General features: G+C 56.2%; 45 protein-coding genes and 2 tRNA genes. 34 read left to right on the forward strand and 13 right to left on the reverse strand.

Annotation, left to right across the window (positions count from 1 at the left end; genetic code table 11):
- Positions 1-52: 52 nt before the first annotated feature.
- The 4 genes from L248_RS00245 to L248_RS00260 form a co-directional block, all read right to left on the reverse strand.
- Positions 53-1,015 (reverse strand): NAD(P)-dependent oxidoreductase, encoded by a 963-nt coding sequence (locus L248_RS00245; RefSeq protein ID WP_022528003.1) that lies wholly within the window; start codon positions 1,013-1,015, stop codon positions 53-55.
- 90 nt (positions 1,016-1,105) lie between these two features.
- Entirely contained in the window at positions 1,106-1,663 is a 558-nt protein-coding gene (locus L248_RS00250) for a hypothetical protein (protein ID WP_196811970.1), read from the reverse strand.
- Positions 1,664-1,699: 36 nt separating this feature from the next.
- Positions 1,700-2,452, reverse strand: coding sequence for an FtsX-like permease family protein (locus tag L248_RS00255; protein WP_022528005.1), 753 nt, complete (start codon positions 2,450-2,452; stop codon positions 1,700-1,702).
- A gap of 70 nt (positions 2,453-2,522) precedes the next feature.
- The gene (locus L248_RS00260) at positions 2,523-4,733 is read right to left on the reverse strand and encodes an LTA synthase family protein (protein WP_040534114.1); all 2,211 of its coding nucleotides are present in this window, start codon (positions 4,731-4,733) and stop codon (positions 2,523-2,525) included.
- A gap of 107 nt (positions 4,734-4,840) precedes the next feature.
- Here L248_RS00260 and L248_RS00265 point away from each other — a divergent pair, with 107 nt between their 5' ends.
- Positions 4,841-5,458 (forward strand): VanZ family protein, encoded by a 618-nt coding sequence (locus L248_RS00265; protein ID WP_040534116.1) that lies wholly within the window; start codon positions 4,841-4,843, stop codon positions 5,456-5,458.
- Between the two features lie 51 nt (positions 5,459-5,509).
- Here L248_RS00265 and L248_RS00270 read toward each other — a convergent pair whose 3' ends face one another.
- The 4 genes from L248_RS00270 to L248_RS16465 all read right to left on the reverse strand — a co-directional run bounded on the left by L248_RS00270 (position 5,510) and on the right by L248_RS16465 (position 9,328).
- Positions 5,510-6,562: a tagatose 1,6-diphosphate aldolase gene (locus L248_RS00270; protein WP_022528008.1), complete on the reverse strand. Its 1,053-nt coding sequence runs from the start codon at positions 6,560-6,562 to the stop codon at positions 5,510-5,512.
- Between the two features lie 447 nt (positions 6,563-7,009).
- The gene (locus L248_RS00275; RefSeq protein ID WP_022528009.1) at positions 7,010-8,059 is read right to left on the reverse strand and encodes an ABC transporter permease; all 1,050 of its coding nucleotides are present in this window, start codon (positions 8,057-8,059) and stop codon (positions 7,010-7,012) included.
- A complete protein-coding gene (locus tag L248_RS00280) occupies positions 8,040-8,963 on the reverse strand; it encodes an ATP-binding cassette domain-containing protein (protein WP_022528010.1) in 924 nt (307 codons plus the stop codon). The genes L248_RS00275 and L248_RS00280 overlap by 20 nt, the downstream gene beginning before the upstream one ends.
- Positions 8,960-9,328, reverse strand: a complete 369-nt coding sequence (locus L248_RS16465) for a GntR family transcriptional regulator (RefSeq protein ID WP_022528011.1) — start codon at positions 9,326-9,328, stop codon at positions 8,960-8,962. The genes L248_RS00280 and L248_RS16465 overlap by 4 nt, the downstream gene beginning before the upstream one ends.
- Positions 9,329-9,538: 210 nt before the next feature.
- Here L248_RS16465 and L248_RS00290 point away from each other — a divergent pair, with 210 nt between their 5' ends.
- Positions 9,539-10,885, forward strand: a complete 1,347-nt coding sequence (locus L248_RS00290; RefSeq protein WP_022528012.1) for a glucose-6-phosphate isomerase — start codon at positions 9,539-9,541, stop codon at positions 10,883-10,885.
- 167 nt (positions 10,886-11,052) lie between these two features.
- On the opposite strand, the gene L248_RS00295 is transcribed toward L248_RS00290, so the two are convergent.
- The 4 genes from L248_RS00295 to L248_RS00310 form a co-directional block, all read right to left on the reverse strand.
- Positions 11,053-11,373, reverse strand: a complete 321-nt coding sequence (locus tag L248_RS00295; RefSeq protein ID WP_051999827.1) for a hypothetical protein — start codon at positions 11,371-11,373, stop codon at positions 11,053-11,055.
- A gap of 431 nt (positions 11,374-11,804) precedes the next feature.
- Positions 11,805-12,809 carry a glycosyltransferase family 2 protein gene (locus tag L248_RS00300; protein ID WP_051999804.1) on the reverse strand — a complete coding sequence of 335 codons (1,005 nt, stop codon included), beginning with the start codon at positions 12,807-12,809 and terminating at the stop codon, positions 11,805-11,807.
- A gap of 20 nt (positions 12,810-12,829) precedes the next feature.
- Positions 12,830-15,205 carry an ArnT family glycosyltransferase gene (locus L248_RS00305; RefSeq protein WP_040534303.1) on the reverse strand — a complete coding sequence of 792 codons (2,376 nt, stop codon included), beginning with the start codon at positions 15,203-15,205 and terminating at the stop codon, positions 12,830-12,832.
- Positions 15,198-15,632, reverse strand: coding sequence for a GtrA family protein (locus L248_RS00310; RefSeq protein WP_051999828.1), 435 nt, complete (start codon positions 15,630-15,632; stop codon positions 15,198-15,200). The genes L248_RS00305 and L248_RS00310 overlap by 8 nt, the downstream gene beginning before the upstream one ends.
- A 140-nt stretch (positions 15,633-15,772) precedes the next feature.
- On the opposite strand from L248_RS00310, the gene L248_RS00315 reads away from it, so the two are divergent.
- From L248_RS00315 to L248_RS00405, 18 genes are all read left to right on the forward strand, one after another.
- Positions 15,773-16,474, forward strand: a complete 702-nt coding sequence (locus L248_RS00315; protein WP_040534118.1) for a response regulator transcription factor — start codon at positions 15,773-15,775, stop codon at positions 16,472-16,474.
- The gene (locus L248_RS00320) at positions 16,461-17,765 is read left to right on the forward strand and encodes a sensor histidine kinase (RefSeq protein WP_022528019.1); all 1,305 of its coding nucleotides are present in this window, start codon (positions 16,461-16,463) and stop codon (positions 17,763-17,765) included. The genes L248_RS00315 and L248_RS00320 overlap by 14 nt, the downstream gene beginning before the upstream one ends.
- 153 nt (positions 17,766-17,918) lie before the next feature.
- Positions 17,919-18,374, forward strand: coding sequence for a nucleoside deaminase (locus L248_RS00325; protein ID WP_040534307.1), 456 nt, complete (start codon positions 17,919-17,921; stop codon positions 18,372-18,374).
- A 24-nt stretch (positions 18,375-18,398) separates the two neighbouring features.
- Positions 18,399-18,722 carry a hypothetical protein gene (locus L248_RS00330; protein ID WP_022528021.1) on the forward strand — a complete coding sequence of 108 codons (324 nt, stop codon included), beginning with the start codon at positions 18,399-18,401 and terminating at the stop codon, positions 18,720-18,722.
- 248 nt (positions 18,723-18,970) lie between these two features.
- Positions 18,971-19,041, forward strand: a tRNA-Glu gene (locus tag L248_RS00340).
- Between the two features lie 81 nt (positions 19,042-19,122).
- The gene (locus L248_RS00345) at positions 19,123-19,416 is read left to right on the forward strand and encodes a hypothetical protein (protein WP_022528023.1); all 294 of its coding nucleotides are present in this window, start codon (positions 19,123-19,125) and stop codon (positions 19,414-19,416) included.
- A gap of 94 nt (positions 19,417-19,510) precedes the next feature.
- Positions 19,511-19,583, forward strand: a tRNA-Gln gene (locus L248_RS00350).
- A gap of 662 nt (positions 19,584-20,245) precedes the next feature.
- On the forward strand, positions 20,246-21,514 hold the full coding sequence (locus L248_RS00355; protein ID WP_022528025.1) for a substrate-binding domain-containing protein: 1,269 nt from the start codon (positions 20,246-20,248) through the stop codon (positions 21,512-21,514).
- Between the two features lie 118 nt (positions 21,515-21,632).
- Positions 21,633-23,180: a sugar ABC transporter ATP-binding protein gene (locus L248_RS00360; protein ID WP_022528026.1), complete on the forward strand. Its 1,548-nt coding sequence runs from the start codon at positions 21,633-21,635 to the stop codon at positions 23,178-23,180.
- Positions 23,181-23,202: 22 nt separating this feature from the next.
- Positions 23,203-24,852, forward strand: a complete 1,650-nt coding sequence (locus tag L248_RS00365; protein WP_022528027.1) for a galactose/methyl galactoside ABC transporter permease MglC — start codon at positions 23,203-23,205, stop codon at positions 24,850-24,852.
- A gap of 209 nt (positions 24,853-25,061) precedes the next feature.
- Entirely contained in the window at positions 25,062-26,669 is a 1,608-nt protein-coding gene (locus tag L248_RS00370; RefSeq protein WP_040534119.1) for a helix-turn-helix domain-containing protein, read from the forward strand.
- A gap of 176 nt (positions 26,670-26,845) precedes the next feature.
- Entirely contained in the window at positions 26,846-27,538 is a 693-nt protein-coding gene (locus tag L248_RS00375) for a histidine phosphatase family protein (protein WP_022528029.1), read from the forward strand.
- Between the two features lie 93 nt (positions 27,539-27,631).
- Positions 27,632-28,285 (forward strand): TetR/AcrR family transcriptional regulator, encoded by a 654-nt coding sequence (locus L248_RS14985; protein ID WP_051999806.1) that lies wholly within the window; start codon positions 27,632-27,634, stop codon positions 28,283-28,285.
- A complete protein-coding gene (locus tag L248_RS00385; RefSeq protein WP_022528031.1) occupies positions 28,285-30,021 on the forward strand; it encodes an ABC transporter ATP-binding protein in 1,737 nt (578 codons plus the stop codon). Before L248_RS14985 ends, L248_RS00385 begins: the two co-directional genes overlap by 1 nt.
- Positions 30,014-31,906 carry an ABC transporter ATP-binding protein gene (locus L248_RS00390; protein WP_040534120.1) on the forward strand — a complete coding sequence of 631 codons (1,893 nt, stop codon included), beginning with the start codon at positions 30,014-30,016 and terminating at the stop codon, positions 31,904-31,906. The genes L248_RS00385 and L248_RS00390 overlap by 8 nt, the downstream gene beginning before the upstream one ends.
- A gap of 232 nt (positions 31,907-32,138) precedes the next feature.
- Positions 32,139-32,906, forward strand: coding sequence for an acetoin reductase (locus L248_RS00395; RefSeq protein ID WP_022528034.1), 768 nt, complete (start codon positions 32,139-32,141; stop codon positions 32,904-32,906).
- A gap of 206 nt (positions 32,907-33,112) precedes the next feature.
- Positions 33,113-34,000, forward strand: a complete 888-nt coding sequence (locus L248_RS00400) for a VOC family protein (protein ID WP_051999807.1) — start codon at positions 33,113-33,115, stop codon at positions 33,998-34,000.
- Entirely contained in the window at positions 33,997-34,995 is a 999-nt protein-coding gene (locus tag L248_RS00405) for a serine hydrolase domain-containing protein (protein WP_022528036.1), read from the forward strand. Before L248_RS00400 ends, L248_RS00405 begins: the two co-directional genes overlap by 4 nt.
- A 628-nt stretch (positions 34,996-35,623) precedes the next feature.
- Here the strand turns inward: L248_RS00405 and L248_RS00410 are convergent.
- Positions 35,624-36,976 (reverse strand): Mur ligase family protein, encoded by a 1,353-nt coding sequence (locus L248_RS00410; protein ID WP_022528037.1) that lies wholly within the window; start codon positions 36,974-36,976, stop codon positions 35,624-35,626.
- 161 nt (positions 36,977-37,137) lie between these two features.
- On the opposite strand from L248_RS00410, the gene L248_RS00415 reads away from it, so the two are divergent.
- From L248_RS00415 to L248_RS00480, 14 genes are all read left to right on the forward strand, one after another.
- Positions 37,138-37,740 (forward strand): thymidine kinase, encoded by a 603-nt coding sequence (locus tag L248_RS00415; RefSeq protein ID WP_040534121.1) that lies wholly within the window; start codon positions 37,138-37,140, stop codon positions 37,738-37,740.
- Entirely contained in the window at positions 37,733-38,821 is a 1,089-nt protein-coding gene (prfA, locus tag L248_RS00420; RefSeq protein ID WP_022528040.1) for a peptide chain release factor 1, read from the forward strand. Before L248_RS00415 ends, prfA begins: the two co-directional genes overlap by 8 nt.
- Positions 38,808-39,680: a peptide chain release factor N(5)-glutamine methyltransferase gene (gene prmC / locus L248_RS00425; RefSeq protein ID WP_022528041.1), complete on the forward strand. Its 873-nt coding sequence runs from the start codon at positions 38,808-38,810 to the stop codon at positions 39,678-39,680. The genes prfA and prmC overlap by 14 nt, the downstream gene beginning before the upstream one ends.
- 5 nt (positions 39,681-39,685) lie before the next feature.
- On the forward strand, positions 39,686-40,696 hold the full coding sequence (locus L248_RS00430; protein WP_022528042.1) for an L-threonylcarbamoyladenylate synthase: 1,011 nt from the start codon (positions 39,686-39,688) through the stop codon (positions 40,694-40,696).
- 34 nt (positions 40,697-40,730) lie between these two features.
- Positions 40,731-41,975 (forward strand): serine hydroxymethyltransferase, encoded by a 1,245-nt coding sequence (locus tag L248_RS00435; RefSeq protein ID WP_022528043.1) that lies wholly within the window; start codon positions 40,731-40,733, stop codon positions 41,973-41,975.
- Positions 41,976-42,028: 53 nt separating this feature from the next.
- Complete coding sequence (gene upp / locus L248_RS00440) at positions 42,029-42,658, forward strand: uracil phosphoribosyltransferase (protein ID WP_040534122.1); 630 nt, start codon at positions 42,029-42,031, stop codon at positions 42,656-42,658.
- 210 nt (positions 42,659-42,868) lie between these two features.
- Entirely contained in the window at positions 42,869-43,579 is a 711-nt protein-coding gene (gene atpB, locus L248_RS00445) for a F0F1 ATP synthase subunit A (protein WP_022528045.1), read from the forward strand.
- A 24-nt stretch (positions 43,580-43,603) separates the two neighbouring features.
- Positions 43,604-43,816, forward strand: coding sequence for a F0F1 ATP synthase subunit C (gene atpE, locus L248_RS00450; RefSeq protein ID WP_022528046.1), 213 nt, complete (start codon positions 43,604-43,606; stop codon positions 43,814-43,816).
- Between the two features lie 40 nt (positions 43,817-43,856).
- Positions 43,857-44,381, forward strand: a complete 525-nt coding sequence (gene atpF, locus L248_RS00455) for a F0F1 ATP synthase subunit B (protein WP_040534123.1) — start codon at positions 43,857-43,859, stop codon at positions 44,379-44,381.
- On the forward strand, positions 44,365-44,916 hold the full coding sequence (atpH, locus tag L248_RS00460; RefSeq protein WP_022528048.1) for an ATP synthase F1 subunit delta: 552 nt from the start codon (positions 44,365-44,367) through the stop codon (positions 44,914-44,916). The genes atpF and atpH overlap by 17 nt, the downstream gene beginning before the upstream one ends.
- Before the next feature lie 23 nt (positions 44,917-44,939).
- Positions 44,940-46,514 carry a F0F1 ATP synthase subunit alpha gene (atpA, locus tag L248_RS00465; RefSeq protein WP_022528049.1) on the forward strand — a complete coding sequence of 525 codons (1,575 nt, stop codon included), beginning with the start codon at positions 44,940-44,942 and terminating at the stop codon, positions 46,512-46,514.
- A 16-nt stretch (positions 46,515-46,530) separates the two neighbouring features.
- Positions 46,531-47,472, forward strand: coding sequence for a F0F1 ATP synthase subunit gamma (locus L248_RS00470; protein ID WP_022528050.1), 942 nt, complete (start codon positions 46,531-46,533; stop codon positions 47,470-47,472).
- Positions 47,473-47,497: 25 nt separating this feature from the next.
- Positions 47,498-48,973, forward strand: a complete 1,476-nt coding sequence (gene atpD / locus L248_RS00475) for a F0F1 ATP synthase subunit beta (protein ID WP_022528051.1) — start codon at positions 47,498-47,500, stop codon at positions 48,971-48,973.
- A gap of 18 nt (positions 48,974-48,991) precedes the next feature.
- On the forward strand, positions 48,992-49,423 hold the full coding sequence (locus L248_RS00480; protein WP_022528052.1) for a F0F1 ATP synthase subunit epsilon: 432 nt from the start codon (positions 48,992-48,994) through the stop codon (positions 49,421-49,423).
- The last annotated feature ends 221 nt before the right edge of the window (positions 49,424-49,644 follow it).

Genomic DNA, 49,644 nt, shown 5'->3' on the forward strand with positions numbered 1-49,644 from the left:
TGTCGAGGGAGAATTTTGTCTCAGTCCCTGCTCTTTTTCGTGGCAATGGGTATTAACCTGCTACGGTATACTTCAGCGGCTTACCCGTCATGAACGCCACGATGTTGTCGGCAATTTGCTTGGCCATGGCGTTCCGGGCTTCGACGGTGGCGTTGCCGATGTGCGGGGTGAGGATGACGTTGGTTAACAGTTTGAACCCGTCCGCGACTTGCGGCTCGTGCTCATAGACATCCAGCGCTGCACCGCCTATTTTTTTATTCTGCAGAGCAGTAAGTAAAGCGGCCTCGTCAATGACCGGCCCCCGGGCAACGTTGATCAGGACAGCGGTGGGTTTCATCTCGGCCAGCTTTGCCGCATCGATCATGTGGCGGGTGCCTGGTACCAGCGGCACATGCAGGCTGACGAAGTCGCTGGTCGCCAGGAGGTTGTCCAGGTCGGTGTAATGAACGTGCAGGGCGGCCTCGTTGGGCTCATCCAACGGCTTGCGCTGCCAGTAGCGGACCGTCATGCCCAGCGCACCGGCTTTGGCGGCGACGTTGCGGCCGATGGCGCCTAGGCCGACGATGCCCAGCGACTTGCCGCTGATCTCATGACCCAGGAAGAATTCCGGTTCCCACGCTTGGAAGCCGGCCCCCCGCATGAGCTGGTCGCCTTCGGGGATTCGCCGGCTCCAAGCCAGGATGAGGGCAATGGTCAGCTCTGCGACGGCATTGGCGGAGACCCCCGGGGTATTGACGACTTGAATGCCCCGGGCCTTAGCGGCAGCTAAGTCCAGATTATCGACGCCGGCACCGTAGTTGGCAATCAGTTTCAACTGCGGTGCCGCAGCAATGACATCCGCCGTCACGGGGGTAGACAGCGGCACCACCAGAATGTCGGCGTCAGCAGCGCCAGCCTTCAACTCAGCCGGGGTGATCGGCGTTTCGTGGGAATAAACCGTGACCTGAGCCGCAGTATCAGACAGCGGCTTCAGCAGCGCCGCTGGTACAGGGGCAGCAATAAAAATTTTCGTCATGATGCAAGACTCCCTTCTTACCCTATTATCGGTCAAAATCCTGACCATGCAAAAAGCCTGCTTCCGAGAAGCAGGCGGGGGAGAAATAGGTCAGTCGTGATCGGTGAACAGGTCGGCCGTCAAAATCCGGTCCGATGGCTGGCCATCGATCATCTCTTGGTCGCCGGTGACCATGATCAAATGGCTGCCGGTGGCCTGGAGGACATTCTCCAGGAGGTTGAAGAAGATGCGGAAAGTGGTTACGCCCTGGTGGTCCAAGAAGTTGGTGGTGATGATGTAATGCCGCTTGAGGAGCAGGAAGCGGAAGAGCTGCACGTAGAAGCGTTCGGTCTCATTGAGATTGCTGGCCGGCTTGTCCAAGAAGTCATGGGTGTTCAGTTCGGTGTATTCGTTGTCGAATAGGAATTGGCGCAGCCGCACGATGTCATTCTTCGGGGAATCGATGAGGATGTTGTCAGCGACCGACAAGAACGGGATCACCGATTGGTCGCTGGGGTCAATGAACCCCACGTCATCCCAGCGGTAGAAGCTGTGCCACAACTGCTGGTAGAGCCGTTGTGGAGAGCTGTCCGTCGGCGTCAGAACGAAGTATGAACCCGCAGTGGGCAGGGCATCTGCCCACTGCGGTGCAGTACTGGCTTTGCGCAATTGCATGACCTCCATTGATTTAGTGAATGACGATGCTCAGCGAGTCTGCCGGAAGCGCCAAACGTGGACCCCCACCCAGGAACTGCCGATAATCGCCAGGATGACGATGGACAGGAAGGAGAAGAAGCTCTGGCGAACGGCGGTGGTGAACAGGGCGATGCGGTTCAGCGTGACCGTGTTCCCGGCCAGCAGTTCTTTCCAATTGAAGTATGTGAACTGTTCGTGGAAGAGACTGTTGATGAATGACGTCGTCTTGGTGGTATTCAAGACATCCGGGAGCTGGTTAGAAAAGTTCGTCTGGTTCAGCTGCCGCAGCCATCCCGTTCCGAAGAAAGCCAGGAGCATACCCAGAGCGAAAACGATGACATAGGCGATGAGAAACAGCAAAAAATACTCAACGAACAGCTGCAGCGAAATCCAGGAAACAGATTTGCCAGTGGCGGAATAAGCTTTAAGCTCGCTTTGCCGGTGGTGCAGGGAAATGCTGTTGACGATAATCAGGAAGAGAAAGATGCCCAGATACGCATACGTGGCGTAATTGCCGTATTGACCGAGCACGGCCGCGTGGGTCGTCTGCATCGCTTGAATCGTCAGTTTCAGCTGGACCTGGACCAGTTTTGGAAAAATACCGATGCTGGTCATGAAGTTGCTGGCCATGGCCGACTCGATCTGCCGCAGCATCTGCAGGGCCAAGACGACGATCATGAAGGTGGCCAGGCCGGCCACGGTGATGATGGAATTACGCCGATGGTACTTCAAGCTGGCGATGGCGCGGTTGATAAACAGCATTTCTTAACCCTCCAACAACTATTGTACCGAGTGAGTTTGAATTATTTGTGAAAATCCATGTGCAAATAATCTACCGACTGGGCTGGTTGCCGGTCCCGCTGTTGCTACTGCTGCTGGATGAACTGCTGCTCTCCGTGGCGGCGATGGTCTTTTCCCGCTTAAGCTGGTCGGCCGGCACGGTGGTGAGGGCACTCGTATCGCCCTGCAGTTCCGGCGCGTCCGTCTGGTACAGACCCGTGGTGGTCTGATCACCGTCTGCACTGTACAGGCTGGTCGAGCGGGTGCCCTTGTCGTCCCGGGTGGTCTGGAGCTTGTTCCAGAGTGCCCGGTAGTCGAACTCCTTGGGATCCACCGGCGTGAAGTCGGCGGGCGTATAGAAGCGCAGCAGGTTCTTGGTGTTTAAGGAGTCAGAAAGGGACAGCGTGTTGTCCACGGTGTCTTGGAGCTTGTTGAAGGTTTCTTTCTCAGCATCCGTCAAGTCCGTCAAGGGCAAGCCGGTGTGGTTATCGTAAACGGTGCTGTCCGCGCCCTTGCCGCCGACAAAAGTGTAATTGGGGGTGACAAAGTTGTTGTTGCGGAAGATGACGGTCTGGTCGTGCTGGGGTGACATGAGGTCGGTCCCGAACTGCACGTAAGGTTTGGTATTCACGCCCAGCAAGTGAAGCAAGGTAGGGAGCACGTCGATTTCGCCGCCGTACTGGTGCTGCAGACCGCCCTTGAGCCCCGGCATCGTCAGCATGAAGGGGACTTTCTGCATTTCTGCATTATCGAACGCTGTCCAATGGCTGGCATCCCGGCCAAACATCTTGGCGAGGGAGAGGTTGTTGGTGTTGGACAGGCCGTAGTGGTCGCCGTAGATCATCACCAGCGTGTTCTCGTACAAGCCGCTGCGCTTGAGGTAGTCGAAGAATTCCTTGACCGCCTGGTCAAGATAATTGGCGGTACGGAAGTAGTTGTCCACCGTGATGTCGCCGGTGTCGCCCTTAGGGAAGGTGCTGTCGGTGTTCGTCAGGGTGAAGGGGAAGTGGTTGGTGACGGTGATGTACTTGGCGTAGAAGGGCTGCTGAAGCTGCTCCAGGTACTTGGTGCTCTCAGCGAAGAGCAGCTTATCCTTCAAGCCGTAACCAATGGAGTTGTCCGCCGACGTGTCGAAGTACTTGTTATCGAAGAAATACTGGAAGCCCAGGTTCTTATAGACGCTGTCCCGGTTCCAGAAACTGCCGGCGTTGCCGTGGAAGACGGCCGACGTGTAACCCTGGCTCTGCTGCAGGATAGCCGGCGCCGCCTGGAACACGTTGTCGCTGCCCAGGGAGGTGAAGACGGACCCGTCGGAGATGCCGTACACCGAATTTTCCAGCATGTTCTCCGCATCGCTGGTACGGCCCAGCCCGACCTGGTGGTAGAAGTTGTCGAAGGCCAGGGTGTTGCTGCTGCGGTACAGGCTGTTCAGAAAGGGGGTGACTTCCTTGCCGTCCACCTTGTAGTTGATCAGGAATTGCTCGAAGGATTCCAAGTGGATGATGATGACGTTCTTGCCCTTGGCCGCCCCGAAGTACTGGGGGTTGGGTGCGGCGTAATGGCTCCGGGTGTACTGCAAGACGTTGCCCAGGTCAGAGCCGTCCGCCTGGGAGCGGATCTGATTATTCTGGGCAGACTTGGCCGCATCGTAGACCATGAAGGAATCGATCCCTAAGTATTTGACGATGTAATTGCGGTCGAACGTACGGGTGAGCAGCTGCGGGCGAGAAATGTCCGCCAGCGTCAAATTGAACAGGAACAAAAAGACAGACCCGGTCAAACACGCCCAGGCGTTGATCGACGGATAGCGTTTGGGGTTCATGGGGATGGCCTTGCGAATGAGGAGCAGCAGGATGATGATCACGTCCAACCAATAAAGGACATCGTGCAGAGTCATCAGTTTCAAGGTGCTGCCGCCTAAGCCGGCACTGACCTTGGACGCATTTAAGATTGTCGAAAGGGTCAAAAAGTCGGTAAACTGCCGATAATAAATAATGTTACTATACAATAAAAGCGTATTGGCCACGTACAAGCCAAAGAGCACCCAATAAGCGACCTTGGGATGGGGAATAAAATAGCTCAGACTAAAGAGGAACAAGGTCGTTGCCAACGGATTGATCACCAGGATGACCATGTCGTACGGGTTATCCACCCCCAGCGAGAAGTCCACCGTATAGGCGAGCATACACTTCGCCCAAAACAGGACCAGGAGCAGGATGGTAAACCGGGGACGTGTACCGACCCAGTGCTGAATTTTGCGCATGACCGTGATCCTTTCTGTGTTCAATGGCATTATTGTACCGCGGAAGCTTGCGGCCGTGCAATCTGGCGGGCAAGCGTTACGTAATCCTAAAAGTGGGGAGCCGCACTATGATCTTTCTTGGACCACTATACAACTGGGTGGCCAGCATCTACAGCAGCCGCATCAACCATTTTCCGCTGATTCGGCTGACGTTCTATTCGCTGGACAAGACCATCCTGTATTTCTTGATCTTCCTGGTCCTGCGGCTGCTTTGGCGCCGCCTCCACGGCCGCCGCGGCCAGTGGGGGCGGGAACTGCTGCTCTGGGTGTTCGTCTTTTACTTAATGCTGGTCTTCGCCCTGACCGTCTTCCGCGGTACATATTACCCTTGGCAGCTTCAGTTCTATTGGCACCGGTCGCTGACCGAGGTCAACTGGCAGCTCTGGACCCAGACCGCCAAGCTCCAGCAGGGCCAATCCATCGTGGACTTCATTTACAACCTCTTCGGCAACATCGCCTGGTTCATCCCTTTCGGCTTTCTCTACCCGTTAGTCAGGCAAAAACCGACCGGACTGATCCGTACGGTACTCAGCGGCATGCTGGTCTCCATCACGATTGAAGCTCTGCAATTCGTCCTCTACACAGGCATCAGCGACGTGGATGATGTGATGTTTAATACTTTGGGGGCTTTAGTCGGGTATATCCTCTACCGGCTGTTCAAGCTGCTGGTCCGCCGAAGACAATAAAAGAACCGGCTCGCGGTTTTTGCGAGCCGGTTCTTTTATTGTCTTCGGTTCCTAGTCACCCATGACGTCGCGGTCGAAGACTTCGATGTTGTCCAAACCACCGTAAACTTCGTACCAAGGGGTCGCATACTTGTTGAGAATATCGTTCAATTCCTCAACGTTCTCCTTGCCTTGGCCGTTCAGCCAGTCGATCAGCGCCTGCTTGCCGTCCTTGGCATAGACTTCAACACCGTCTAACCAAGTGGCACGGCCGCCGAGGATACCGCTGTAGTTGTTGCCAGACTTGCCGGCGAAAGTTAATTCCGCACGGAAGGTCTCAGCCGGCACACCAGCAGACAGGTAGATGAAGGGACGGTCTACCAAGCTGTTCATATCCTTGAAGATCTTAGCAACTTCGTCTTGGCTGTAAACGGCCTTGTTGCCGTTCTTCGTGTAACCTTCCACGAAGTCCCAGTTAACGGGGATCTCAGCCTTGATGACGTCGATGTGGTACTTGTCCTTGGAGAATTCCTTCATGGAATCAAGAACCAGTTGCGGCTTCTCCTTGGCAAACTCAGGGCTCTTGGCATCAGGAACATTGTCGTCGTAAGTCACGATTTCGACAAATGTCGGGATGTCAGCAGCCAAAGCTTCGTCGCCTAAGCGTTCCAGGAAGGCGTGCTTGACGTCGTTGATTTCTTTCTTGTCGTTAGGGTTGTAATAAACCAAGACCTTAGCGGCGTCGGCACCCTTGCCGATAATCCGTTGCAAAGACTCGTTGGGCAGCAGTTCAGGGAAGCGGCCGACAGAGTCTGCGTCGTAGCCGGTCTTCTCGTAAGAGAGGATCAAGCCGGACTTGTCAGACTTGGACTTCATACCCTTGAAGCCCAGCTCTTCGTCGATCAGGATGGCGGAAGTGAACTTGGTCAATTCTTGAGAAACGAGTTCCTTGAATTCGTAAACCATGTCCAGGCTGTATTCCTTGCCATACTTCTCGGCAGCGGCCTTCATGATCCGCTTCATCGAACCCCGTTGGTCGATCGCCAGGGCTGCAATAACACCCTTATCGTTGGATAACTGTTGCAGCTTGTCGAACTTACCGCGGGAAATGCGTTTTTTTGCCATTGAGATAATCCCTCCAAAATTTTTGCCTTAAAACCTTCATTAGTATACGGGTTTTCAGGGGATGTTTCAAGGACAGAGGGCGGAGCCGAGCGGTTAGGCCACCTGGGCTAAGTGGCCCTAAGCTGAAAAGCCCTGCACTTGGGCTTTTTAGCTTAGGGCCCTTAGACCATGGTGGCCTGCTCGGCGGAGCCCGTTTATGAGGCGGGAAAAACCCGCACTTAGGTTTTACCCTTGCCCCGCCTTAGCCCCTAGCTTCTGGGCCGCGGAGCCCGTGTATGAGGCGTGGAGAAAGCCCTGCACTTGGGCTTTTTGGCTTGGGGTCCTTAGACCATGGTGGCCTGCTCGGCGGAGCCCTTTTACGCGTGTGCAACCCGGCTGGAAGTTCGTGACGTCCAGCGACCCGGGTGGTCAGAAAAGGTCCCGTTGGTTGGCAATCCTCATCAACTCTTACTGCCGGGGTGACGGCGACGTCTCACTTTCCTGCGCTTTATTCCTGCGGCCGAAGGTGGGACGATACAAATACCAGAAGAGGAAAACAAAGACGGCGCCGCCGGTCAGAATCATCGACAGCCAAGGGTAGTCATAGAACAGCCAATTTTGCATGACAAAAGGGACATACAGTGTAAAACCAATCAGGACGATTGGTCGCAGCTGAGGGAAGAGCAAATACCGATGACTATTCTCCAATGAGACTTGGGGGTAAAAGTAGAGAGATAACGCCAGGAACAAAATGGCTAGCCCAACCCAGGTGCCATATGCTGCTAGCGGCTGGGTGAGCCAGGCTGACCATGATTTTTGAACGTGGAGCAGCTGAACAGCCTGGATGACGGCTGGGCCGGCACTCATCCCCAGAAAGCCAATTGTCGCGACGAGGGGCAAGGTTTGGCCGATGACCATGCCAAACAAGCTCCCGGCGGCGAGCGCGGCGATTAGTTGAATCAAGTAGATGGGGATGAAAAGAAGTAATGACACCCAATAGATGGTCAGATAGTGATGGGGAATGCCAAACCAGACAAAGAGCATGGTGATCACGGCATTGATGCCCCAGGCAGGCAGGATGACGGTCAAATACAGCTTAAGTTTCGTAAGATAGATACGCCGCCTGCTCATACCGGAGGAAAACAGCAGCCGATTAAAACCGCTGATTTGGTCCCAGAATGTCATCACACATCCCAGTAAAATCGTTAATAGAAAGATGAAATAGTTAAAAAACGTTCCGTCTTGATACATCCGATCCGTCTTGGGGCTGCCGTAGCGGACCTGCTTAAAGCGGTTGATATAGGCCTTGTATCCTGCCCGCTGCTCTGATTTGGAGAGATACGGATACACGTGCTTAACGTAATTCGTCCGGGAAATTTCTTCCTGATCCCGCATGTGAAAGTTGCTGACGGTTCCGGTGCCTTGCATGATGCCGAAGAAGACGATCATTAAAGCGGCGAGTAACAGGACGATGCGGTGCCGCCGGCGGATAAGCTGATTAAGACTGTGCTGGTTCATGCAGAATTTCCTCCTTTCCCATCAAATAATCCGTATCATGGACCGCCGTCGTCCGGAAGATGTCCGTCAACGTTAACGGCAGCTCCTCGCTGAAGACCGGCTGGGCAGCAGTCAGGGCGGCATCAACGGCTTCCGTGTAATGCATGAAGACGATTTCGAGCACCTGGCCGGTGACCCGGATCAGCGTGCCTTCCTTCTTTACCAGCGGCGGCACCTGATTGTGGCGGAAGACGACCTGAATCTTTCTCGCTTCCTCCCGCAACGATTCCAACTGGTAATCGTGCATGATGCGGTGGTCCTTGAGGATCAGCACCCGGTCGCTGATGCCGTCCAGTTCCTCCAGGTCATGGGAAGAAATCAGAAAGGCCGTGTGGTGGTCGGCCGCGGCGTCGATGATCATCTTGGTCACCTCCTCGCGGGCGATGACATCCAGACCGGCGAAGGGTTCATCCAGGATGATGTAGGGGACGTGGCTGGCCAGCGCCAGGGCCATGAGGATCGTGGCTTGCTGACCCTTGGACAGGCTCGACCAGCGGCTGGACTCAGGAATAGCAAAGTGTTGGATCGTGGACCAAAAGTCGGCCGCAGCAAACGCGGGATACACCAGTGTGTACCAGTCCACGATGGTGGTAAGGGGACTGCTGCTGAAGAAGTTATCCTGGCTGTCCACAAAGAAAATATGCTGAGCAAAATCGGTATTCTGACTGATGGGCTGCTGGTCCACTTGGATGGTGCCGCTGTCCGGGATGTACTGCATCATCATCGTCCGGAACAGCGTCGTCTTGCCGGCGCCGTTACGGCCCACGAGCCCGGTGATTTCCCCGGGGTGCCAAGTGAAGCTGATATCGGTAATGATCTCACGGTTGGCGATGCGCTTGGTCAATTGAGAAACAGAGACGGTCATGGATGCACGACCTCCTTGGGAGAAAAGTTCGTATCAAGATAGTCATCGATCTGCTGGCGGGTGATACCGGCGGTACCGGCATTGATCAGCCACGCCGACAGCTGCTGCCAAAGCACGGTTTGCTGCGGGGCAGACGGGGGACTGTTCTTAATGAACGTCCCTTTGCCTGGGCGCACTTCAATCACGCCGTCGCTTTCTAACTGGCGATAGGCCTTGGCCACCGTGTTCGGATTCAGCCGCTCTTGCTGGGCCATCTCCCGAACGGAGGGCAGCTTGTCGCCGACGGTCCAGATACCGCTCAATACCTGGTCCTTAACTTTCAGCGCTAACCGCTCGTAATAGGCGAGGGAACGGGGATTCTGCATACCGGACGAACTCCTTTCTAGATAATCTGTATTACGTGTACTATTATCCGCAGTACACACCCGCTGTCAATCATTTTTACTCCGCTTTTTTTCCGTTTCAGAAAGGCGTGTGCTTTCACGGTGGTTTTCATGCAAATCGTTGCATTATGGTCCGCAAGCGATTAAAGTTGTAAGGGTAAATAGGGTACATACACTTTAGGAGGTCTATCCATGGCACACATTTCCTTTGACGCATCTGCGTTGAGCAAGTTTGTTCACGACAATGAATTAGGCGAGATTCAACCGCTGGTCACCGCAGCAGACAAAGAGCTGCGCGACGGCACTGGCGCCGGCAACGATTTCCGCGGATTTCTTGATCTGCCCGTTGATTACGATAAAGACGAGTTCAGCCGGATCAAGGCAGCCGCCAAGAAGATCCAGGGCAATTCCGAAGTCTTCGTCGCTATCGGTATCGGCGGTTCCTACTTGGGCGCCCAAGCCGCTATCGACTTTCTGAACCCCAACTTCTACAACCAGCAGAAGGGCCGCAACGTACCGGAAGTTTACTTCGCCGGCAATTCCATCAGCGGCAACTACTTGTACGACTTGGTGCAATTGATCGGTGACCGCGATTTCAGTATCAACGTTATCTCCAAGTCTGGGACAACGACGGAGCCTTCCATCGCCTTCCGGGTCTTGAAGGAAAAGCTGATCAAGAAGTACGGTGCTGCAGGCGCCAAGGAACGCATCTTTGCCACGACTGACCGAGCAAAGGGTGCACTGAAGACGGAAGCCGATGCCGAGGGTTACGAAGAATTCGTCGTGCCTGATGACTTGGGCGGCCGCTTCTCCGTCCTTTCTGCCGTTGGTCTGCTGCCTATTGCCGTGGCCGGCGGGGACATCGACCAGTTGATGCAGGGTGCTGCTGACGCCCGCACTGAATACAGCAATCCGGACGTTACGAAGAACGATGCTTACAAGTATGCCGCGTTGCGGAACATCTTGTACCGCAAGGGTTACACGACTGAATTGCTGGAGAACTACGAGCCTAACCTGCGTCTGTTCGGCGAGTGGTGGAAGCAATTGATGGGCGAGTCTGAAGGCAAAGACCAGAAGGGGATCTATCCTTCTTCCGCTAACTTCACGACTGACCTGCACTCACTGGGCCAATACATCCAGGAAGGTTTGCGCAACCTGATGGAGACGGTCGTCAAGATCGACGAGGCGCCGCACGACGTCACGATTCCGTCTGACGACAAGAACCTGGACGGCCTGGGCTACCTGGCTGACAAGAAGATGAGCTATGTCAATGACAAGGCTTATCATGGTGTTGTCATGGCCCACACCGATGGCGGTGTGCCCGTGATGACCGTGAACGTACCCAAGCAGGATGCTTATTCTCTGGGTTATACGATCTACTTCTTCGAAGCTGCTGTCGCTATTTCTGGCTACCTGAACGGTATCAACCCGTTCAACCAGCCGGGTGTGGAAGCCTACAAGAAGAACATGTTCGCACTTCTGGGCCGGCAGGGCTATGAAGAGCTGACGAAGGAATTGACTGCTCGGTTGAATAAGTAACTTACAGTTCAACTGGCTCCAAGAAGAAAAGCGCTAAGGCTTTTTGCTCCGCTTGTTTAGGCAAGAGAGCATTGGCCTCAGCGCTTTTTATATTCGCGTGATTAATTGCAGTTGCAGACAAAAATTAGAATGAAGCCATGGTCGTCAGCAGGGTAGTCAAATACGTATCACGCTTTATTTGCCTTTCGATTCAACAACAAATGCCAGACGAAAAAGCCGACGCCAATGATCAATGCAAGCCAGCCCCAGATTTGTAAATCAGCATAATCGTGGGCGTTACTGATTGCAAAAATCCAGGTGATTGCCATCATCACCAGTCCAGCGATGTCTCCGCCAAGTTTGACGCTTTTACGCGTCGCGATGTACACAATACCTGTCGCTAGGAACAGGATAGCAGCCATTACGCCAGCTGTGCCACCGGCATCCTTGGTGTTATTTTCAATTGCGTGACCAACGCCAACAGCGCATGATTGAAACAGAATAAACATTGAGATGACGATCTGCAAGATGCCCACAACGAGCTTCGTTGTCTTGAGACCACCACTGACTTGTGGCGTCTGATTGCCCTGGCCAACTGGTGGTTGAGGCGCTTGAGACCCATTACCAGTCCGGCGCGCGGCACGTGAATTCTGTTGATTCTGATTATCCATAAAATCTATCTCCCCATAATGTCAGCTTTTATTGTCTTCAGAGTTTGGACAAAAGCAAACTGAACAAAGTTAATTGTTCCGTTGCTCAGTGTCAATTATACGTTGTTGTGGTAGAGAGGGCACAGAGAAAACACGATTGTAATATTTCAATCAATAATATTGACAGTGACATCAAAAACCGCCCCCGCACATTCACGGGGGCGGCATCGTATTCTGGTAGGGTCTTGGCCCAGCGCCAGGGCGTGCAGGGAGTGAGCCAAAAGGCACGCTCAGTTACGCAGCTGGACCAAGTTGGAATCTTCTTTCTGCGTTTGCGGGTGAGTATGGACTTGGGCTTGCTGGAAGCCCTCTGTCTTGGCGACGATGTAGAGCGGGCGCTCACGCGAGGCGGTGAACATCCGGCCGACGTAGGTCCCCATGGCGCCGAGGGCTAACAGAATCAGGGCGCCGGTAAGGGCGACGGTGATGATGACCCAGGTCTCGGCAGTGAGGGTGCCCCGGAGCAGATTGCCCAGGAGGACCAGGATACTGCTGACGCCGAGGACGCCGGCGGCCCAGTAGCCGAGGATGAGGGGCAGGCGGGAGAAACTGGTGATGCCGTTCATTGCCAGGCCCAGCATCTTTCTCAACGGATACTTGGAGGTGCCGGCATAGCGCTCCTTCCGGTCATAGAGCACGCCGGTCTGCTTGAAGCCGATCCAGCTGACCATGCCGCGGACGAAGGGGTCGGGCTCGTTCATCTGGTCGAGCACGTCCACCACTTGGCGGTCCATCAGGCGGAAGTCGCCGGTGTCCACCGGCATGTTGACGTTGGTGATGCTGTGCAAGATGCGGTAGAAAGCCGCTGCGGAGGCCTTCTTGAACCAGCTCTCGCCGTCACGGTGGCGGCGCTTGCCGTAGACCACGGCATACCCGGCTTGCCACTTGGCGATCATCGCCGGGATAACGCTGGGCGGGTCTTGGAGATCGGCGTCCATGACGACGACCGCGTCGCCGCTGGCATAACGGACGCCCGCCGTGATTGCTAACTGGTGGCCAAAATTGCGGGAGAACTCGACAAGCTTGATCTGCGGTGCCCGCCGCATTGCTTCCCGGATGATCTTCACGGAATTGTCCCGGCTGCCGTCGTCAACGAAGATCAGCTCGTAGCGCTCCTGGCGGGCGGCAACGTAATGCAGCAAGACATCGATGGTTTCCTCGATGCCGGCTTCTTCGTTGAACACCGGCAGAACGATGGAGATCAATGGGGTCTTCTTGAATACTTCGTGAGCCATGATGAAAACTCCTTTCTGCCTCATTCATCGACGTCAGAGGCACTGAGCTGATACAGCGTGCCGCTGCCGCCCATACCGCCGAAACCGCCGCCACCGCCAGGGCCGCCTTGGCGACCGCTGGACTGGCTGGTGGTGCTGCTCCCGTACTTGCTGGCAGCAATCTTCTTACCGTTCTTGGCGACCCACTTGGCGATCGTCGTGTTGGAATTTTTGCCGGAGCTGTAGTAGTACTTCAACTCGCCGTTCTTCACCAAGGTCTTGAATTGCGCCAGGGTGAGGGTCGGGTCAGTGCCGTTGAAGCCGCCCAAGGCCATCACGGCCTTGCCGGTCTTGATGATGTAGGGGGCGGCGGTGGACGCGTCAGAAACGGCGAACAGGTACTTGGCACTGCCTTGGTGGGCTTCCAGATACTTGAGCAGGCCGCTGTTGACGCTGCCGCTGCCTAAACCGCCGCTAGCGTTGCCGCCCTGACTGAGCAAGTCCGGACCCGCTGTCGGAATCGCAACCGATTCACCGGCCAGGGTCGGGGTGATCGACCAGAAACCGGGTGCAGCCAGCAGAGTGACCAGGGTGACACCCACCATCGTCTTGCGGAACCGGCGCAGGCGGGTGGCCAGCAAACCGGCGATGACCAGGATCCCGGCAATAATCAGGACCCACGGCCAGACGGTGTAGTACTGCGTCAGATACCAGGCCTGCAGGGCCACCGTTACGGCGATGCCCACGGGCAGCAGGTAGGTGGTCCACTTCTTCCAGGAACCGCGGAATTGCTTGAACATCGTGTACAGACCGATACCAGCCAGAACCGCGATCGGCGGCGCCAGCATGATCATGTAGTAGGGGTGGAAGAAACTGGCGATGGAGAAGAAGCCCATCACGGGGACCAGCCAGGCCAGCCAGTAACCCAGGTGCTTCTGCTGCATGGACAGCTGCCACCACTTGCGCTTACGGTCGACGTAGTAGACGAAGGCACTGATGAAGCCGATCAGGGCCATGGGCAGCAGCCAGCTGATCTGAGGCCCGAGGGCGGACTGGAAGACCCGCAACGGGCCCGCTGTGCCGATATTGAAGGCACCGCCGCCACCACCCATGCCGCCGCGACCGCCGCGGCGATTGCCGCCCATACCGCCAGGGCCGCCTTGCCGGCCTTTACCGCCGGTGGGGGGAGTGAAGTTGCCGCGTTTGCCGCCTTTGAAGTTTTTCGGCGGCGTGCCGCCTTGGGCGGTCAGCGCGGTTTTGCTCTTGCTCTTGGTGGTCGTGGACTTTTTAGTCGTTGTATTCTTGTTTGCTGTGGTGCCTTGTTTTGTGCTGCTGGGTGCTTTGGTACCACTGGGCGCTTTGCCGCCGCTGGGCGGGGTACCGCCCTTGGTGCCGGACGGCGGGGTGCCGCCTTTGGCACTGCTAGGGGCTTTTGTCCCGGAAGGCGGCGTACCGGTGGCGGCTTGAGCGGTGGTTCCGCTCTTCTTCGTCGTCGTTTTACTCTTTGCGGTGGTGGTACCCTTCTTGGTGGTGCCAGCGCCCGGGGCAGTACCGCCCGGCATGCCGCCGGTGGTCTTGCCATTGGTCTTTCCGGTCATGCCAGCGCCGAACGTACCCCCAATGCCGGAAGTTTGGCCGAGGAGCCTTTCTGACCCGTTATACCCGAAGGCCAGGTCCATCACCGAGTTCTTGTCGGAACTGCCGATGTAGGGCCGGCTGGCGGCGCTGGTGCTGTCGACTTGCAGCGGCCAGGCGAGGGTGAAGACGGCCAGCGCGGCGGCGGCCCCGGTGAAGGTGACCAGCCGTTTCTTCCAAGGCTGCGTGCTGGCCAGCCAGTAGAAGAGGATCAGCGCCGGCAGGATCATGAACGCTTGCAGCATCTTGATGTTGAAGGATACGCCGATGAGGGCGAAGCTGACGACGACCAGCCAAGGCCGCTTCTTCTGGACTGCGAGGAAGAGGCAGTCCGTGGCCAGCAGCATGAAGTAGATGAGGGTCGCGTCCATGTTGTTGGTACGCGAATCAGCCACGACGATGGGGGTCAGGGTCATCACCAGTGCGCTGAGCCGGGCGGGCCAAGCACCGAATTGGCGTTTGACCATGGCATAGATCAGATAGACTGAACCGATGCCGAAAAGGACAGAGGGCAGCACCACAGACCAGCCGTAGACCCCAAAGATCTTCCCGGAGATGGCCATGAACCAGAGGGCCACCGGCGGTTTGTCGACGGTGATGAAGCCGGCCGGGTCGAAGGCCCCGTACCAGAAGTTGTGCCAGCTCTTGGTCATACTGACGACGGCAGCCGTGTAATAATCGTTGGCGCTGCCGGCCTCCCAGATATTCCAAGCGTACAAGAAAGCGGCCAGGATCAAGACGGCGACCAGCCACCAGTCGATCCGCCGTTGTTTCTTACGAATGGTTGGTGGGGCGGGATGCCGTGTGTTTGCTTGCATGCAGTGGTGCTCCTTTCTGTGTGAAGACCCAGTACTTACTCAGGAAGAAATTCACTGGGACGGTGACGGCCAAGCTGAACATGGGCGCCAGTGCGGCGGGCAGACGGAAGCCGTCCACCCAGAGGCTGGTCAGCAACAGGCTCAGTAAGAACGTCGTGCCGTAAGTGGCGTAATACTTGAACGTCACCCACGACAGCTGACCGCCGCGGTCCTTGAACACCCATTGCTTGTTCAGGGCGAGGCCGAGCAGCGACGTCAGGCCGTAACCGACGGCCATCGCCAACGTGGGCGAGATGTGTTGGTATAATAACAGGTAGATGCCGTAGGTGAGGGCGGTATTGAGCGCCCCGACGGCACCGAACTGAACGAATTGCGTGAGCAGACGTTTCACAGTGGCCATCTCCTTTGTTTGCTATGGGAATACAATACGAGCCGCAGCATAAACCCAGCTTAAAATTCACAGGAAATTTCTTAAGGTGCCTTAAAGGTGCCGGGCTTATACTCGGTCATCAGTGGAAAGAAGAGAATCAGATGACAGCTAAACCATTAATTCTAGTAGTGGAAGATGACCACAGCCTCAACCAGAGTATTCGCGAATTTCTGACGCCCATGGCTGATACCCGCGGGGTCTACAGCGGCGACGAAGGGGAATATTTGGCCAGTGAAGGCATTTTTGATGCCATCATTTTGGACATTATGCTGCCGGAGATGGACGGCTTCACGGTTCTGCACAAGCTCCGTGCGGCCCATGTGGGCACCCCCGTCCTCATCTTGACGGCGAAGGACGGGCTGGCCGACAAGATGCGCGGCTTCGACCTGGGCACCGATGATTATCTGACCAAGCCTTTCCATCGGGAGGAGCTGATGGCCCGAATCAAGGTGCTGCTCAAGCGCAGCGGCAAGTACAGTGCGGACCACACCCTCACGTTTGTCCCGCTGACTGTCCAGCTGAACGACCGCTCCGTCACGGTGGCGGACACCGCCGTCGCCCTCAGCGGCAAGGAGTACGATTTGTTGGTCTATCTGCTCCAGAACCAAGGCACTATCCTCACCAAGGAGCAGATCTTCGACCGCCTGTGGGGCTTCGATTCCGATACCGGCTTAGCCGTGGTGGAAGTCTATATGAGCAATTTGAGAAAGAAATTGAAGGGCACCGCGGTGGCTGACGCCATCCGGACGATTAGAAATGTCGGGTACATCCTCGACGAAGGAGGCACTGGTGGAAGCAAATAAAGGGATCCAGCGCCAGCAGCGCAAGTTATTTTTCGGCGAAGTGTTAAGCTTCGCGGTCCTCTTCTTTACACTGGGGGCCGTGGTCTTTTTCCTTTACCGCAATACGGTCTATCGCGGTGTCGATGCGTCACTGGAGCGACAGGAGCGGAGTTTGAAAAGCGGCCCAGAAGCTTCACCGGGGCCGCTGACGCCGGGCGCTCGGCCCGCCGGTCAGGGCGGGGCGCCGTTCCGCACCAATATGGTCGTTTTTGATACGTATGGCCGGATCGTCAACGCCGCAGACTTAGGCGCCCGTTACTACGCCTATTTTCAGAACTTGGAATTGGATAAAAGTGCGGTCAACAAGAAACAGACCTTGACCACGACGGCGGGGACGTTTCGCACCATCTTGGTCCATGTCCCCAAGACTAACCGGAACCCGACCTACGCCGGCAAATACGTGCTGATCCTGCAAAACATCGACGCTCAGCTGGACGGCTTGAACAGCTTTCTGCGGGTCTTGATCATCACTATGATCTTCTTCTGGCTGTTGGCCCTCTTACTCGCCTGGCTGCTGGCCCGGCGGGCGATGCGGCCCATTGTGAAATCGTGGCAGCGCCAGCAGGACTTCGTGGCCGATGCGGCCCACGAGCTGCGTGCGCCGCTGGCGGTCATTCAGGCCCAGCAGGAACACTTGCTGACCAAGCCCCACGATACGGTGCTGGACCAGAGCGAGGCCATTGCTACGACCTTATCGGAATCGGCCCGGTTGCAGCACTTGACGGCGGATCTGTTGACGATGGCGAAGGCTGACAGCAACGCACTGACGACGAATATGCAGCGCATTGGGCTGCATGACTGGGCCCAGCAGGTGCTTGCCCCTTACGCGGAGATTGCGGCAGCCCGGGGACGGGCGTTTGATGCTGACCTCAGCGCTGACGGCGAGGCCATTTTTGACGCCGACCAGCTCCACCAGCTGCTGGTGATTCTGCTGGACAATGCTTTCAAATACACGACCGAGGGGGATTCTATCTGGGTGGCCACGGCCAGGCAAGCAAAGACGTGGACTCTGACGGTGGGCAACACTGGCCCCAGCATTCCCGACACGGACAAGCAGCGCATCTTTGACCGCTTCTACCGTACGGAACCTTCCCGGAACCGGGCCACGGGCGGCAGCGGGCTGGGGTTGTCGATCGCCCAGTTCATCGTCCAGAACCATCACGGCCATGTCACCGTGACCGACGTGCACCCCCAAGGCGTGCAGTTCACGGTCACCCTGCCATTGAAAAACGCTGTGCTGCGGACCAAGTAAGCCGGTGAACACGCAGCATTAACGGCATGGCCAAGCAGTGACTTGTAGGGCCCTGCTTCTGCCTTTCTGCCCGCGATTATGGTAAGCTGTTTGCTGAAAGTAATTATCCATTCATGAAAGCAGTGTTGAAAATTGGCATATGATTCCCAGTACATGGTGTTGGCGGCTCAGCAGGCCGACCTAAACAATACCCTCCACGAGGGCGGCCCCTTCGGCAGTGTCATCGTGAAGGACGGCAAGATCGTGGGGAAGGGCCACAACCAGGTGCTCTTCCAGCACGATCCCACAGCCCACGGCGAGATCGTTGCAATCCACCGCGCCTGCGATACCCTGGATACCTACGACCTATCTGGCTGCGAACTCTATACCAACGCCTATCCTTGCCCGATGTGCCTGGGGGCCATCATGTGGGCGAACATTAAGACGGTCTATTATGGCAACGCGGCTCAAGATGCTGCGCAGATCGGTTTCCGGGATGCCTTCATGTACCGCTTCATGGCCGGTGATCGGCACGACGACAGTGTCCTGCATCTCGAGCAGCACGACCGGGATAAGACCATCACCGCCTTCCAGCACTTCGCGGCGGATAATGCTGCTCGGCGCTATTAATTAAGAAAGAAAGGATTACTGACCATGGCTGCTTATGCAGAAATCATCGACTTCATCACCACCCACCGCGAGGAGATCGTGCGTGAACCGCGCAAGTATGTCAACATGCTGACGTTTGCCTTCGACCAAAAGCTCTTCCCCTTTGCCGATTATCCAGAGTTCTTCGTGCCCATGCGGCTTCATGTTTTCCGCCTGCCCCAGGACTTCGTTGACGCGCAGAAAACGCAATTGGATGATCTGTACAAGGAAACACTGGCCCCGGATGACGAGGGGTATCAGGACGTGTGGCTGACGACCTCCTGGCTCAAGACGCAGCACTTATTGATGGTGGAGTTGTCTTACGAATGAAAGCCAGCTTTGTTTCCGTGCGGACCCGGTTGGTCGAGTGCGTCATCATGACCCTCATGTTTTGGGTCTGCTGGCAGCTGTTTGCTTGGCCCGCGTTTCACTATGCCTTCTATATCAGCCTTTTTCTGTGTCTCTTTCTGCTGATTATTTTGGCGGTGCTCTTTATCCTGGGTATGCGGCAGAAAAAAAGGCCTTGACATTATTGTGAAATCCGGTAAACTATAAAAGTGCTCATTTTTGATGCCATTGCCCGTTGGTCAAATGGTTAAGACGTCGCCCTCTCAAGGCGGAGTTACGGGTTCAATTCCCGTACGGGCTATCGCAGCGCCGGCAATCGTTGATTGCCGGCGCTTTTCTTTGCTTTTTGGCATAAAACGCATATTTTTTAGGAGGAATTTCAATGTCCGACGATCAGATCCATTACCTCAACGCCCAGCAGCTGGCGATTACCCAGCCCATGACTTTCCACGCCCCCGCACCGGAAGCCATTCAGCGCTTGCACGTGGGCGACAAAGTCCAGCTAGGTTTCGTCGATCCCGAGATTCAAGGCGAATTTTTGCCAGTGGTCATCACAGGCATCCAACGGAACGGGTTGACGGGTCAACTGCTCACCGCGCCTGAACGGCTGCCTTACCTGCGCGAAGGGCAGCAAGTCAGTTTTGACTGGGTGAACATTCTCAAGATTTATACTTAGGCTGTGACCGGCGGGTACTTCCTGCAACTTTTTCCTGCCAACCCCTTGACACACCCCCACCAAAATTTATATACTATTACTCGTTGTTAAGCACTGGGTAATCGCCAAATCGGTAAGGCAGCGGACTCTGAATCCGCAATGTCTAGGTTCGAGTCCTAGTTACCCAATTTTCACCATTCGTTGGCTGTCATCGACGTTCAAAACGTTGGTATGACAGCTTTTTTGTTCCTTCAGGTAGTCACGGATAAGTACCCGTTTTCAATGTTTTGAAGTGGCGGTGTAGTGCCGAAAACAGAATATAAAGCCAGTCCTGGCGGGCGGTGGCCGCTGCGTTACGTGCGCAGCGGCTTTTTTTGTGCCCGCAGTCAGCTAGTCATTGCTTGGGAAAAGAACAGGGCAGTCAGGGTCGGAGGTAGTGGCATGCAGGACGGCCCGACATTCAGTGGTAAGTTGTATTCTCCCTTGCAGAAGCGATTAGCGTTGGCTAATCAGGGGTTCTGATTCACTGGTCAAATTACAGGAACTGTCGACTTCTTCACGAAGATCAGTGAAAATGAACGAAAATCAGCAGTTTTTGAAGACAGCGTTTTACTAAAACATTTCATTTCCGTACCGCCTGCCAATCCAGGTATTATCGCCTTCTCGCCCATGGTCCCGCCATGAAAACACGGCGAAGGCGCCACTCAAAGTGGGCATATTCAAGATAAACTCCCAAAAATATTCAAGGCGGACTGGCGGATATTCTATGGCCGCATCCGGGTGGGCTGAGTAGACTAAAGAATAAGTAAGCGCATTCATCCATCCTGGAGCAAGAAAGGAATTATCGAAAATGAAAAAGACAAAGACATTGTGGACAATGACGTTGATGCTTGGCGCCGCTTTGCTGCTGGCCGCCTGCGGTTCCGGCTCAGGGTCATCGAGTACCGGATCTAAGACGGTGGCGAATAAGGACAAGCCGGTGGTGTGGTTCAACCGCCAGCCCTCTAACTCCACCACAGGCAAATTGGACATGGCCGCTTTGAGCTTCAACAAAGACACCTACTATGTTGGGTTTGACGCGAACCAAGGGGCTAAGGTTCAAGGGGAAATGATCAAGTCCTATATCGAGAAGAACATCGCCACCATTGATCGCAACGGTGACGGCACCATTGGGTACGTGCTGGCCATCGGCGACGTTGGCCACAACGACTCCATTGCCCGTACCCGCGGTGTCCGCACGGCATTGGGCACGGCCGTATCCAAGGGGGGCGCAGTGAACTCTGCTCCTGCTGGGATGAATTCCGACGGCAAGTCCAAAGTCGTGAAAGACGGCAGTCTCACCGTCAACGGCAAGACCTACAAGATTCGTGAACTGGCGAGTCAGGAAATGAAGAACAACTCCGGCGCGACATGGGATGCCGCCACCGCGGGGAACACGATCGGCACATGGGCGTCCAGCCTCGGCAAGCAGATCGACGTCGTGGCATCGAACAACGACGGCATGGGCATGGCGATGTTCAACTCCTGGTCTAAAGAAAACAAAGTGCCGACCTTTGGTTACGACGCTAACTCTGATGCGGTCGCTGCGATTGCAGAAGGATACGGCGGCACCGTCAGCCAGCACGCCGATGTCCAAGCTTACTTGACCCTCCGCGTACTGCGTAATGCGTTGGACGGGGCGAAGAAGGGCACCGGGATCGAAACAAAAGACAGCGTGGGCAATATGCTGGCGAAGGACACCTTTGTTTATAACGAAAAGCAGCGCTCCTACTACGCGATGAACGTAGCAGTCACTGCCGACAACTACAAGGACTTCACTGAATCGACCAAGGTTTATGAAGGCGCTTCGCACCAGTTGAGCAAGTCAAAGTCCCCAGAAAAGAAGGTTTGGCTGGACATTTACAACTCCTCCGACAACTTCTTGGGATCGACGTATCAGCCGCTTTTGAAGAAGTACGCGAAACTGTTGAACCTGAACGTTGAGTTCATCGGCGGTGACGGCCAGACCGAGTCCAACATTACCAACCGTCTGGGCAACCCAAGCGAGTACGACGCGTTTGCCATCAACATGGTGAAGACCGACAACGGATCTTCGTACACGTCCATCCTGAAACAGTAATCCGCATTAGCTCCATTGCAATTCCAGGAATCGGGATCGCCGAAATGATGCGCTTTCGGAGCTGCCCATCCTGGAGTTGTTTTTTTCCAAGAGCAAATGAGAAAGGAGACACAGTCTCATGCAGGAAGCACCAGTATTAAACGTTAACAAATCCCAAGAACCGCCTGTCGACTCCGACGTGATGTTGTCGATTCGGGGTCTGAGCAAATCTTTCGGGCGCAACCGCGTGCTTGATCATATTGACATGGATGTCAAAAAAGGCTCCGTCATGGGGCTGATGGGCGAAAACGGGGCCGGCAAGTCGACCATGATGAAGTGCCTGTTCGGTATCAAGACCCGGGATGAAGGCAAGTTTTATCTGGATGGCAAGGAGGTTTCCTTCCAAGGACCCAAGGACGCGCTGGAAAACGGCATCGCCATGGTCCACCAGGAACTTAACCAAGCACTGGACCGCAGCGTGGTGGACAATCTGTTCTTGGGCCGCTATCCCGTCAACGCCCTGGGGGTCGTCGATGAGCGACAAATGCGGCGGGAAGCCACCGAGCTGTTTCGGCGGCTGGGCATGACCGTCAATCTGACGCAGCCCATGCGCAAAATGAGTGTTTCTCAACGGCAAATGGTGGAGATTGCCAAGGCCATTTCTTACCACTCCAAGGTCATCGTTCTTGATGAGCCCACCAGTTCACTGATGGCGCAAGAAGTCGACAAGCTCTTCGACATGGTTCGGATGCTTAAAAAACAAGGCATCTCGATTATCTTCATCTCGCATAAAATGGACGAAGTGTTCCAGATCTGCGATGAGGTGTCCGTGCTGCGGGACGGCCATCTGGTGATGACCAAGAAGACGGCCGATACCAACATGAACGAGCTGGTGAAGGCCATGGTCGGGCGGCCGCTGGATAACCGGTTCCCGCCGGTGGATAACGTTGTCGGGAAGACGATCCTGCAGGTCAGCCATTTGTCGACGAAATTTTCACCGTACCTCCAAGACATCACCTTCAGTGTCGGCCAAGGCGAGATCTTCGGTCTCTATGGGCTGGTGGGGGCCGGCCGGACCGAATTGCTGGAGACCATTTTCGGGGTCCGGACCCGGGCAGCGGGCCGGGTGTACTTCAACGGCAAACTGGCCAACTTCAACTCTGCTAAGGAAGCGATGGACCATGGGTTCGCGATGATTACGGAAGAACGGAAGGCAAACGGCCTGTTCCTTAAGGGCAGCCTCACGTTTAATACCACCATCACCAACTTGGACGCGTACAAGCGCGGCGTCGCCCTGTCTGAACAGAAGATGACGAAGGCGACCCTGAAAGAGATCCAGGTCATGAATACCAAAACCATGGGTCCCGACGAGCTCATCGCCAGTTTAAGCGGCGGCAACCAGCAGAAGGTGATCATCGGTAAGTGGCTGGAGCGGCTGCCCCAGTTGTTCATGATGGACGAACCGACCCGCGGTATCGACGTGGGGGCCAAGTACGAAATCTACGAATTGATCATTCAAATGGCCAAACAAGGTAAAACTATTATCGTGGTCTCGTCCGAAATGCCCGAAATTCTGGGCATTACCAACCGCATCGGGGTCATGAGCAATGGCCGCCTGGCGGGCATCGTGAACACGAAACAGACCAACCAAGAAGAGCTGTTACGGCTCAGCGCGAAGTATTTATAAGCGAGAAGGGAGAACAACACTCATGGCAGATACCAACATTCTCACCCCTGAGGCCGAACAGCAGCTGCGGCAGCCCATTGATGACGCCATCGGCAAAATCCAGAGCCAAGTCAACGCGCTGCGGCAGGACGGGACGGACCGGGTCATCAGTCTCAACAGCCATATCGAAGCGACCAAGCGGGACAAAAGCCTGACCAAAACTGAACGGGATGACGTCATCAAGGCGGATAAACAAGCCCTGATCGGCGCCCGGGAGGTGGAAAATCAGAACAAGGAACAAGTGGCCCAGCTGATTGCCGAGGCAGAAAGCTATCTCAAGGCCCATTACGACAAGGACTATTATCAATACGTCGTCAAGAGCTGTGAGGAAGAAAAAGTGGTGGCTAAGAAGGCGTATGAGGAGCAGCTGGCCGCCCTCAATGCTGAGCACAAACAGACGGTCAGCGGTCTTTCGGATCGGGCTGAGATCAAGGAAGAAAACTACGTTCACAAGAACAAGCTGTTCGATGCCAAAGTGACCTACCAGGCCCGCATGCGCCAAATCAAAGACCGCCAGCACGCGGCATTCGTTTATCAGTATCACTTGCTGGACCTCTTGCGCATGTCCAAGTTCTCTTTCCAAGAAAACATGGCCCAACGGTGGGAAAACTACCGGTACACGTTCAATCGGCGTGACTTCCTGTTACGCAACGGCTTGTACATTGCCATCATCATCGTCTTCATTATCTTGGCCATCATTACCCCGATTATTAAGGGCACGTCGCTGCTGACTTACAACAATGTCTTAAATATCCTTCAGCAGGCGTCCCCGCAGATGTTCCTGGCCTTGGGGGTAGCGGGCTTGATCCTGTTGACGGGGACCGACTTATCCATCGGCCGGATGGTCGGCATGGGGATGACCGCCGCCACGATCATCATGCACCAAGGCATCAATACCGGTTCCGTGTTTGGCATTACGTTTGATTTCTCCAAATGGGGGTTGTGGCCCAGGGTAATCTTGGCCCTGGTGGCCTGTATTGTCTTGAGTACTTTCTTCACGACGATTGCCGGGTTCTTCACCGCCCGTTTCCAGATGCACCCCTTCATTTCAACCATGGCCAACACGTTGATCATCTTCGGACTGGTCACTTATGCGACCAAGGGCGTCTCGTTCGGGGCCATTGATCCGGCCATTCCTAACATGATCATTCCGAAGATTGGCGGGTTCCCGTCGATCATTCTCTGGGCCATCTTAGCCATTGCTGTGACTTGGTTTGTTTGGAATAAGACCCGGTTCGGCAAGAATTTGTACGCGGTTGGCGGTAATCCGGAAGCCGCCGCGGTCTCTGGTATTTCAGTATTTGCAGTCACTTTGGGGGCTTTCATCTTCGCTGGGGTCCTCTATGGGTTCGGCTCTTGGCTCGAATGTGCCCGGATGGTCGGTTCCGGCTCCGCCGCATACGGCCAAGGCTGGGAAATGAACGCCATTGCGGCCTGTGTTGTCGGCGGCGTATCCTTCACCGGTGGTATTGGTAAGATCTCCGGCGTGGTGGTCGGTGTCACGATTTTCACCGCATTGACTTATGCGCTGACCATCCTCGGAATCGATACCAACCTGCAGTTCGTTTTCTCCGGCGTGATCATCCTCATCGCCGTGACCTTGGATTCCTTGAAGTACGTTCAGAAGAAGTGAGTTGTGACACGGTTTGCCGCGGCCTGGAGCCGCGGCTTTTTTGTTCTTCCGCAGGGCAAGCCTGACACCTGTCACGTTCTGTCCACCCGGTACCAAGCCGTTTTGCTTTCAATGGAGCGCTTTCACTGATAGAGTAGTAAGTATTTCAGGGATACACTATCCCTTACTCAGCCGATTATCGGTAAACAATCAGGAAAGTAGGTCATTCGATGACAGCATATCGCGTGTTATTCGTGGAGAAAACACCAGCGGAGTCGCCCATGGCGGCTTTACTGGATTGGGCCGCGTTGGGCTACAGTCTGACGGGTACGGTGGCTTCTGAAAAACAGGCGTTAGCGGTGATTGAAACAGAAAGGCCGGACGTTGTTGTGACGGAACTGGCTTTGGCCGAGGGGAGCGGTCTCTCGTTGATTCGCCGGGCTAAGGCTGCGGCGGCGGACACCGCGTTCGTGATTTTGGCGCCGGAGGGACATTTTGAGGCGGCGCAGGAAGCCATTACTTTGGGGGTATCCGCATTTTTGACCCGGCCGGAAGATCCGGCCGTGCTGCGCCGGACGTTTGTTCAGCTGCACCAGACATTACAGCAGCGCAATGTCCAGGCGGCGAATTGGACGGCCTTGCAGCAATTTTACAAGCAGTCGCTGCCGGTCATGCAGGCCAGTTTTTACGCTGCACTGATCGATGGCCAGATCGACCGGTCCAGTTTGCACACCTACCAGCGGGACTACCAAATTGATCTGCCAGGACCGTATTACACGGTTCTGGTGGTACACACTTCGACGAAACAGCTGCCGGCCGGTGCGGACCCGATGCTGGTGCGCACTCAGGTGCTGGAGAAGTCCCGGACATTTTTTGCCACGTTGTGGTCGGCCGCGGCTTTTTCTTACTTGGGTAACACGGTGCTGGTGGTGCAGCTGGGGAACACCGCGGCGGGGCGGACACTGACCGACGATGCGGACCGGTTCTGCCAAGAAGTCAAAGCACAGCTAGAGGCCTATGTCACGGTGGGTGTGGGCACTGTCGTGGCGGACCCGCTGGACTTGCCCCAAGCGTACCGCAGTGCCCGTACAGCCGTGTCTTACCGTAGTCTTTATGGTTCCGGCAAGGTGATCAACATGAAAGAATTGGTACCCGAGGAGCGCGACGACTTCAGTCCGGTCGCCGACACTGCGCTGGCCGCCCTGCTCAAGCAGATCCACTTGGGGCCGGCGACGGCGATCGAAGGAGCTGTGGCGACGTATCTGGCGTACTTGGAGACGACCGCCACGGGGATGAATCAGCACACGGTGGTGGTCAATGAGCTCATCAGCTCCCTGTACCGATTTGCGGCCAACAACCGGCTGCGGGTCGCCGGGTTGACGGATAACCTCAAGGGCCTGTATCAGTCCTTGCCGGAGAATTCTCCTGCCTCTCTGCATCAGTGGCTATCGGCCACCAGCTTGGCTCTCCACCGGCAGCTGGCCGCCGCCCGGGACACTACGTCGACGACGATGATGCGGGAGGCCAAAGCGTATGTGCGGGCGCATTACCAGGAGGAAGAGCTGGGGCTGAAAGATATTTGTGCCGCGTTGGGCGTGTCCAGTTCCTATTTCTCCACACTTTTCAAACGGGAAACCGGGGTGTCGTTTATCACGTACCTCACGGATTTTCGAATGAATTTAGCGGCGCGGCTATTGCTTGAGACCACCGAAAAAAGTCAGGTCATTGGTCACCTTTGCGGGTACGCAGATCCTAATTACTTCAGTTTGGTATTCAAAAAGCATTTCGGTGATTCCCCCACGGCATACCGGGGCGGGGCAGTGGCGATGATGCATTGATGGACCATCCTGGGCCGGTTTTTAGCGGACCGGCCGGTGGGGGCATGCTGAATCCGCTAGCCGCGTTTCTTTACTCCGCAGCCTGTCTTTTCCGCCTTCCGACCGGTGTTTTTTCTCCCACCTTCAATTATGGTAGAATTCAGTTAACGTAATCGCAGAAAGGAACAGGTGACATTATGGCGAAGCAGCTATTATTCCTCGTCCGTCACGGGCAGACCGAGCTGAATGCGCAGGATAAGATGCAAGGGTGGATCGATTCGCCTCTGACGGCCGATGGGCTGCGGTCCGCCCGTCAGCTCAGCCATATGCTGCGCAAGGTGGACTTTGTATCGGCCTACACCAGCGACTTGGAACGGCAGCAGGTCACCTGTCGGCTGATTCTGGACAAGCACCCGGACACTCCGATGCACGTGACCACTGGTCTGCGCGAAATGTACTTCGGGGCGCTGGAAGGCGAATCCGCCCGCCGCATCTTCATCGAGGTGGTCCGCCGCTACGGCCTGAAGACCGCGCGGCGGATGTATCAAGGCGAAGGGGATGTGGTCGCTCTGACCAACTCCTTCGCCGCCCTGGATGACACCGACCAAGCTGAAGACTATCAAGCGTTGCAGCAGCGGATGCAGCAGACGATGCGGCGCATCTCAGACGAGAACGGTGACGGCAATATTCTGATCGTTTCTTCCGGGCTGGCCCTCAGTAATTACTTGTATGGTCTCGACCACAGTGCCATTGACGGGCATTTGCTAGACAACACCAGCGTCAGCCTAGTCAGTGTGGAAGATGGCCGAACCAGCGTGGAAGCGGTGAATTTGACGAGTGCTCGGGATTTGAACAAATTTTTGAAGGAAACCGAGCAGATTACTGATTGATTTTTTCCCTGAAGGGTCTATAATGACACATTGTCATATGACGATGTGTCATTTTTGGTATATAATGTCACATTGAGAAAGGGAGGCGGCGGGGTGCCCACCCAAACGTTTTTCAATTTACCCAAGACCAAACGCCAGCGGCTGATCACGGCCGGACTGACTGTTTTTTCCCACGCCAGTTTGGACCAAGCGGCGGTCAGCGACATCGTGCGGCTGGCCGAGATCTCTCGGGGCAGTTTCTACCAATACTTCGCAGACAAAACGGACCTGTACTTCTACCTGCTGAGTCAGATGCGGGAAGACTGGGTGGCCCGGACTGAGGGCACGCTGCGCCGCCATCAGGGCGACTTGTTTGCGGCCGCCCGGGAGTTATCCGTGGCGGGCTTCAAGGAAGTCATCGCCGGTCCCCAGAAGGATTTCTTTCGGACGCTGTTCACTGGGTTCAACTACCGGGGCACGGCTAAGATGGATGAGGACTGGACGCGGCGGTACCGGGCAGAACACCGGCCGTCGACAAACTGGTCGGGCATGGTGGATGCCAAACGCTTGAATGTGGCCAACGAGGAACAGCTCCTCACCCTCGTTCACATGCTGTTCGGTATCTTTGCCCAGAATGTTGCCCGCTATTTCACCCACGCGGCAACAGCTCCCCGTCGGACCGCTGATCAATACATGAGCAACATGCTGCTGATGATCGATTGGCTGCAATACGGCGTCGAGAAGCAAAATGCACAGGAGGAAAGCTAATGTTCAAACTAATGAAAGCCCGCATGTCCGGGTGGCAGATCCTGGGGGCCTTGCTGTTCATGACTGGCCAGGTCATTGCCCAGTTGTATCTGCCCAACTTGACAGCGGACATCGTCAACAACGGGATCGCCGCTGGTAACGTCGGCTATATCTGGTCCACCGGCGGCCGTATGCTCTTAGTGACGGCGGTATTTATTTTGATGGCGATTGGGAACGTCTTTCTCGCTTCCCGCGCCTCGCAAAAACTTGGCCAAAATCTGCGCAGTGATTTGTTCCATAAGGTCATGTTTTATTCCAATGACCAATTCGACGCGATTGGCACCAGTTCTTTGATTACCCGGAACACCAACGACGTCATGCAGATTCAAAACGTGACCATGATGATGCTCCGGATGATGATCATGGCACCGATTACCTTGATTGGGGCCAGCTTCCTGGCTTACCAGAAGGATGCGTATTTGACCCGGATCTTCCTGGTCGTTATTCCGCTGCTCGTGCTCGTCATGGGCGTTGTGATGTTCTTCGCCGTCCCGCTGTTCCGTAAGATGCAGACGAAGACGGACCGCTTGAACCTGATCTTCCGGGAAGGGTTGACGGGTGTGCGGGTCATCCGGGCCTTTCGCCAAGACGAATTCGAACAGAACCGGTTCGATGTCGCCAACAAGGATTACACCCACAATGCCCGGATGGTTTTCTCCATTATTGCCGTCATGTTTCCGCTCGTGACTTTGATCATGTCCGGCACCAACGTCGGTATCGTATGGTTCGGCGCGCAGCGCATTGCCCAGCAATCCATGGAGACCGGGAATATGATCGCCTTCATTACATACGCGATGCAGATTTTGATGAGCTTCATGATGCTCGCCATGGTGTTCTTCTTCGTGCCTCGGGCACAAGCCAGTGCAACCCGGATCAACCAAGTATTGGATGCCGAGACGACGTTGAAATCGCCGGCCCAACCCACCGCGCCAGCAACACCGGAAGCCGAGGCGCAATTTGACAACGTTCAATTCCGCTATGCCCAAGCCGAGAACCCGGCGCTGGTCGGGGTGGACTTCCGCATGACGAAGGGTCAGACGGTGGCTGTCATCGGCGGCACTGGCTCCGGCAAGACGACGCTGGTCAACCTGATTCCGCGGTTCTACGACGTGGAGAAGGGCAGTGTCAACGTGAACGGTACCGATGTGAGAAAGTGGGACCTGGCCGCGCTCCACGAGCATGTTGCCTTCGTCCCCCAGAAGTCGATGCTGTTCCGCGGTACGATTCGTTCCAACATGCAGTATGGTAACGAGAACGCCACGGACGACGAGATTTGGCATGCGTTAGACATTGCCCAGGCGACAGAATTCGTCAAGGGCTTGCCCGCCGGATTGGACGCCGTCGTGGAACAAGGCGGGAACAACTTCTCCGGTGGTCAGAAACAACGGTTGGCCATTGCCCGAGCGTTAGTGAAGAAAGCCAGTATTTACGTATTTGACGATTCGTTTTCTGCCCTGGACTTCAAGACCGACGCCAACCTGCGCCACGCCTTGAAAGAAGATCCCCAGATGCAGGACAGCGTCGTCGTGATCGTCGGCCAGCGGGTCTCCACAGTGGCCGATGCGGACACGATCATTGTCCTGGACAGCGGCAAGATGGTGGGCCGCGGCACGCACAGCGAGCTGATGGCGAACAACACGACCTACCAAGAAATCGTCAGCTCGCAGATTCGGAAAGGGGATACGACTAATGAGTGATAACAAGAGCACTCGCCGACCGGCCGGCGGCCCGGGTCATGGGCCCATGCGCGGCATGGGCGTGAAAGAAAAGCCGAAGAACTTCTGGGGGACCACCCGGCGGCTCTTGGGCTACATGAAGCCCCACGCCATTGCCTTCTCGGCTGTCGTGATCCTGGCCATCGTTTCCCAGATCTTCCAGATCCGGACACCCAAAATCTTGGGTGAAGCGACCACCGAGATCTTCAAGGGCGTCATGAAGGGCACCGCTGAGCAGAAGGCGGGGATGAACATCAACACCTTCCCCATCGACTTCAGCAAGATCCAGACGATTATTGTCACCGTTTTGCTGATGTATTTGGCCTCTGCGCTGTTCAGTTTCCTGCAGCAATTCATCATGACCCAAGTGTCCCAGGACACGGTTTATCGCCTGCGCCGGGACCTCAAGGACAAGATGGCCCGGGTGCCGGTGCAGTACTACGATACGCATCCCAACGGGGACATTATGTCCCGGGCGATCAACGATATGGATAACATCGCCGGTACACTGCAGCAGAACATTACCCAGGCGATTACCAGTATCGTCATGTTTGTCGGCACGCTGTGGATGATGATTACCATTAGCTGGGCCTTGACGGGGATTGCCCTGTTAACGATTCCGCTGAGTTTGATCGTCGTCGGCATCGTGGCTCCCCGGTCGCAGAAGTTCTTCGCGGCGCAGCAGAAGTCCTTGGGGCTTTTGAACGACCAGATTGAAGAAAACTATAGCGGCCACATTGTGAACAAGTCCTTTAACCACGAGGCCGAGACCATCAGCCAGTTCGAAGAAGAAAACACCCGGCTGTACAACGCGTCGTGGAAGGCACAGATGATCTCCGGGATCATCATGCCGCTGATGAACTTCGTTAATAACCTGGGCTACGTCTTCGTTGCCATTTTCGGCGGTATTCGCGTCGCCAACGGTGAGGTCAGCTTGGGGGACGTGCAGGCCTTTCTGCAATACACCCAGCAATTCTCTCAGCCGATTTCTCAACTTGCTAACTTAGCGAACACCATCCAAGCGACCATTGCGTCGGCGGAGCGGATCTTTGAGGTCTTGGACGAGCCGGAAATGACGGATACCAAGTCTGATGTGGCCCCGATTCCAGACGACAAGCGCAAGATTGCCCTGGAACACGTTAAATTCGGTTATGTCGGCAAGCCCCAACTGATGAGCGACTTCAACCTGAACGTCTATCCTGGGCAGATGATTGCCATTGTCGGGCCGACTGGGGCCGGCAAGACGACGATTATCAACCTGCTGGAGCGCTTCTACGACATCAACGGCGGTTCTATTCGCCTGGCCGGCACCGATACCCGGGACATCAAGCGGGAGGACCTGCGCAGTCACTTCGCGATGGTCCTTCAGGATACCTGGCTGTTCACCGGGACGATCATGGCCAACCTGCGCTATGGGCGCGAAGACGCCACGGATGAGCAAGTCTTTGCTGCGGCCAAGGCGGCCCACGCAGACAGCTTCATCCGCCAGTTGCCTAAAGGTTACGATACAGTATTGAACGAAGAGGCCAGCAATATTTCCCAGGGGCAGCGCCAGTTGCTGACGATTGCCCGGGCCTTCGTCGCCGATCCGGAGATCTTGATTCTGGATGAAGCGACCAGTTCCGTCGATACCCGTACCGAGCTGCACATCCAGCACGCCATGGAGCGCCTGCTGCAAGGGCGGACCAGCTTCGTGGTGGCCCACCGGCTGTCGACCATTCAGGACGCAGACAACATCATCGTCATGAACCACGGGAGCGTGGTGGAGACGGGGACGCACGCGAGCCTGCTGGCCAAGAATGGGTTCTACGCCGATCTGTACAACAGTCAATTCACCGGCAACTTGGCGATGGCCGAGCCGTCGTAAGGAATGCAGTGAAGAAAGGGCACCTGGCCATAGACGGCGGGGTGCTCTTTTTGCATGGTGTATTAGGCAAAAATACACAAGATCCGACAATTTTTGCCATCAATTTTTGCCACCTCGTTTGACCCATTTTTGGCGAATCGTCCAAGTTGTTTCAGAACGAGTGTTATCGCTTTCAACCGTGCCAGTGTCGTGCTATTCTGAAATCACCCAAAAAGGAATTGGAGGAATTTTCATGGCAAAGACAGCAATCGTGACCGGGGGCGGTCAGGGGATCGGGCGCGGTATCGCGCTGCAATTGGCGAAAGACGGATTCAACGTGGTCGTCGGCGATTTGAACGAAAAAACGGCGGCTTCTGTGGCAGAGGAAATCAAAGCCCTGGGGGTGGACAGCCTGCCCGTCGTGGCCGACGTTTCTGACGAAGCGTCGTTCCAGAACCTGGTAGAGACGGCCCATAAGCAGTTCCCGACGATTGACGTGCTCGTCAACAATGCGGGGATCGCCTTGGTCGCCACGATTCAGGAGACGACCACGGCAGAGTTCGAACGCATCTTCCGCATCAATGTGAACAGCGTGTTCTTCGGGATCAAAGCCGTGACCCCGATCATGCAGGCGCAGGGCGGCGGGAAAATCATTAACGCCAGCTCCATCGCCGGCCACCAAGGGATCGAATTGCTTGGACCATACTCCGCGACGAAGTTTGCAATTCGCGGTTTGACCCAAGCGGCCGCCCAAGAACTGGCGAAGGATCACATTACGGTGAACGGCTATGCGCCGGGTATCGTGCTCACCCCGATGTGGGATCTCATCGACAAGCGGATGAGCGAGATTCACGGTGTGCCCATCGGCGCATCGCGGCAGAAGTTCATCGACGGCATCGCGCTGGGCCGGGGCGAGCAGCCCGAAGACGTGGCCGGACTGGTGTCATTCTTGGCCAGCAGCAAGTCGGACTACATCACCGGTCAAACAATCGTGGTGGACGGCGGCATTGATTACGTCTAAACCGTCGTTTGGCGAAGGCCATGATGGATGGATAGAACAACAACAGGGCAGAAAAGACGACCGTCGTGCAGAGGGCCGCCTTTTCTTGTGGGCGGGGCCTTTCTTATTGTTTAAACCGGTGACTAATCGAGCCGCACGCTTGAATTCTGCGCCGCGTTCACGCACAATTGGATTATGACAATCGTACCAAGAAGGGACTGGAATCAATGGCCAGTAAAATAACCGGTGCTTCGTTCAGCATTGCCGAGGAGACCCGCATTCGCTTCGTCGCCTTGAAGGTCAAAGACTTGCAGGCGATGGTGGATTTCTATAGCCAAATCGCCGGGTTGGACTTATTGAAACGTTCAGAGCAGCTTGCATACCTGGGCACGCGGCAGAATCAGGAGGTGCTGGTGACACTGCATAAGATCAGCGGGCACAAAGCCAAGAAACCCACCGCCGGGTTGGAACATATGGCGATTCTCCTGCCGGACCGGGATACACTGGGGTCCGCGCTGCAGCATATGCTCGACAACGGCATCGTCATCAATGGCCTTTACGAGAATGCCTATTCGCAGACCTTCATTATTCATGATCCCGAGGGCAACGGCGTGGAGTTTGCCTACGACAAGTCGGCTTCCCAATGGCGGACGCCGAACGCTATTGATTGGAAGAAAGAAAAGACAGTCAAGGCTGACCAAGAAGCTATTTTGAAGCACCAAAACGGCAAGTACAATTCCGCCCCCGCCGGCGTCTCCATCGGCCACGTCCAATTCCGGGTGAACGACCTGGCCGATACGGCGCGGTTCTATGAGAAAGGATTGGGCTTCGCAGTCAATGATGACGCCGACCCGAAGCAGCTGTTCCTGGCCGCGGGTGATTACCACCACCATATCGGCATCAACCTGACCGACGATGATACCTTGGCCAAGCCTGCTTGGGACACCTACGGCTTAGACTACGTCAACTTTGTCCTGCCTAACGAAGCTGCCATGGACCTGCTGCGCACGAATTTGGACGCCCAAGGATTCAAAGATTATGAGTACAATGGTCAATTCCATTATTTGCAAGTAACGGATCCCAACGGTATCAACCTCTGGTTTGCCTTAGCATGAAGCCGACTGAAACATTGATTCAACGCCTGGTGACAGCCCACGTTGTCCCAGGTGTTTCTTATGCCCTGATGGACGGTGACGCCGTCGCCGCCAACGTGCTGGGTCAGGCCGCCTGGTATCCTGCGCCGGAACGGCTGACGCCCAATGCCCAGTATGATCTGGCCTCCTTGACCAAAGTGGTGGGTACACTGACGGTGTTTTTACAGGCGGTTCAAGATGGGTTGTTGACACCGGCCAGCCCCGTGGCTGATTTCTTGCCCAGCGTAACGGACCGCCGGGTAACATTTCGGCATTTATTAACGCACACCTCGGGCATTGCCGGGTATATTCCACACCGTGACGCACTGCCAGCCCCGGCGTTACGGGACGCTATCCTGCACTTGCCGGTCACGGCGGCTTTTGAGCAGAAACCGGTGTACAGCGACACGAACTTGCTGGACACCGGTTTTGTGCTGGAGAAATTGTACGGGGCACCGATCCACGATTTGATTGCCACGCGGGTCTTGGCTCCGCTGGGGTTGAGCGGCGCCTCTTTTCAACCGACCCTGCCAGTGCCCACGTTGTTCAATCGCCAAACCGGCCGCAACTTTGCCGGTATCGTCCACGATCCCAAGAGCCGGGTGCTTGGCGCCCACAGCGGTTCTGCCGGTTTATTCAGCGACTTGCCTAGCCTGGTCCGCTTTGCCCAGTGGTATCTCGGTCAGTGGGCGCCAGCGGACCCGCCAGTGGCTCAAGAGACACTCGTGCCGCTGTGGCACGACTGGGCCCCGCACCACGGTCAGCGGTCACTGGGCTGGGATCTGCGCTACACCCCGGCAGGCACGCCGGTCCTGTACCACACAGGCTTCACAGGCACCTTCATTGCCCTGGACCGGCAGCATCAGCAAGGCCTGATCGTCCTCACCAACCGGGTCTACCCCAACGGCCACAACGACCGTTTCCTGGCCGACCGGGAACTGATTCTGAACACTTGGCTGGCAGAAATCGACAGCTAGCCGGTGGGTAGGTAACTGTCTCTGGCCCGGGTGACTACGGGCTCCGCAGCTTGGGGGCTGGAACGTGGTGACGGCGGTTTGAGCCCGCAAAGAGCACGGTCTCAAACACACCTAACTGCATCGAAATCTTGAGCAAAAAACGCTCAAGATTTCGTGCAGTTTCCACCACTGAGCCCCCAATCTGCTCCGCCCTTCGTCACCCTACATTCTCGGAGACCGGAACAGTCCCGTGCGATACAAAACCTTGGCAGCCTCTTCCATGGTCATTTCGCAGTTCCCTGGAAGGATAAAGTTTGGGTTACGCCTCCTGGGATTGTGTCCTGGTACGAAGAATTTCACGATCGGCAAGGATGTAGGCGATTTGGGCCCGGAGCCAGGGAACCTCAGTGGTGAAGTTGGTCTTAGCGGGCGCTCTTTGCCCGCTTAGACCAAGGCCGGTCTTTAAGACTTTTGGCGCTTTTTGCCAAAAGGTTTAAAGCCGTGCCCACCACGTTCCAGGCCCCCTGGCGGAGGGCCCAAATCGCCGGGCCCAGCGAATTCCAAACACAAAACAAGGCTGAACCATCCGCACACTGCAGCTTGCACTGTGCACGATGGTCCAGCCTTTTCTGACGGTAATAATTGAAGACTACTTGTTGACCAGCTTCTGGGTCACATAGTTCTGATCCGCCAAAGCCTTACGCAGCGCCAACATCGCCGTGTACGTCGCCAAGACGTAGATGCGGTCATTGGGAATCGCCTTGATCAGCGGAATGGCGTCGGTGACGTTGTCGGCCACTTGCAGGTGGTCGTCGGCCACGCCCGCTACCTTCAGCCGCAGCGCGATGTCCTTGTGCCGGTGGCCGCCGGCGATGACGGCGGGCATGGCGGCGTAATCCAAGTCTTCGAACTTCCCATCCCAGATCCAGCTGGTATCGATTCCGTCCGCATAGTTCGAGTTCAACAGAACCGCCAGGGAGTAGGGCTGGGGATCGTTCTTGATCATTGTCAGGACTTGATTCAGACCGACGGGGTTCTTGACCAGGATGATGGTCACTTGCTTGCCGTCCACGGTGATCACTTCTTGCCGGCCAAAGACGGTTTCGTCGCCGGCCAGGGCGTCGACGATGGTGTCGCCAGCCACGCCGAATTCCCGGGCGACGGTGTAGGCCGCCAGCGTATTGTAAATGTTGTACATCCCGCCGATGTTGATCGTCGCCGGGTGGCCGTCCAGGTCGAACTGGGACTTGGTGGGCAGCAGGGTATTGACGGCGTTCACGGTGTACTTCAGGTCTGGGCGGTGGAAACCGCAATGAGGGCAGAAATAATCCCCCAGGTTGGCGTAGGTGTTGAAGTGGTAGTGCAGGATATGGTCGCACACTGGGCAGAGGACGCCGTCGGTGTTCACGTCGGCCCGGGTATCGCCTTCGCTGGGCAGGTTGAACCCGTAATATACTTTGGGATTCGGCAGATCCTTAGAATTAAAGATGGGGGCATCACCGTTGGCGACGATGGTGGCCTCGGGCGCCAATTTAACGCCGGCCAGGATCTTGTCGTAAGTGGTGTAGATTTCGCCGTAGCGGTCCATTTGGTCCCGGAAGATATTGGTCATCACAAACATCTTCGGATGCAGCTGGGCGGCCACGTGGGCGACGTTGGCTTCATCCACTTCCAGGACGGCCAAGCCTTTCTCACTGCCGTGGTGGCGGTGGGCCATGAAGACTGTCAGAATGCCCTGGAACATGTTGGAACCGGTGGGGTTAGAAAGAATATCGGGGTACTTCTGGCGCAGTGCCTTCACGGTGAGGGCAGTCGTCAAAGTCTTGCCGTTCGTCCCGGTGATAATGATCGTGTCGTAATCTTTGCCCAGTGCTGCCAGGGCGTTGGGCGCCAGCCGGTCTGCCAGCTTGCCCGGGAAAGAACTGCCGCCATTTCTAAATGTATGCAGGAACCAATGGGCGCTCTTTCCTACTGTGATTGCGAACTTGTCCCGAATGCTCATCTGTTTTTGCCACCTATCTTTTTTGGTCAAACGTACCTTGGCTATTTTACCATACGCCCGGCCTGACGGGGGGACTTCTGACCGGGTCTGCCTTCACTGCTGGCGTGCTTTCCGTTATACTGGTAGAGATTTAGACGATACGAATAATGGGGGTGGCTGTGTTGGCCCAGTTGTTTTTTCGCTATGGGGCAATGAATAGCGGCAAGTCCATCGAGATCCTGAAGGTGGCACACAATTATGAAGAACAGAACAAACCGGTGGTGCTGATGACCAGTCATTTGGATACCCGCAGCGGGGAGGGCGTCATTGCCAGCCGCATTGGCTTGCACCGCTCGGCTTTGCCGATCCTGGAGGACACCGACATCTTCAGTATTACCGATGCCCAACCGATCAAGCCGGCCTGTGTGCTCATCGACGAGGCCCAATTTCTCAAAAAAGCCCAGGTCCTGCAGGCTTGCAAGATCGTGGACACGCTGGGGATCCCGGTGATGACCTTCGGGTTGAAGAACGATTTCCGCAATGAGCTGTTCGAGGGGTCCCGGTACCTTCTATTGTATGCGGACAAGATTGAAGAAATGAAGACGATCTGCTGGTTCTGCCGGCACAAGGCGATCATGAATCTGCGCATCCATGACGGCCGTCCGGTGTATGAAGGCGAGCAGATCATGATCGGCGGCAACGAGTCATACTACCCGGTCTGCCGCTATCACTATTTCCACCCCTCGTTAGATAAAATTGAAGGAAGCGAAGACATCGATGGATAAAATCATCGCCCAGCTAGAGGGCGTGCTGCAACGGTACGACGAACTAGAAGAAATGATGGCTGACCCAGAAGTGATCAACGATACCAAACGGTATATGCAGGTCAGCAAAGAAGAAGGCAGCATGCGGGAAGTGGTGCAGAAGTACAAGCACTACAAAGAGGTCCTGCACGATATTGAAGAAAGTAAAGAAGTCTTGAGCGACACCGACGACAGCGACATGGCCGACCTGGCCAAGGAAGATCTGGCCAATCTCCAGAAGGAGAAGGAGCAGTTGGACCACGAGCTGCTGGTTTTGATGCTGCCGAAGGACCCCAACGATGATAAGAACATCATCATGGAAATTCGCGGTGCCGCCGGCGGCGACGAAGCCAGTTTGTTTGCGGCTGACCTGCTCTCGATGTACCAGAAATACGCCGAGCGCCAGGGCTGGAGCTTCGAAATCGTCGATGAGAACCGCACCGACGTGGGCGGCTTCAAGGAAGTCGCGGCGATGATTACCGGCGAGAACGTTTATTCCAAGCTGAAGTTTGAAAATGGGGCCCACCGGGTCCAGCGGGTGCCGGTGACGGAATCTGCTGGCCGGGTCCACACCTCCACAGCCACCGTGGCGGTCATGCCGGAATATGACGACATCGACTTCAAGCTGGACCCCAAAGACATTCGCACAGATGTCTATCGCTCCTCTGGGGCCGGCGGCCAGCATATCAACAAGACCTCCAGTGCCGTGCGGATGACCCATATTCCCACCGGTATCGTGGTGGCCATGCAGGACCAGCGTTCGCAGCAGCAGAACCGGGAGAAGGCCATGCAGATCCTGCGTTCTCGGGTCTACGATTTCTACGAGACCCAGAACCGGGACGAGTACGACGAGAAGCGTAAGAGCATCGTCGGTACCGGCGACCGCTCCGAGCGGATCCGCACGTATAATTATCCCCAGAACCGGGTCACCGACCACCGCATCGGCCTCACGCTGAACAAGCTGGATCGCATCATGAACGGCGAGCTGGATGAGATCATTGACGCCCTCATCGTGCACGACCAGGCCGATAAGCTGGAGCATCTGCAAGATGGCGTCGCCTGAGACGTACAACGATTGGCTGCGGCGGGTGCGCGGGGCACTGAGTGCGAAGGGTCTTGACCCCGGCGGGGCAGAGTATGTGCTGACTGCCCGGCAGCACTGGACGAATACCGACCTCCTGCTGCACTTGCGGAACACGATATCAACGTCGCTAGCCGCACAGCTGGCCAGGGATGCCCAGCGGCTGCTGGCGGCGGAGCCGGCCCAGTACATCGTGGGCCAAGCCTGGTTCGCTGGCTTACCGCTGCACGTTGCCCCGGGGGTGCTGATTCCCCGGCCGGAGACGGAAGAACTGGTGGCCTGGCTGCTGGATTCTCTGCCGGCCAACGCTCCGGTGCGCATCGCCGATATCGGTACCGGCTCCGGTGCGATTGCCATTGCAGTAGCGCACGCCCGGCCCCGCTGGCAGGTCACCGCCACCGATGTCTCGCCGCGGGCCCTGGAAGTAGCCCAAGCGAATGCGGACCGGCTGGTGCCCCGACGCATCACATTCCGCCAAGGCAGCCTCCTGGCTCCGCTGGGCGATCAGCGCTTCACGGCAATCATCAGTAACCCGCCATACATCAGCTGGGACGAACTGGCAGTGATGGACCGGTCGGTGAAGCAATATGAACCCAGCACTGCCCTGTTTGCCCCGGACCACGGCCTGGCCATGTACCAAGCGTTGATCAGGACTGCCCCGGCCCATCTCGCACCGGATGGCCAATTATTTCTCGAACACGGCTACCGCCAACGCACTGCGCTGACCGCCCTTTTCGCCGCCGATGCTGCCTGGCATGTCCAGACCAAGAACGACCTGGCCGGGCAGCCGCGTATGGTCCGGGCGGTATACGCCGTTGATTCTGTTAGAAAAGAAGGATAGTTATTGTGGAAACGTTACGTTTGAATCCTGATCAAGTGGCTCAAGCCGCGGAGTTGATCAAGGCCGGCCAGCTGGTCGCCTTTCCCACTGAAACGGTCTATGGCCTAGGGGCGGATGCCACCAACCCCACAGCTGTGAAGCAAGTCTATGCGGCGAAGGGCCGGCCCAGCGATAATCCGCTGATCGTGACCGTCTCGGGACCCGACCAGGTGGCCCAGTATGCTGCCGGCATCACGCCGAAGGTCCAGGCCCTGTTTGACCGCTTTTGGCCGGGTCCGTTGACCTTGGTCCTGCCGGTGAAGCCGGGTACGCTGCCCAAGGAAGTCACGGGCGGTCTGCGTACGGCCGCCTTCCGCAACCCGGCAGATAAACTGACTCGAGAAATCATCCGCCAAGCGGGCGTGCCCATCGTCGGCCCCAGCGCCAATACGTCGGGCAAGCCCAGTCCTACCACTGCCGATCATGTTCTCCACGACCTGAACGGCAAGATTGCCGCGGTGCTGGACGACGGGCCGACCAAGGTGGGCGTTGAGTCGACGATCGTCGATATGTCGGTGGTCCCGCCGGTGATCTTGCGGCCCGGTGCTGTGTCGATTCATGATCTGGAACCGATCATCGGTAAAGTACTGATCAACAGCCACAAGGTGGGGGCCAACGAGGTGCCCAAGGCACCCGGAATGAAATATAAGCACTACGCGCCCAACGCCCAAGTGATCATCGTCCGTGATCCGGCCGACTTTGCCAAGGCGATTGCCTGGGCAGAGACCAAGGGGCCGGTGGGGCTGCTGGCCACCGACGCTGTGCTCCAGAAGCAAAGCACCGTGCGTTTCAAGTCTCAGTATTCCCTAGGGGATTCCGTGGAATCCGCCACCCACCGGCTCTTTGACGGCTTACGCTACTTCGACCTGAACCCGGAGATCAAGATCATCTTAGCCCAGGGCTTCACCCCGGACGGCTTAGGCCTGGCGTATATGAACCGCTTGGAGAAAGCTGCCGGTTTGCAGTATTTCGATTAACATTGCTGTTCCATTCACGTGAGGAGAAAACCCCATGACGACACCAGCGTACGAAAATGAAGACCGCAACCTATGGGCCGCTGTCCACCAAGAAGAAGACCGGCAGCAGCATAACATTGAATTGATTGCCTCTGAAAACATCGTTTCCCAGGGCGTACGCGCGGCCCAAGGCTCCGTGCTGACCAACAAATACGCCGAGGGCTATCCCGGCCACCGGTATTACGGCGGCTGTGAATACATCGACGTGGTGGAGAACCTGGCCATCGATCGGGCGAAAGCCTTGTTTCACGCCGAGTATGCTAATGTTCAGCCCCATTCCGGGTCCCAGGCCAACGAAGCGGCGTACCGCGCCTTTCTGCACTCGGGGGACAAGGTGCTGGGGATGGACTTGACGGCCGGCGGGCACTTGACCCACGGTTCGCCGGTGAACTTCTCTGGTAAAACCTATGAATTCCACAGTTACGGGGTTGATCCGGTCACTGAGCGGATCGATTATGATGCCGTGGCGGCGCTGGCGGCGGAGATCCGGCCGCGGATGATCGTTGCTGGGGCGTCCGCGTATGCCCGGACGATCGACTTCGCCAAGTTCCGGGAAATTGCGGATTCCGTCGGGGCGTACCTGATGGTCGACATGGCCCACATCGCCGGCTTAGTCGCGACGGGGGCCCATCCCAGCCCGGTACCGTATGCCGATGTGGTCACCACCACGACCCACAAGACCTTGCGCGGTCCGCGGGGCGGCCTCATTCTGGCAAAAGCAGAATACGGGCGGGCAATCAACTCTGCGGTCTTCCCCGGGACCCAGGGTGGGCCGCTGGAGCACGTTATCGCCGCCAAGGCGGTGGCCCTCCACGAGGCGATGCAGCCTGAGTTCAAGACGTATATTGACCAAGTGATCAAAAATACGGCCGTCATGGCGGATTACTGTAATGCCCAGGACGGACTGCGGGTGATCTCCGGCGGTACCGACAACCATCTTTTCCTCATGGATGTGACCGGGCTGGGGGTGACGGGCCGGGATGTCCAAGACTTGTGCGACAGCATTGCCATCACCCTGAACAAGAATACGATTCCCGGGGAGAAAAACGGTCCCTTCAAGACCAGCGGTGTGCGCATCGGGGCAGCGGCGGTGACCAGTCGCGGCTTCAAAGAAGACCAGTGCCGCCAAGTCGCGGCATGGATCGTCCAAGCCATTCGCCAGCGGGACGACCGCGCGGCGTTGGATGACATCCGCGGGCAAGTATTCAACTTGACCGCCGCATTTCCCATTACTCGGTAAAGCAGGCACCAGAGCGTGGTAAAATGAACACAATAGCAAGGAGGACAATCACATTGAGCAAGTTTACTGTTCTTAATCACCCGTTGATTCAGCATAAGCTGACCATTATTCGGGATAAAAACACCGGTACCAAAGAATTCCGGGAAGTGGCCAACGAAATTGCTGAGCTGATGGTGTATGAAATCACCCGGGACCTGCCGCTCGAGGACGTCGAGATCGAGACTCCCATGGGCAAGACCACCCAGAAACAGCTTTCTGGTAAGAAATTGGCGGTCATTCCCATCCTGCGCGCCGGTCTGGGCATGGTCGACGGCGTTCTGGAATTGATTCCGGCGGCCAAGGTCGGCCACATTGGTATGTACCGGGACGAGAAGACCTTGAAGCCCCACGAATACTTCGTCAAGATGCCGGAAGATATTGACCAGCGCGAGCTGTTCATCGTCGACCCAATGCTGGCCACCGGCGGTTCGGCCAATATGGCGATTGATGCACTGAAGAAGCGGGGCGCCACCCACATGCGGCTGGTCGTCCTGGTTGCGGCGCCGGAAGGGGTCAAGGCTGTCCAAGCGGCTCACCCCGACGTGGATATTTATGCCGCGGCACTGGATGACCATTTGAACGAGAACGGCTATATCGTCCCAGGTCTGGGCGATGCTGGCGACCGCCTCTTCGGTACGAAGTAAGTACGGCGAGAAACGAAAATACAGGACCGGCCGATTGCAAATTTTCATTTTGAAAATGCTCCCGGGGCGGGTGTTTGACCGTCTCGGAAGCGCTTTTTACCGCTGCTTGGCTTTGTATTTTCATTTCCCCGGTGTTAATATAGCGAGTGTGTTTCGGAGACCATCGTCATGCGGGTTCTCCGTTAACCATCATGGAAAGGAGGTCACAACGTGGACGACAAATACCCAATCGTGCAGCTCTGGGGTTTGCATTTCAACCTGACCAACGATATTTCCGGTCTGGTGGCGGCCCTGATCGTGTTCGGATTGGTCTATTGGCTTTCCCGCAAGCCGCAATTTCGGCCCACCAAGAAGCAGAACCTGATCGAATGGATGATGGACTTCACCGATGGTATCGTACATAGCGCGATTCCTGGCGACGAAGCGCAGCCATTCCGTTTATATGCGTTCGTCCTGTTTCTCTTCGTCTTCATGTCCAACCAGCTTGGCTTGGCCATCGAAGTGAAGGCCGGTGACTTGACTTGGTTCCGGTCACCGACGGCAGACCCGATCATCACCATGTCGTTAGCTTTAATGACATTGCTGTTGACCCACTACTTCTCAATAAGAAAATTTGGTTTTGGCGGATATATGCGCAATTATACGAAGCCATTTGCCTTCCTGCTGCCAATCAACTTATTGGAAGAGTTCACGAACTTCTTGACCTTAGCTCTCCGGCTTTACGGTAACATCTTCGCTGGCGAGGTCCTGCTCACCCTGATTCATCAATTTGCGATGTCGATGGGGGCCATCAGCTTCATCGGGGCCATCCCGCTGGAACTGATCTGGCAGGGCTTCTCGGTGTTCATCGGTTCCATCCAGGCTTACGTATTTGTGACGTTGGCTATGGTGTACATGTCCCGCAAGCTGGAACAAGAATAGACTTTCAATTTAGGAGGAACTTACATGCAATATATTGCCGCTTCTGTCGCCGCGGGCTTAGCTGCCCTGGCTGCTTCATTTGGTAACGGGCTGGTTATTTCTCGGACGGTGGAAAGCATTTCCCGCCAACCGGAAGTCGCTGGTACTCTCCGGACACTGATGTTTATCGGTGTCGGCTTGATCGAAGCCGTGCCGATCCTGTCCGTCGTTGTTGCGTTGCTGATCCTCTTTGTCTGACTCATTGGCAACGAACTTAGACGAAGGGAAGTGTGTGTGATTGGCTAATGAAGTGATATTAGCAACCACCGGTCTGTACACCGGCGACTTGCTGTGGTACCTCATTCTCTTCGCAGTGCTGTTGGTTGCCGTCGGTCACTTTGCCTGGAATCCCGTCAACGATATGATGGAAAAACGGCGCAATAAGATCAACGATGACATTGACCACGCCCAGAGTGCGCGCCAAACGGCTGAAGAGCAGCAGAAGAAAACGGCCGCGGCCTTGGCCGATTCTAAGAACCAAGCCGTCGCCATTATTTCTAAAGCCCAGCAGCAAGGGAGTGCGCAGCAGGACCAGATCATTGCGCAAGCCCATACGGACGCAGAGACAATGAAGAAACAGGCCGAAAAAGATGCCGCCCAGGCGCGCCAAGATGCCTTGGCCCACGCGAAGGACGACATTGCCGACTTGTCCGTGCAGATCGCCAGCAAGCTGATTAACAAAGAGTTGGATGCCAGCGCTCACCAACAGTTGATCGACTCGTACATCAAGGGATTGGATAACAATAATGGCCAAACTCGATAGGAGTACAGTCGGGACCCGCTATGCCAGTGCTTTACTCGCGTTGGCCAAAGAGCGGGGCAATGCCGCGGAGACGCTCACCGAATTACAAGCGCTGGCGCAAGTCTTCGCGGACCAGCCCGATTTAGGTCAAATCTTGACGGACAACCGGCTTTCTCTCCTGGAGAAACAGCCGATTCTGGAGAACTTAAAAAAGCCGTTTTCTGCCCAAACGCAAACGCTGCTGCAAATGGTCTTCGATTACAAGCGCATGGTAGACATGCCGGATATCGTCAAGGCTTACGAACACCTCTATGATGCCGACCAAGGAATTATCGAGGCGCACGTGACCAGCGTGGTGGCCTTGACCGCGGATCAGCAGCAGGCCCTGTCTGCTGCCTTAGCCAAGCGGTTTGGCGCCAAAACGGTCCATCTGCATCTGCACCAAGACCCCGCCCTCATCGGTGGAGTGACCGTCCGGGTCCATGACGTTGTGTTAGACGGCAGCATTGTCCGCCGCCTGGCTGATATCAAAGCGGCCTTGACGGCAGAAGCGTAATGGTCGCAAGAGAGGTGAATTGAATGAGCATCAAAGCTGAGGAAATCAGTGCTCTGATCAAAAAACAACTAGAAAATTATCAAGATGATTTACAGGTCGATGAAGTGGGTACTGTCACTTACATCGGCGATGGTATCGCCCGTGCGACCGGTTTGGAAAACGCCATGAGTAACGAGCTGCTGCAATTTAGCAATGGCAGTTACGGGGTCGCCCAAAACTTGGAAACAAACGATGTCGGGATCATTATCCTGGGGGCCTTCGATGATATTCGCGAAGGTGATCGGGTGAAGCGGACCGGACGGATCATGCAAGTTCCTGTCGGGGACGCCATGATCGGCCGGGTCGTCAATCCGCTGGGTCAGCCCGTCGATGGTTTAGGCGCCATCAAGACGGACAAGAGCCGGCCCATTGAATCCCCGGCGCCGGGGGTCATGCAGCGGCAGTCCGTGACGGAACCGCTGCAAACCGGGTTGAAAGCCATTGATGCCCTGGTCCCGATTGGCCGTGGTCAGCGGGAGCTGATCATTGGTGACCGGAAAACCGGGAAGACGTCGATCGCGATTGATACAATTTTGAACCAAAAGGGTCAAAACATGATTTGTATCTACGTCGCCATCGGCCAAAAAGAGTCCACTGTTCGCGCCCAAGTGGAAACACTGCGGCGGTTCGGTGCGCTGGATTATACCATCATCGTCGAAGCTGGTCCGTCTGAACCGGCCCCGATGCTTTACATCGCACCATACGCCGGCACGGCGATGGGCGAGGAATTCATGTATAACGGCAAACACGTGTTGATCGTGTTCGATGACTTGTCCAAACAAGCGGTCGCTTACCGTGAACTGTCCTTGCTGCTCCGTCGTCCGCCTGGTCGTGAAGCCTATCCTGGGGATATTTTCTATCTGCACTCCCGGCTGCTGGAGCGGTCGGCGAAGCTCTCGGATAAGCTGGGCGGCGGTTCGATGACCGCACTGCCGATTATCGAGACCCAGGCTGGGGATATTTCAGCTTACATTCCAACTAACGTGATTTCCATCACGGATGGTCAGATCTTCCTGGAGAGTGACCTGTTCTTCTCCGGGACGCGGCCAGCCATCGATGCCGGGGCTTCTGTTTCCCGGGTCGGCGGGGCGGCTCAGATCAAGGCCATGAAGAAAGTTTCCGGGACGCTGCGGACGGACTTGGCTTCTTACCGGGAGCTGGAGTCCTTCACCCAGTTCGGGTCCGACTTGGATGCGGCAACGCAGGCCAAGCTGAACCGGGGCCGGCGCACTGTTGAAGTCTTGAAGCAGGGCTTGCATAAACCGCTGCCGGTTGAAAAGCAGGTCGTGATTTTGTACGCCTTGGTTCATGGCTATCTGGACAGTGTCCCCGTAGACGATATTCTGCGGTTCGAATCTGAACTTTTTGCTTTCTTCGATGGCACCCACGCCGATATTCTGAAGAGTATTCGGGAGACCGGCGACTTGCCGAAGGATGATACCTTGGAGAATGCCGTCAAGGAATTCGCCGATGGGTTCTCCACGAAGAAACAGACACCCGATCAGGAAGCTGCTGCTGTGAATGGCAGCCAAAGCAAATCCACGAGTGCCGCAAAGTAAAGGGGGGTACTGACTGATGGCAGGTTCATCCATTGATATTAAACGACGGATCGCTTCCACAAAAAGTACCCGGCAGATTACTAAGGCCATGCAGATGGTATCCGGCGCAAAGCTGAATCGCATTCAGCAGCGGGCCACGGATTACCAAATCTACGCGGACAAAGTGCGGTCCATCGTGACCCACTTGGCCAACGCCCAGCTGCTGGCTCAGGCCGGAGAAGTCGGCAATGTGACGCCGAATCCTTTGGCCGCAGAACTGGGGATCAACCTCAGCGAGTTGATGGTCCAGCGGCCGGTCAAGAAGACCGGTTATCTGGTCATCACTTCCGATCGGGGCTTGGTCGGCGGTTATAACAGCACCATCCTCAAGGGGATGCTGGACATGATCCGCCAAGACCACGACCCCAAGGGCTCGGATTACGCGATTATGGCTGTCGGCGGCGTGGGCGCTGATTTCTTCAAGACCAACAACATGAACCTGATCTATGAATATCGGGGCATCAGTGATATCCCGACATTCGATGAGATTCGGGAGATCTTGTCCACAGCGGTCACCATGTACGACAACGGTGTATTCGACGAGTTATATGTGTGCTACAACCACCATATCAATTCGCTGAGCAGTGCCTTCCGAGTGGAGAAAATGCTGCCGATCAACGACATCGAGGCAGAAGAGGACGATACCGCAGCGCCGGTCACGACGGCGTACATCACGGACCCGTCCTTGCCCGTCGTGCTCGCCACGATTCTGCCCCAATTCGCCGAAAGCCTGATCTTCGGCGCTATCCTGGATGCTAAAACGGCGGAACACGCCTCATCCATGACGGCGATGAAGTCAGCCTCCGATAACGCGGACGACTTGATCAGCAGCTTGACAACGCAATTGAACCGGGCCCGCCAGGCCCAGATTACCACGGAGATCACCGAAATCGTCGGTGGCGCCGCGGCACTAGAATAATCAAGATGGGAAAGGAGACAAACGAATGAGTGAAGGTACAATCGTCCAAGTCATCGGCCCTGTTGTCGATGTGGCTTTTCCCCTTGATGATTCATTGCCGGACATTAACAATGCATTAACAGTGGAAAACAAAAACAGCAACACGACCGTCGTCTTGGAAGTCGCTCTGGAGCTCGGTGACGGCGTGATGCGGACCATCGCGATGGAAGACACCGGCGGCCTGCAGCGCGGTATGTCCGTGACGGACACCGGCGGTCCCATTTCTGTCCCGGTGGGGAAAGAAACGCTGGGCCGGGTATTCAACGTCCTGGGTCAGCCTATCGACGGCGGCAAGCCGTTCCCTGCGGACTTCCGCCGGGATCCGATCCACCGGGAGCCGCCCAAGTATGACGAACTGAGCACCACGTCCGAAGTCCTGGAAACCGGGATCAAGGTCATTGACCTGCTCGCCCCCTACCTGCGGGGTGGGAAGGTCGGCCTGTTCGGCGGTGCCGGTGTCGGCAAAACCGTCCTGATTCAGGAATTGATCCATAACATTGCCGAGGAACACAACGGTATTTCTGTCTTCACCGGGGTCGGCGAACGCACCCGGGAAGGGAACGACCTCTACTTCGAAATGAAGCAGTCCGGCGTTCTGGAGAAGACCGCGCTGGTCTTCGGTCAGATGAACGAACCGCCTGGTGCGCGGATGCGGGTGGCCCTGACGGGGCTGACTCTGGCCGAGTACTTCCGGGATGTGGAGGGCCAGGACGTGCTGCTGTTCATCGACAACATCTTCCGGTTCACCCAAGCCGGGTCTGAAGTTTCTGCCCTGCTGGGCCGAATGCCGTCTGCCGTTGGTTATCAGCCGACGTTGGCGACTGAAATGGGCCAGCTGCAGGAACGGATTACGTCGACGTCAAAAGGATCAGTCACTTCGATTCAGGCCATTTATGTCCCGGCCGATGACTACACTGACCCGGCGCCGGCGACGGCATTCGCCCACTTGGACGCCACCACGAACTTGGAGCGGCGCTTGACCGAGCAAGGCATTTACCCAGCAGTGGACCCGCTGGAGTCTTCCTCGTCAGCGCTGGATCCCGAGATCGTCGGCCAAGAGCACTACGATGTCGCGACTCAGGTCCAGCATGTTCTGCAACGCTACCGTGAACTGCAAGACATCATCTCCATTTTGGGGATGGATGAATTGTCCGATGAAGAAAAGCTGATCGTATCTCGGGCCCGGAAGATTCAATTCTTCCTGTCCCAGAACTTCTTCGTCGCTGAACAGTTCACCGGTCTGCCCGGTGCTTATGTGCCCGTCAAGGACACAGTGCGCGGCTTCAAGGAGATCTTGGATGGCAAGTTCGACGATTATCCGGAAGAAGCTTTCCGGTCCGTCGGCCCCATCGAGGACGTGCCGAAGAAAGCCGCCAAGCTGGGTTACAAGCCGAAGAACGGAACAGCGCCAGCAACTGACGATGCAGCTCAGTCTGGCCAACAGGCCGCCGCTGCACAATAAAAGTAGGAGGGGACACTCGTGGCGGAAGATTTATCCCATGCAATCACCGTCAAGATCGTGACGCCTGATGGTGTCGTTTATGACCACCATGCCCACCTGCTGATCGTCAATGCGATTGATGGCGAACTCGGGATCATGAAGGATCACGAGCCGATCATTGCCCCGTTGAGAATCGCCGAAGTGCGGGTCCAGCGGGTCGATGGCTTGGATCATGAAAACCACATCGCCGTCAATGGCGGGTTCATGGAGTTTTCGAACAACGTGGCCACCATCGTTGCAGATTCGGCGGAGCGGCAGCGGACGATCGATCTGAGTCGGGCGCAGCTGGCCAAAGAGCGGGCCGAGAAGGCCATCGCGGCGGCGGAAGCGAAGCACGACAAGGACACCGCCCGGCGCGCGCAAGTCGCCTTGCAGCGGGCTGTCAATCGGATCCACGTCAAGCAACAGTAACGTTGGTTTATGGTATGCTGAAGTCGGTGCAGTTTTTCTGCGCCGGCTTTTTCTTGCGGCGTTGCGCTTCGCGCTGCCGCCTTGTCGTGTGGGAAATGGTCCGCGGGACTGCCGATACGGCGTTGTGTTGCGCACGTCCGGCTCAAGGAGCAGGAGGACGGTGAGCGAGACCCGGCGATTTGGGCCCTCCGGCTGGCTGGGCGTGGAACGCCATGGGCACG

Source organism: Schleiferilactobacillus shenzhenensis LY-73 (assembly GCF_000469325.1).
GTDB lineage: Bacteria > Bacillota > Bacilli > Lactobacillales > Lactobacillaceae > Schleiferilactobacillus > Schleiferilactobacillus shenzhenensis.

Coding starts and splice junctions, on each gene's coding strand:
- L248_RS16465 (WP_022528011.1), bottom strand. CDS start 9,328: ATGCAGAATCCCCGTTCCCTCGCCTATTACGAGCGGTTAGCGCTGAAA.
- L248_RS00400 (WP_051999807.1), top strand. CDS start 33,113: ATGGCCAGTAAAATAACCGGTGCTTCGTTCAGCATTGCCGAGGAGACC.
- L248_RS00325 (WP_040534307.1), top strand. CDS start 17,919: ATGGTGTTGGCGGCTCAGCAGGCCGACCTAAACAATACCCTCCACGAG.
- L248_RS00295 (WP_051999827.1), bottom strand. CDS start 11,373: ATGTTTATTCTGTTTCAATCATGCGCTGTTGGCGTTGGTCACGCAATT.
- L248_RS00255 (WP_022528005.1), bottom strand. CDS start 2,452: ATGCTGTTTATCAACCGCGCCATCGCCAGCTTGAAGTACCATCGGCGT.
- prfA (WP_022528040.1), top strand. CDS start 37,733: ATGGATAAAATCATCGCCCAGCTAGAGGGCGTGCTGCAACGGTACGAC.
- L248_RS00265 (WP_040534116.1), top strand. CDS start 4,841: ATGATCTTTCTTGGACCACTATACAACTGGGTGGCCAGCATCTACAGC.
- L248_RS00330 (WP_022528021.1), top strand. CDS start 18,399: ATGGCTGCTTATGCAGAAATCATCGACTTCATCACCACCCACCGCGAG.
- L248_RS00395 (WP_022528034.1), top strand. CDS start 32,139: ATGGCAAAGACAGCAATCGTGACCGGGGGCGGTCAGGGGATCGGGCGC.
- atpE (WP_022528046.1), top strand. CDS start 43,604: ATGCAATATATTGCCGCTTCTGTCGCCGCGGGCTTAGCTGCCCTGGCT.
- L248_RS00435 (WP_022528043.1), top strand. CDS start 40,731: ATGACGACACCAGCGTACGAAAATGAAGACCGCAACCTATGGGCCGCT.
- L248_RS00300 (WP_051999804.1), bottom strand. CDS start 12,809: ATGGCTCACGAAGTATTCAAGAAGACCCCATTGATCTCCATCGTTCTG.
- L248_RS00375 (WP_022528029.1), top strand. CDS start 26,846: ATGGCGAAGCAGCTATTATTCCTCGTCCGTCACGGGCAGACCGAGCTG.
- L248_RS00280 (WP_022528010.1), bottom strand. CDS start 8,963: ATGACCGTCTCTGTTTCTCAATTGACCAAGCGCATCGCCAACCGTGAG.
- L248_RS00410 (WP_022528037.1), bottom strand. CDS start 36,976: ATGAGCATTCGGGACAAGTTCGCAATCACAGTAGGAAAGAGCGCCCAT.
- L248_RS00245 (WP_022528003.1), bottom strand. CDS start 1,015: ATGACGAAAATTTTTATTGCTGCCCCTGTACCAGCGGCGCTGCTGAAG.
- L248_RS00260 (WP_040534114.1), bottom strand. CDS start 4,733: ATGCGCAAAATTCAGCACTGGGTCGGTACACGTCCCCGGTTTACCATC.
- L248_RS00360 (WP_022528026.1), top strand. CDS start 21,633: ATGCAGGAAGCACCAGTATTAAACGTTAACAAATCCCAAGAACCGCCT.
- atpD (WP_022528051.1), top strand. CDS start 47,498: ATGAGTGAAGGTACAATCGTCCAAGTCATCGGCCCTGTTGTCGATGTG.
- L248_RS00370 (WP_040534119.1), top strand. CDS start 25,062: ATGACAGCATATCGCGTGTTATTCGTGGAGAAAACACCAGCGGAGTCG.
- L248_RS00385 (WP_022528031.1), top strand. CDS start 28,285: ATGTTCAAACTAATGAAAGCCCGCATGTCCGGGTGGCAGATCCTGGGG.
- L248_RS00365 (WP_022528027.1), top strand. CDS start 23,203: ATGGCAGATACCAACATTCTCACCCCTGAGGCCGAACAGCAGCTGCGG.
- L248_RS00470 (WP_022528050.1), top strand. CDS start 46,531: ATGGCAGGTTCATCCATTGATATTAAACGACGGATCGCTTCCACAAAA.
- atpH (WP_022528048.1), top strand. CDS start 44,365: ATGGCCAAACTCGATAGGAGTACAGTCGGGACCCGCTATGCCAGTGCT.
- L248_RS00290 (WP_022528012.1), top strand. CDS start 9,539: ATGGCACACATTTCCTTTGACGCATCTGCGTTGAGCAAGTTTGTTCAC.
- prmC (WP_022528041.1), top strand. CDS start 38,808: ATGGCGTCGCCTGAGACGTACAACGATTGGCTGCGGCGGGTGCGCGGG.
- atpA (WP_022528049.1), top strand. CDS start 44,940: ATGAGCATCAAAGCTGAGGAAATCAGTGCTCTGATCAAAAAACAACTA.
- L248_RS00345 (WP_022528023.1), top strand. CDS start 19,123: ATGTCCGACGATCAGATCCATTACCTCAACGCCCAGCAGCTGGCGATT.
- L248_RS00275 (WP_022528009.1), bottom strand. CDS start 8,059: ATGAACCAGCACAGTCTTAATCAGCTTATCCGCCGGCGGCACCGCATC.
- L248_RS00405 (WP_022528036.1), top strand. CDS start 33,997: ATGAAGCCGACTGAAACATTGATTCAACGCCTGGTGACAGCCCACGTT.
- L248_RS00270 (WP_022528008.1), bottom strand. CDS start 6,562: ATGGCAAAAAAACGCATTTCCCGCGGTAAGTTCGACAAGCTGCAACAG.
- L248_RS00355 (WP_022528025.1), top strand. CDS start 20,246: ATGAAAAAGACAAAGACATTGTGGACAATGACGTTGATGCTTGGCGCC.
- L248_RS00390 (WP_040534120.1), top strand. CDS start 30,014: ATGAGTGATAACAAGAGCACTCGCCGACCGGCCGGCGGCCCGGGTCAT.
- L248_RS00315 (WP_040534118.1), top strand. CDS start 15,773: ATGACAGCTAAACCATTAATTCTAGTAGTGGAAGATGACCACAGCCTC.